Origin of the sequence: Halorubrum tropicale, assembly GCF_001280455.1 — an archaeon.
Classification (GTDB): domain Archaea; phylum Halobacteriota; class Halobacteria; order Halobacteriales; family Haloferacaceae; genus Halorubrum; species Halorubrum tropicale.
Genome location: NZ_LIST01000005.1, coordinates 57,672 through 112,588 on the forward strand (window position 1 = coordinate 57,672; position 54,917 = coordinate 112,588).

The 54,917-nt window shown below is 71.6% G+C and carries 52 protein-coding genes, 1 tRNA gene and 1 pseudogene (2 of these 54 cut by a window edge); 25 read left to right on the plus strand and 29 right to left on the minus strand.

Annotated features, from left to right (window positions below; all coding sequences use genetic code 11):
• The 3 genes from AMR74_RS12595 to AMR74_RS12605 all read right to left on the minus strand — a co-directional run.
• On the minus strand, positions 1 to 1,563 hold the 5' portion of the coding sequence (locus AMR74_RS12595) for an ATPase, T2SS/T4P/T4SS family (protein ID WP_053772417.1). It extends 378 nt beyond the left edge of the window; the window shows 1,563 of its 1,941 coding nt (coding positions 1-1,563); its start codon is at positions 1,561 to 1,563; the stop codon falls past the left edge of the window.
• Between the two features lie 72 nt (positions 1,564 to 1,635).
• Positions 1,636 to 2,097: a DUF7311 family protein gene (locus tag AMR74_RS12600; RefSeq protein ID WP_053772418.1), complete on the minus strand. Its 462-nt coding sequence runs from the start codon at positions 2,095 to 2,097 to the stop codon at positions 1,636 to 1,638.
• Positions 2,098 to 2,104: 7 nt separating this feature from the next.
• Entirely contained in the window at positions 2,105 to 2,707 is a 603-nt protein-coding gene (locus tag AMR74_RS12605) for a DUF7310 family coiled-coil domain-containing protein (protein ID WP_053772419.1), read from the minus strand.
• A gap of 74 nt (positions 2,708 to 2,781) precedes the next feature.
• Between AMR74_RS12605 and AMR74_RS12610 the strand changes: the two genes are divergently transcribed.
• Complete coding sequence (locus AMR74_RS12610) at positions 2,782 to 3,861, plus strand: tubulin/FtsZ family protein (RefSeq protein WP_053772420.1); 1,080 nt, start codon at positions 2,782 to 2,784, stop codon at positions 3,859 to 3,861.
• Positions 3,862 to 3,930: 69 nt separating this feature from the next.
• Positions 3,931 to 4,629 (plus strand): phosphoglycerol geranylgeranyltransferase, encoded by a 699-nt coding sequence (locus tag AMR74_RS12615; protein WP_053772421.1) that lies wholly within the window; start codon positions 3,931 to 3,933, stop codon positions 4,627 to 4,629.
• Between the two features lie 28 nt (positions 4,630 to 4,657).
• Here the strand turns inward: AMR74_RS12615 and AMR74_RS12620 are convergent, their stop codons facing one another.
• The gene (locus AMR74_RS12620) at positions 4,658 to 5,290 is read right to left on the minus strand and encodes a riboflavin synthase (protein ID WP_053772422.1); all 633 of its coding nucleotides are present in this window, start codon (positions 5,288 to 5,290) and stop codon (positions 4,658 to 4,660) included.
• 159 nt (positions 5,291 to 5,449) lie between these two features.
• Here AMR74_RS12620 and AMR74_RS12625 point away from each other — a divergent pair, with 159 nt between their 5' ends.
• Complete coding sequence (locus tag AMR74_RS12625; RefSeq protein WP_053772423.1) at positions 5,450 to 5,770, plus strand: DUF7533 family protein; 321 nt, start codon at positions 5,450 to 5,452, stop codon at positions 5,768 to 5,770.
• A gap of 11 nt (positions 5,771 to 5,781) precedes the next feature.
• On the opposite strand, the gene AMR74_RS12630 is transcribed toward AMR74_RS12625, so the two are convergent.
• The 5 genes from AMR74_RS12630 to AMR74_RS12645 all read right to left on the minus strand — a co-directional run bounded on the left by AMR74_RS12630 (position 5,782) and on the right by AMR74_RS12645 (position 10,255).
• On the minus strand, positions 5,782 to 7,167 hold the full coding sequence (locus AMR74_RS12630) for a M24 family metallopeptidase (protein WP_053772424.1): 1,386 nt from the start codon (positions 7,165 to 7,167) through the stop codon (positions 5,782 to 5,784).
• Positions 7,164 to 9,008, minus strand: a complete 1,845-nt coding sequence (locus AMR74_RS12635) for a UvrD-helicase domain-containing protein (protein WP_053772425.1) — start codon at positions 9,006 to 9,008, stop codon at positions 7,164 to 7,166. The genes AMR74_RS12630 and AMR74_RS12635 overlap by 4 nt, the downstream gene beginning before the upstream one ends.
• Before the next feature lie 106 nt (positions 9,009 to 9,114).
• Entirely contained in the window at positions 9,115 to 9,273 is a 159-nt protein-coding gene (locus AMR74_RS19155; RefSeq protein ID WP_167551915.1) for a DUF7563 family protein, read from the minus strand.
• 86 nt (positions 9,274 to 9,359) lie between these two features.
• Positions 9,360 to 9,542: an HVO_0416 family zinc finger protein gene (locus AMR74_RS12640; RefSeq protein ID WP_053772426.1), complete on the minus strand. Its 183-nt coding sequence runs from the start codon at positions 9,540 to 9,542 to the stop codon at positions 9,360 to 9,362.
• Positions 9,543 to 9,712: 170 nt separating this feature from the next.
• A complete protein-coding gene (locus tag AMR74_RS12645; protein WP_053772427.1) occupies positions 9,713 to 10,255 on the minus strand; it encodes a CDP-2,3-bis-(O-geranylgeranyl)-sn-glycerol synthase in 543 nt (180 codons plus the stop codon).
• A gap of 104 nt (positions 10,256 to 10,359) precedes the next feature.
• Between AMR74_RS12645 and AMR74_RS12650 the strand changes: the two genes are divergently transcribed.
• Positions 10,360 to 11,199, plus strand: a complete 840-nt coding sequence (locus tag AMR74_RS12650; RefSeq protein WP_053772428.1) for a proline dehydrogenase family protein — start codon at positions 10,360 to 10,362, stop codon at positions 11,197 to 11,199.
• A gap of 81 nt (positions 11,200 to 11,280) precedes the next feature.
• Entirely contained in the window at positions 11,281 to 11,994 is a 714-nt protein-coding gene (locus AMR74_RS12655; protein ID WP_053772429.1) for a DUF502 domain-containing protein, read from the plus strand.
• A gap of 51 nt (positions 11,995 to 12,045) precedes the next feature.
• Here the strand turns inward: AMR74_RS12655 and AMR74_RS12660 are convergent, their stop codons facing one another.
• The 3 genes from AMR74_RS12660 to AMR74_RS12670 all read right to left on the minus strand — a co-directional run bounded on the left by AMR74_RS12660 (position 12,046) and on the right by AMR74_RS12670 (position 14,939).
• A complete protein-coding gene (locus AMR74_RS12660) occupies positions 12,046 to 12,975 on the minus strand; it encodes a branched-chain amino acid transaminase (protein ID WP_053772430.1) in 930 nt (309 codons plus the stop codon).
• Between the two features lie 477 nt (positions 12,976 to 13,452).
• A complete protein-coding gene (gene ribB / locus AMR74_RS12665; protein ID WP_053772431.1) occupies positions 13,453 to 14,181 on the minus strand; it encodes a 3,4-dihydroxy-2-butanone-4-phosphate synthase in 729 nt (242 codons plus the stop codon).
• On the minus strand, positions 14,181 to 14,939 hold the full coding sequence (locus AMR74_RS12670; RefSeq protein ID WP_053772432.1) for a DUF120 domain-containing protein: 759 nt from the start codon (positions 14,937 to 14,939) through the stop codon (positions 14,181 to 14,183). The genes ribB and AMR74_RS12670 overlap by 1 nt, the downstream gene beginning before the upstream one ends.
• A 258-nt stretch (positions 14,940 to 15,197) precedes the next feature.
• Between AMR74_RS12670 and AMR74_RS12675 the strand changes: the two genes are divergently transcribed.
• The 5 genes and pseudogenes from AMR74_RS12675 to AMR74_RS19945 all read left to right on the plus strand — a co-directional run bounded on the left by AMR74_RS12675 (position 15,198) and on the right by AMR74_RS19945 (position 17,499).
• Positions 15,198 to 15,269: transfer RNA gene (locus AMR74_RS12675), tRNA-Ala, on the plus strand.
• A 176-nt stretch (positions 15,270 to 15,445) separates the two neighbouring features.
• Positions 15,446 to 15,574 carry a hypothetical protein gene (locus tag AMR74_RS19830; protein ID WP_255510283.1) on the plus strand — a complete coding sequence of 43 codons (129 nt, stop codon included), beginning with the start codon at positions 15,446 to 15,448 and terminating at the stop codon, positions 15,572 to 15,574.
• A 91-nt stretch (positions 15,575 to 15,665) separates the two neighbouring features.
• Positions 15,666 to 15,890, plus strand: a pseudogene (locus AMR74_RS19895) (MaoC/PaaZ C-terminal domain-containing protein); the annotation flags it as partial.
• A 116-nt stretch (positions 15,891 to 16,006) separates the two neighbouring features.
• The gene (locus tag AMR74_RS12685) at positions 16,007 to 17,320 is read left to right on the plus strand and encodes an MFS transporter (RefSeq protein WP_053772433.1); all 1,314 of its coding nucleotides are present in this window, start codon (positions 16,007 to 16,009) and stop codon (positions 17,318 to 17,320) included.
• Positions 17,317 to 17,499 carry a universal stress protein gene (locus tag AMR74_RS19945; protein WP_139043009.1) on the plus strand — a complete coding sequence of 61 codons (183 nt, stop codon included), beginning with the start codon at positions 17,317 to 17,319 and terminating at the stop codon, positions 17,497 to 17,499. Before AMR74_RS12685 ends, AMR74_RS19945 begins: the two co-directional genes overlap by 4 nt.
• Before the next feature lie 145 nt (positions 17,500 to 17,644).
• Here the strand turns inward: AMR74_RS19945 and AMR74_RS12690 are convergent, their stop codons facing one another.
• From AMR74_RS12690 to AMR74_RS12705, 4 genes are all read right to left on the minus strand, one after another.
• Positions 17,645 to 18,151 carry a hypothetical protein gene (locus AMR74_RS12690; RefSeq protein WP_053772434.1) on the minus strand — a complete coding sequence of 169 codons (507 nt, stop codon included), beginning with the start codon at positions 18,149 to 18,151 and terminating at the stop codon, positions 17,645 to 17,647.
• Between the two features lie 40 nt (positions 18,152 to 18,191).
• The gene (locus tag AMR74_RS12695) at positions 18,192 to 19,493 is read right to left on the minus strand and encodes an RNB domain-containing ribonuclease (RefSeq protein WP_053772435.1); all 1,302 of its coding nucleotides are present in this window, start codon (positions 19,491 to 19,493) and stop codon (positions 18,192 to 18,194) included.
• A gap of 80 nt (positions 19,494 to 19,573) precedes the next feature.
• On the minus strand, positions 19,574 to 20,431 hold the full coding sequence (locus AMR74_RS12700) for a hypothetical protein (protein ID WP_053772436.1): 858 nt from the start codon (positions 20,429 to 20,431) through the stop codon (positions 19,574 to 19,576).
• A gap of 36 nt (positions 20,432 to 20,467) precedes the next feature.
• Positions 20,468 to 20,839 (minus strand): DUF7562 family protein, encoded by a 372-nt coding sequence (locus AMR74_RS12705; RefSeq protein ID WP_053772437.1) that lies wholly within the window; start codon positions 20,837 to 20,839, stop codon positions 20,468 to 20,470.
• Positions 20,840 to 21,010: 171 nt separating this feature from the next.
• Here AMR74_RS12705 and AMR74_RS12710 point away from each other — a divergent pair, with 171 nt between their 5' ends.
• Together AMR74_RS12710 and AMR74_RS12715 are read left to right on the plus strand one after the other, a co-directional pair.
• Positions 21,011 to 21,493: a cation:proton antiporter regulatory subunit gene (locus AMR74_RS12710; protein WP_053772438.1), complete on the plus strand. Its 483-nt coding sequence runs from the start codon at positions 21,011 to 21,013 to the stop codon at positions 21,491 to 21,493.
• 88 nt (positions 21,494 to 21,581) lie between these two features.
• Positions 21,582 to 22,817: a cation:proton antiporter gene (locus AMR74_RS12715; RefSeq protein ID WP_053772439.1), complete on the plus strand. Its 1,236-nt coding sequence runs from the start codon at positions 21,582 to 21,584 to the stop codon at positions 22,815 to 22,817.
• A gap of 449 nt (positions 22,818 to 23,266) precedes the next feature.
• Here AMR74_RS12715 and AMR74_RS12720 read toward each other — a convergent pair whose 3' ends face one another.
• On the minus strand, positions 23,267 to 23,566 hold the full coding sequence (locus AMR74_RS12720) for a DUF5789 family protein (RefSeq protein WP_053772440.1): 300 nt from the start codon (positions 23,564 to 23,566) through the stop codon (positions 23,267 to 23,269).
• 301 nt (positions 23,567 to 23,867) lie between these two features.
• Complete coding sequence (locus AMR74_RS12725) at positions 23,868 to 25,028, minus strand: aminopeptidase P family protein (RefSeq protein ID WP_053772441.1); 1,161 nt, start codon at positions 25,026 to 25,028, stop codon at positions 23,868 to 23,870.
• A gap of 93 nt (positions 25,029 to 25,121) precedes the next feature.
• Between AMR74_RS12725 and AMR74_RS19165 the strand changes: the two genes are divergently transcribed.
• Both AMR74_RS19165 and AMR74_RS12730 read left to right on the plus strand, forming a co-directional pair.
• A complete protein-coding gene (locus AMR74_RS19165) occupies positions 25,122 to 25,298 on the plus strand; it encodes a hypothetical protein (RefSeq protein WP_167551916.1) in 177 nt (58 codons plus the stop codon).
• Positions 25,299 to 25,404: 106 nt separating this feature from the next.
• Positions 25,405 to 25,635, plus strand: a complete 231-nt coding sequence (locus tag AMR74_RS12730) for a DUF7543 family protein (RefSeq protein ID WP_053772442.1) — start codon at positions 25,405 to 25,407, stop codon at positions 25,633 to 25,635.
• 29 nt (positions 25,636 to 25,664) lie between these two features.
• On the opposite strand, the gene AMR74_RS12735 is transcribed toward AMR74_RS12730, so the two are convergent.
• Positions 25,665 to 26,018, minus strand: a complete 354-nt coding sequence (locus AMR74_RS12735) for a VOC family protein (RefSeq protein ID WP_053772443.1) — start codon at positions 26,016 to 26,018, stop codon at positions 25,665 to 25,667.
• 68 nt (positions 26,019 to 26,086) lie between these two features.
• Positions 26,087 to 27,514: a tRNA(Ile)(2)-agmatinylcytidine synthase gene (locus tag AMR74_RS12740; RefSeq protein ID WP_053772444.1), complete on the minus strand. Its 1,428-nt coding sequence runs from the start codon at positions 27,512 to 27,514 to the stop codon at positions 26,087 to 26,089.
• Between the two features lie 212 nt (positions 27,515 to 27,726).
• Between AMR74_RS12740 and AMR74_RS12745 the strand changes: the two genes are divergently transcribed.
• A complete protein-coding gene (locus tag AMR74_RS12745) occupies positions 27,727 to 28,698 on the plus strand; it encodes a transcriptional regulator (protein ID WP_053772445.1) in 972 nt (323 codons plus the stop codon).
• Between the two features lie 59 nt (positions 28,699 to 28,757).
• Here the strand turns inward: AMR74_RS12745 and minD are convergent, their stop codons facing one another.
• Positions 28,758 to 30,443 (minus strand): cell division ATPase MinD, encoded by a 1,686-nt coding sequence (gene minD / locus AMR74_RS12750; RefSeq protein ID WP_053772446.1) that lies wholly within the window; start codon positions 30,441 to 30,443, stop codon positions 28,758 to 28,760.
• 177 nt (positions 30,444 to 30,620) lie between these two features.
• On the opposite strand from minD, the gene ahaH reads away from it, so the two are divergent.
• The 10 genes from ahaH to AMR74_RS12800 all read left to right on the plus strand — a co-directional run bounded on the left by ahaH (position 30,621) and on the right by AMR74_RS12800 (position 40,132).
• Positions 30,621 to 30,977: an ATP synthase archaeal subunit H gene (gene ahaH / locus AMR74_RS12755; RefSeq protein ID WP_053772447.1), complete on the plus strand. Its 357-nt coding sequence runs from the start codon at positions 30,621 to 30,623 to the stop codon at positions 30,975 to 30,977.
• A gap of 4 nt (positions 30,978 to 30,981) precedes the next feature.
• Positions 30,982 to 33,186 (plus strand): V-type ATP synthase subunit I, encoded by a 2,205-nt coding sequence (locus tag AMR74_RS12760; protein ID WP_053772448.1) that lies wholly within the window; start codon positions 30,982 to 30,984, stop codon positions 33,184 to 33,186.
• A gap of 200 nt (positions 33,187 to 33,386) precedes the next feature.
• Positions 33,387 to 33,641: a hypothetical protein gene (locus AMR74_RS12765; RefSeq protein ID WP_004598766.1), complete on the plus strand. Its 255-nt coding sequence runs from the start codon at positions 33,387 to 33,389 to the stop codon at positions 33,639 to 33,641.
• 21 nt (positions 33,642 to 33,662) lie between these two features.
• Positions 33,663 to 34,241: a V-type ATP synthase subunit E gene (locus AMR74_RS12770; RefSeq protein WP_053772449.1), complete on the plus strand. Its 579-nt coding sequence runs from the start codon at positions 33,663 to 33,665 to the stop codon at positions 34,239 to 34,241.
• Positions 34,238 to 35,284 carry a V-type ATP synthase subunit C gene (locus tag AMR74_RS12775; RefSeq protein WP_053772450.1) on the plus strand — a complete coding sequence of 349 codons (1,047 nt, stop codon included), beginning with the start codon at positions 34,238 to 34,240 and terminating at the stop codon, positions 35,282 to 35,284. Before AMR74_RS12770 ends, AMR74_RS12775 begins: the two co-directional genes overlap by 4 nt.
• Complete coding sequence (locus AMR74_RS12780; protein WP_053772451.1) at positions 35,281 to 35,610, plus strand: V-type ATP synthase subunit F; 330 nt, start codon at positions 35,281 to 35,283, stop codon at positions 35,608 to 35,610. Before AMR74_RS12775 ends, AMR74_RS12780 begins: the two co-directional genes overlap by 4 nt.
• 1 nt (position 35,611) lies before the next feature.
• Positions 35,612 to 37,375 (plus strand): ATP synthase subunit A, encoded by a 1,764-nt coding sequence (locus tag AMR74_RS12785; RefSeq protein WP_053772452.1) that lies wholly within the window; start codon positions 35,612 to 35,614, stop codon positions 37,373 to 37,375.
• Positions 37,376 to 37,377: 2 nt separating this feature from the next.
• Complete coding sequence (locus tag AMR74_RS12790) at positions 37,378 to 38,799, plus strand: V-type ATP synthase subunit B (RefSeq protein WP_053772453.1); 1,422 nt, start codon at positions 37,378 to 37,380, stop codon at positions 38,797 to 38,799.
• Between the two features lie 137 nt (positions 38,800 to 38,936).
• Positions 38,937 to 39,638 (plus strand): V-type ATP synthase subunit D, encoded by a 702-nt coding sequence (locus AMR74_RS12795; protein ID WP_053772454.1) that lies wholly within the window; start codon positions 38,937 to 38,939, stop codon positions 39,636 to 39,638.
• 104 nt (positions 39,639 to 39,742) lie between these two features.
• Positions 39,743 to 40,132 (plus strand): DUF6276 family protein, encoded by a 390-nt coding sequence (locus AMR74_RS12800; protein WP_053772455.1) that lies wholly within the window; start codon positions 39,743 to 39,745, stop codon positions 40,130 to 40,132.
• 58 nt (positions 40,133 to 40,190) lie between these two features.
• Here AMR74_RS12800 and AMR74_RS12805 read toward each other — a convergent pair whose 3' ends face one another.
• From AMR74_RS12805 to AMR74_RS12840, 8 genes are all read right to left on the minus strand, one after another.
• Complete coding sequence (locus tag AMR74_RS12805) at positions 40,191 to 40,538, minus strand: PLD nuclease N-terminal domain-containing protein (protein WP_053772456.1); 348 nt, start codon at positions 40,536 to 40,538, stop codon at positions 40,191 to 40,193.
• A gap of 93 nt (positions 40,539 to 40,631) precedes the next feature.
• Entirely contained in the window at positions 40,632 to 42,137 is a 1,506-nt protein-coding gene (locus AMR74_RS12810) for a stage II sporulation protein M (protein WP_053772457.1), read from the minus strand.
• A gap of 45 nt (positions 42,138 to 42,182) precedes the next feature.
• A complete protein-coding gene (locus tag AMR74_RS12815) occupies positions 42,183 to 45,098 on the minus strand; it encodes a DEAD/DEAH box helicase (protein WP_205625957.1) in 2,916 nt (971 codons plus the stop codon).
• 100 nt (positions 45,099 to 45,198) lie between these two features.
• Positions 45,199 to 47,466: a PAS domain-containing sensor histidine kinase gene (locus AMR74_RS12820; protein ID WP_053772458.1), complete on the minus strand. Its 2,268-nt coding sequence runs from the start codon at positions 47,464 to 47,466 to the stop codon at positions 45,199 to 45,201.
• Positions 47,467 to 47,524: 58 nt separating this feature from the next.
• Positions 47,525 to 48,958 (minus strand): kynureninase, encoded by a 1,434-nt coding sequence (kynU, locus tag AMR74_RS12825; RefSeq protein WP_053772459.1) that lies wholly within the window; start codon positions 48,956 to 48,958, stop codon positions 47,525 to 47,527.
• Positions 48,959 to 49,036: 78 nt separating this feature from the next.
• The gene (gene leuS / locus AMR74_RS12830) at positions 49,037 to 51,709 is read right to left on the minus strand and encodes a leucine--tRNA ligase (protein ID WP_053772460.1); all 2,673 of its coding nucleotides are present in this window, start codon (positions 51,707 to 51,709) and stop codon (positions 49,037 to 49,039) included.
• A gap of 109 nt (positions 51,710 to 51,818) precedes the next feature.
• Positions 51,819 to 54,191, minus strand: a complete 2,373-nt coding sequence (locus tag AMR74_RS12835) for a hypothetical protein (RefSeq protein WP_053772461.1) — start codon at positions 54,189 to 54,191, stop codon at positions 51,819 to 51,821.
• A gap of 86 nt (positions 54,192 to 54,277) precedes the next feature.
• Positions 54,278 to 54,917: the 3' portion of a glycerophosphodiester phosphodiesterase gene (locus AMR74_RS12840; RefSeq protein WP_053772462.1), read on the minus strand. It continues 293 nt past the right edge of the window; 640 of the gene's 933 nt are visible here — the last part of the coding sequence; the start codon falls outside the window, past its right edge; its stop codon occupies positions 54,278 to 54,280.

The following is a 54,917-nucleotide window of genomic DNA, read 5'->3' on the forward strand; positions in this document are numbered from 1 at the left end:
GGTCTCGCCGGTGGCGCCGACGCGCATCGCCTCGTACAGTGCCCGCGCCTCCTCGCCGCGCACCTCGCCCACGCTCAGCGCGCCGCCGCCCATGCGGAGCGCGGTCCGCACGGCGTCCGCCGGCGCGAGTTCGGCGCCGTCCCCGACACGGAGCCGCTGGGCGTCCCGGCCGACGTCCGCGAGCGCGTCGACGGGCAGTTCCGGCGTGTCCTCGACGACGACCGTCCGCGTTTCGGCGGGCAGCTCCCACAGCAGCGCTCCGAGCGCGGTCGTCTTCCCGGCCGCCCGCCCCCCGGCGATCAGTCCGGCCACGCCGCGCTCGACGGCGACCGACAACAGCCCGGCCGCCGCGGGCGTGAGCGTGTCGACGGACGCCAACCGGGCGAGCGTCCACGCTTCCGGGTCACCGCGCCGGAAAGTGAACGAGAGGCCGTCGCTCGCCGGCGCCGTGGCCGCGGCGACCCTGACGCGCCCGGTCTCGGACTCGATCGTCGCGTCGAGCGTCGGCGTCGCCCGCGAGAACGCCCGCCCGCTCTCGCGTCGGAGCCTGGACGCCAGCGTGGCGGCCCCCTCAGGGGGGAGCCGCACGTTCGTCCGGCACCGCTCGCCGTCGAGGACCACGCGCAGGGGGTTCTCCGCGACCGGCGCCGTCACCGTCGCGTCGCTCACGCGTTCGTCGGCGAAGACGTGCTCGAACGCGCCGTAGCCGTGCGTGTGCCGCCGCAGCACCTCGGTCAGGTCCGCGACCGGATCGCCGTCGTCCGCGGCCGCCCGCACCGCTCTCCCGGGCGCCCTGTCGCCCCCGCGAGGGTCGGCGAGCAGCCGGTCCCGAGCGTCGGCCAGCGTCGCCACGGCCTCGGCGTCCAACTCGGCGCTCGGCGGCGTGAGGTGGTACGTCCTGAGGGAGTCGTCGCCCTCGTAGAGTCGGACGGTCGCGCCGGTCGCGACCGTCCAGCGGTCGACCAGCGTCGCGCCCGGCGGCGGTGCGGCCGCGACGCGCGCCGTCGCGGCCGTCGGGCCGACGTGCGCCCGGAGCCTCTCGCGCAGGTCGCGGTCGCTTCCACTCTCGTCTGCGTCCCCAGCGAGTTCCTCGGCGGCCGACAGCAGTCCCGTCTCGCTCGCGACGCGCTTCGCGGCCCCCGCACGCCCGGCCGCCTCCGCCGCCGCGCCGAGCGGGTCGCGGACGACACGGTCCGCGAGCCGTTCCTCGTGGAACCCGATCCGCTCGCGGAACCGTCCCGCGGCGATGAGGAGCTCGGCGGCGCGGTCCGCGTAGGAGCGCTCTCGCCCGCGGTGTCGCGTCCTGATCACGTCGGCGTCGCGGTCGGCGAGCGCCGAGACGACGGTCGCGAGGCAGTCCGGGCTCGCTGCGAGGTCGCCGCGCCCCGGACAGCCGTCGGCGTCGACGTCGAGCACGACCCGGTCCCCGACGCCCGTCCCCGCGGGCTCGCGGAACGTCGGCTCGCACCGACACGCATTGGGACCGTCGTCGACCCACGGGAGCCGTCCGAGCGGCGTCTCGCCGTCGCCGCCGGCGAGCCGTTCGGTGAGGTCGAGGTTCATGCCGGCCGTGGCCGCGGTTCGGTATATAAACGATCGCCCGCTCACTCGCCTCCCCTCCGCTCCCGACCCGCTTCAGCCGATGCGACCGATCCGGACCGTCGGTCCCCCGTCGTCGACGTACCGGATCCGGACCCGGTTGGGTCCCGGTCGGAGTTCGACCGGGCCGCCGACGAGGTCGACGGCCGTCTCCGCGGGACCAGTTCCGACGCGGAGCGTGCGCCTCGGTCCGCCGTCGATCCGGTACGCGAGCGCGACGCCGCCCGGCCCCTCCGCCGACTCGACGAGCGCGACGCCGTCCGTCTCGGCCGCGGCGAAGCCCGTCGGCACGCGGACGAGGACCGTCGTCCCCGCCGCCATCGCCGGATCGCCCACGGGGGCCGACTCGCTGACGACGCCGCCGATCGCTCGCTCCAGCCGGTCCGTCTCGGCGCCGAGCCGCTCCGCCGTCGTCGCGGTCCGCGCCGTCTCGACCGCGGGCATCGACGCCGCCAGCAGCGCGACCGCCACGAGGACGGTGAGGACCACGCGGATCACGGCGCGCTCACAGCGACTCCCGGAGCCGGTCCAGCGCGTCCGTGGCCCACGCGCCGCCGTCGTCGCTCGCGCCCCCGCCGCCCTCGTCGCTCCTGTCGCCCCCGACGCTCCCGCCGCCGCCGGTACGGGGGCCGGACGCCGGCCCGTCGTCCGGCAGGGCGGCGTCGAGGGCGCTCTCCGACGGGACCGCCCCGTCGTCGGGGCCGGCGTCGGTCGCTCGGCCGAGCCCGTCGTCGCGGTCGCCGTCCCGGTCGGCCCCTCGGCTCGCTTCGGTCGCCCGCGCCAGCGCCAGGTCGGCCCGCCGCTCGACCTCGTCGTTGACCGCCCTGACCGCTCCCGCGTAGCCGCGGACGGCCTGCGTCGCGGCCTCCAACTCCGCGACGCGCTCCTCCAGGTCGTCGAGCCGCGATTCGAGGCGCTCGCGCTCGGCCGTCGCCCGCGCCTCCTTGGCGGCGTCCACTGGCCGCGCGTCGCCTCCGGTCACCGCGCGCTCGACGGCGCGGAGCCGGGACTCGATCCGGTCGCTCGGACCGTCCGCGTCCGTCGGCGTCGCCCTCTCCGCCTCCGTCTCCGCTCTCGGCGGCTCGGTCCCGCGTGCGTGATCGGTCATGCGGCCCGTTGCCCGCGGCTCCACTCTTAAACCTCGGGGAAAGGGTATTGTCGCGGGAAGTGGAACGTTCTCGCATGAAAGCAGTCCTCCTCGGTGTCGGACAGGCCGGCGGGAAGCTGGCGACCGCCATCGCCGAGTTCGACGCCGACGCCGGCTACGGCGCGGTCCTCGACGCGCTCGCCGTCAACACCGCCGCGGCCGACCTCGACCCCCTCCCGCTCGAAACGGTCCTCGTCGGGCAGTCGCGCGTCAACGGTCACGGCGTCGGCGGCGACAACGAACTGGGCGCCGAAGTGATGGACGAGGACGCCGTCGAGGTGCTCGACGCACTCGCCCCGAAGGTCACCGCGGAGGCCGAGGCGGTGTTCGTCGTCGCCGGTCTCGGCGGCGGCACCGGCTCCGGCGGCGCGCCGGTCCTCGTCCGCGAACTGAACCGCGTGTACGACGTGCCCGTCTACGCCATCGGCGTCCTCCCCGGCCGCGACGAGGGGACGATGTACCAGGTGAACGCCGGGCGGTCGCTGAAGACCCTGGTCCGCGAGGCGGACGCGACGGTCCTGCTCGACAACGACGCGTGGCGCTCCGCGGGCGAGTCAGTCGAGGGCGGCTACGAGGCGATCAACGCCTCGATGGCGAAGCGGATCGGCCTCATCCTCGCCGCCGGCGAGGCGGTCGAGGGCGTCGGCGAGTCCGTCGTCGACACGAGCGAGGTGATCAACACGCTCCGCGCGGGCGGGATGGCCGCGGTCGGCTTCGCGTCGGCGCCCGCGGCCGAGGACCCGCAGGAGAACGTCACCACGGTGACCAGCGCGGTCCGCAGCGCGGTGATGACGGGGCTCTCGCTGCCGAACGCGACCGACGCCGACGCCGCCCTCGTCGCGGTCGCCGGCGACCCGGACCGGATCTCGCGGAAGGGCGCGGAGAAGGCCCGGAAGTGGCTCCAGGAGGAGACGGGGTCGATGCAGGTCCGCGGCGGCGACTTCCCGCTCGACTCCGACCGGATCGCCGCCTTGGTCCTCCTCGCGGGCGTCGAGCGCTCCCAGCGCGTCGAGGCGTTCTTGGAGCGCGCCAGGCAGGCGGTCCGCGACGAGCGCGAGGAGCGCCCCGACCCGGCGGCCGCGTTCGAGAACGACGAGATCGACGATCTGCTGTAGGCTCGGCGCTCTCTCCCCCGCGAGACAGGTTCCGCACCTTTTTGGTCACGCCCGGTGGAGTTTCGCCCGATGACTAACCCGTGGGACGACTGGGACCACGTGCTGAAGGTCGACCCCGACAAGGACCTCCGCCCGGGCGAGACCTTCGAGGACGTGTGCCGGACCGGGACGGACGCGATCGAGATCGGCGGGACCCTCGACGTCACCGCGGAGAAGATGACGCGCGTCGTCGACGCCGCCGCCGAGTACGACGTGCCGCTGTACCAGGAGCCGTCGAACCCGGGCGTGGTGATCGACTCCCCGTCGCTCGACGGCTACCTGATCCCCACCGTGTTCAACGCGGGCGGTCCCTTCTGGATCACGGGCGCCCACAAGGAGTGGGTGCGCATCGACGACCTCGACTGGAGCCGGACCCACACCGAGGCCTACATCGTGCTGAACCCCGAGGCGTCGGTCGCCCAGCTGACGGAGGCCGACTGCGACCTCGCCGCGGACGACGTGGAGGCGTACGCGAAGATCGCGGAGCGCATGTTCGGCCAGGAGATCGTCTACGTCGAGTACTCGGGCACCTTCGGCGACACGGAGAAGGTCGCGGCCGCCCACGACGCCTTGGACGACGCCACCCTCTTCTACGGCGGCGGCATCCACGACTACGAGTCGGCCAACGAGATGGCCGCCCACAGCGACGTGATCGTCGTCGGCGACCTGCTCCACGACGAGGGCGTCGACGCCGTCCGCGAGACGGTGAAGGGCGCGAAGGACGCCTGAAACGGTCAACAGCGCAGTCAGTTCCCGCTCAGTCCGCTCCCGCGTACCCGTCCAGCATGTTCTCGACGTACTTCGCGATCACGTCCACCTCCAAGTGGACCGGGTCGCCGACCGACTTCTCAGAGAGCGTGGTGAGGTCGTACGTCGTCGGGATGATCGCGACGTCGAACTCGTCGCCGCGCTTCTCGGCGACCGTCAGCGAGATGCCGTCGAGCGTCACGGAGCCCTTGTCGACGAGGTAGTCGCCGTGCCCCTCGGGGATCGCGAAGGTGAACCGCCAGTCCTCGCCGACGCGCTCGATCCCCCGGACCTCGGCGACCGTGTCCACGTGGCCCTGGACGACGTGCCCGTCGAACCGCCCGTCCGCGGGCATCGCGCGCTCGACGTTGACCGCGTCGCCCTTGCGCACGTCGCCGAGGTACGTCTTCGCGACCGTCTCGCTCGCGAGGAACACCTCGAACCAGTCGGGCTCGTCGCCCCCTGCCTCGGCCGCGCCGCCGGTCGCGTACTCCTCGACGGTCAGGCAGACGCCGCTCACGCTGATCGACTGGCCGTGATGGAGGTCGTCGAACCCGTCGACGCCGATCCGCAGCCGCAGTCCGTCGTCGGTCTCGGTCCGCGACCGGACCGCGCCGGTGCCCTCGACGATGCCGGTGAACATACCGGAACTGGGGACGGCCGACGGATATCGGTTCTGGGTCCGCGCGGTCGCGCCGCGCGACCGGACCGGCTCCGCGACCGCGCGGCGCACCTGGACGCCGAGGGCGCTCGCGAGGCCGCGCCGCGTCCCTTTTGCCCCCCGGGGATCAACGGGGTCGCAATGCGACTGGGACTGCTGGACATGATCGGGCTGGCGGCCTCGCTCGTCTTCGCGCTGCCGCTCGCCAACTACGCCGTCATCCGGCTGGCCGCCGGCGAGACCGCGCTCGGTGCCGGGCTGCTCGTCGTCGCCGCCGCGATGGTCGTCCTCCCGCAGTACTTCCTCGACCCCGCGCGGATCGCCCGCAGGCTCTTGTCCGGGCTGCTGCCGCGCCAACTTCGCGGCGATCCCGACGGGACGGCTTCGGGTCGAGCGGGCGACGACGAGTCCGGGTCGACGGACGCCGGCGCGGTCGACGGCGACGACGCGACGGGGCGGTAACTCGCTGGTTTTCAGACGTCGTCCGCGTCCGACCGCTCCTCCGGCACGATACCGAACGGGTACTCGGCCAGTATCTCGTACCCGTCGTCGGTGACGACGATCAGGTCCTCCAGCCTGACCCCGCCGATGTCGGGGTCGTAGACGCCCGGCTCGACGGTCACCGCGTGTCCCGGCCGTAGCTCACCCGCGCCGGACAGCGACGGCCCCTCGTGGAGGCTCACGCCGACGCCGTGACCGGTGCCGTGGGTGAAGCCCGCCTCGCCCTCGCCCGCGTTCGGGTCGAAGCCGTACGCGGCCAGCTCCGCGGCCGCCTCGCCGTGGACGGTCTTCGCCGGAACTCCGGGCTCGATCTCGTCGAGTGCGGCCGCGCGGGCGGCCTCGACCGCGACGTACGCGCGGCGCTCCCAGCCGCCGTCGCCGTCGACGACGAACGTCCGGGTCACGTCGCCGTAGTACCCGTCCGGGCCCCGCGGCGAGACGTCGAGCAGCACCGTCTCGCCGGGCCGGATCGGGTCGTCGCCGACGCAGTGGAGGTCGGCCGCGGAGGGGCCGGCGCCGATCACCGTGTTGCCGGCGTCGCGGACGCCGCGCGCGGCGAGGACCGCGTTCACCTCCCGACGGAGCCGCTCCGTCGTGAGGGGCTCGCCCTTCCAGCGGAGCGGGGGACGGCGGTCCGTCTCCGCCTCCTCGCCGCCGCCCCTGTCGCTGTCGCTCCCACCGCCGTCGACTTCGCTCTCGGCGAGGACCGCCTCGGCGCGGGCCATCCCGGCGACCGCCGCGCGCTGGACGCGCCGTAGTCGGTCGACTTCGGCCGGCGTCTTTCGCGCCCGCGCGTCCGCGACCGCGTCCGTCGAGGCCAGGTCGACCCCCGCGCGTTCCAGGTACACCGCCGCGTCGTGCGGGATCGAGGCGGGCGCGAGGACGGTCGGGTCGGCGCCCTCGGCCGCCGCGCCCGCGCCGTCGACGAGGTCCTCCACGACCGCGGCCGCGCGCTCGCCGGCGTGGCCGCCGACGGCCTCGGTCCGAACCTCGCGAGCGACCCCGTCGTGGAACCGCTCCTCGGCGTCGGCAGCGGCCACCCCGCCCGGCGCGCGAGCGCCCGCGACGAACTCCCGCTCCGCCTGCTCGCAGAACAGCGCGGGGGCACAGAGGACCGCGCGGTCGCGGGCGTCGCCGTCGCTCGTCGTCCCGCCGCTCGGCGCGACGACCAGCGCGTACGGACGGTCCGGCCCCGAGAAGCGCGTCAGGTAGCGGAGGTCGTCGTCGGAGCGGTCGCCGACGGCGACGAACGCCGCCGCGTCCGCCTCGCGGACCGCCTCGACGACGGGCCGGAGGTCGGTCCGCAGCGGGCGGGGCCCCCCCTCGCCGTCTCCCGGCGCCGCGTCGCCTCCGCTCACGGCTCGGGTTCGGGAACCGCCAGCTCCGCCTGGACCTCGTCGACGAGCTCCTGTGCCGGCTCGTCGCGGAGCTCGTTGAACAGGAGGACGCTGATCGGGAGCGTCGGCGCGCCGCTGATGAGGCTCTCCATGATCACGAGCCGCTCGCGGGCGCGGGACATCCCGACGTAGAAGACGCGGCGCTCGTTGTCGGTGAGGACCGGCACGGGGCTCGTCGACTTCGTGAACTCCTCGACGCCGTCGACGTCGGTCGGGTCGTCGATGGAGGCCGCCATCTGCTCGACCACCTTCTCCGTGAGGTCGGTGGCGACGAACACGTGGTCGGCCTCGCGGCCCTTCGCCGAGTGGATGGTGCCGACGCGGACGCGGGTCGGGTCGGTGCCCCGGTAGTCGCCGTCGAAGTACGCGCCCATCGACTTGCGCTGGAAGCTCGTCACCTTCCGGACCATGTCGTCCGCGCTCGCGGTGTCCGGCATGAAGGGGATGTACTCGTTCAGCGTGTCGGCGGCGACCTCGATCTCGGCGACGTCGTCGGCGTCGGCCGCCTCCTCGCGGTCGTCGAGGAAGTCGTAGAACTCCTCGCGGTCGTGGGTACCGAACGCCGACTCCTGAAGCATGTCCGCGAGCCGCCGCGCCTCCAGACCGGTGACGGGCTCGTCCGCCTCGGCCTTCTCGATGGCGCTCACGTAGTCCCGGACCCGATCGGTCCACATGCGCCCGTCGGTGAGCATCGTGAACGGGATGCCGTGGTCGATGAACTCGTCGATGAAGTCGAACATCTGGTAGCGCGCCCGGAACAGGCACATGATGTCGCCCTCGTCGTCTTCGACGGTGTACCGGACGTTCCGGACGAGCTCGATCATCGAGGGCGACTCGATCGCCTCGACGGTGCCGCCCTCCGTGCGCGGGTGGAGGTCCTTCTCCTGCCGCTTGTCGATGTGGCGGATCTCGGCGTTGACGACGTTGAGAATCTCCGAGGGGAGCCGGTAGGAGTTCGGCAGGACCACGTCCTCGTCGACCTCGGTGTCGAGGAGGAGGTCGGGGTCGGCTCCCTGCCACGCGTAGACGACCTGGTCGTCGTCGCCGGCGATGAGCACCGTCTCCATGTGCGGGCGCCACTCCTCGAAGACGTTGTACTGGAGCGTCGTGATGTCCTGGAACTCGTCGATGATCAGGTAGTCGACGCTGGGGACCAGCGAGCGCTGCGCGACCCGTTCGAGCATGTCGGCGAAGCCGACGAGGTCGTTGTCGCCCTTGTACGCGCGCCACGCCCGGATCGTCTCGGGGATGTCGATCCGGTCGTCGTCGGAGGGCCACGTCGGCGTGTACTTGTTCCCCTGCTGGGCGTTCGGGTCCTCCTCGGGCGGGAGCCGGACCTCCTCGACGTTCCACTGGAAGGGCACGTCGTACCAGTCGGCCACGTCGCGCTCGGTGCGCTGGAGCCACTGCGAGGTGGCGATGATCTTGTTGCCGATGGTCGTCGACCGCGCGGTCCGGCGGCCGGCGCCGCCGTGCTGGTCCTCGAACTCGATGCCGTACTCCTCGCAGAACGCCTCCTTGTCGTCCTCGCCGACCACGTCGCCGCGCGAGAGGTCCAGCAGCTCGTACGCCTTCGCGTGCATCGTGCTGACGTTCCCCTGGAGGCTGCGCGGGGAGACGCCGAGCCGCTCGGCGAGCCGCTCGCGGATCTCCGCCGCCGCCGCGCGCGTGTATGAGACGACGAGCACGTCGCGCACGTCGGCCCCCTCCTCGTCGAGAATCGCCTCGACGCGGTCCAGGAGCGCGGTCGTCTTCCCGCTCCCGGGACCCCCGAACAGCCGCGTCACCGTGGTATCAGTCATTGGTACACCCAGATTCCGACTCTCCTTAAACGCCGTGGCTCGGCTGTCGTCGCCTCGGGCTCCGGCCCGGCCGCGGCGGACGGGCGCCTCGCCGGCCGGTCGGCCGTCAGCTGCTCCGCGTCGCGCGGGCCTCGCGGACGTCGGCGCCGTCGCGGACCAGGTCCTCGCAGGCCGGACAGACGCGGGGCCGATCGACCTCGTTCGGAGTGAACACCCGAACGTAATCTGTCGTGACGAACGAACCGCAGTTCTGACAGGTCGGCATGGTAGTCACTATCGAGTAATTCCTCATAATACTACCGGGGAGTGTGACGGAAAGAAAATCCCCGCACCGCGGCGGTGCCGCGGGAGTCAGTTCGGCCGCCAGTCGCAGACCGAACACCGCGCCGTTCCTTCCTCGTGGAGCGCACCGCACTCGGGACACTGGAGCTTGTTATAGGATCGCTCCCAGCTTACGATCTCTGTCTCGTGGCCGTGATCCGAGAGGAACTCGTCGAACACGTCGTCGTCCGAGCTGGGTGCACTACTGGACATGCGTGGCACATTATGTCACACCAGCATATATATCTTTCTACCGTTCCCGTCGCTGCGAATTACGCGACCGCTCGATCAACTTTTCCGAACAGAAGCGCAATTGCGGAACTTCGGCGCGCGCCGGTCGTCGCGGGATGGGATTTCGCCGCGCGAGGAGATTCCCGTCGCATTCACCACGGCTCGTCCTTGACGCCGAGCGCGTACGCCCCGACGTTCGTGACGACGTGGAGGACGGGGGTCATCACGAGGACGACCGCGAGGACGCGCGGCGTGAACACCGCGAGCGCCCAGTCGGTGTCGACGGCGAAGGCGAGGACCAGCGCGCCGACGACGAAGTCCAACTGGTCGAGCCCGGGGAACGCGGCGCCGCGCTCGCGCCCGGACCGGCGCTTGAGGAAGGAGGCGCCGATGTCGCCGCACATCGCGCCGAACGCGAGCGCGAACGCCGCCGGGAGCGCGAACGTCGGCAGATCGGCGCCGAGCGCGGCGCTCGCCGGGTCGGCGAGGCGGTTGAGCGCGAGCGCGAGCAGCACGCCGACGAGGGTCCCCACCGCGGTCCCGCGCCACGTCTTCCCGTCGCCGAGCAGCCGCGCGCCGCGCCACTCGCGGCCGCCGTCGACGGGGCGGCCCCCGCCGGCCAGCACCGCGGCGTTGTTCGGGACGTACGCCGGGAGCATCGCCCAGAACGCGGTCGCAACGAGCGTACCGATCATGTTCTCACCGCCGGCGCGCGGCGTTTTATAAACCCCGGATCGGGCTTGCGGTCGTCGCCGCCGGGTCGACAAAGGTAAAGTTCGCCCCGACCGGAACTGTTCGTATGATTCCCCCCATCGCCAGTCGGTTCGTCGCCGGCGAGAGCGTCCCGTCCGCCCTCGACCACGCTCGGGCGGCGAACGAGGACGGCGTCGCGGTCATCCTGAACCTGCTCGGCGAGCACTACGACGACCCCGCGGACGCCCGCGCGGACGCCGACGCCTACCTCCAACTCCTCGACGACATCGCCGACAGCGGCCTCGACGCCTGCGTCTCGGTGAAGCCCTCCCAGATCGGCATGGACGTGTCGGCGGACTTGTTCGAGGAACACTACCGCGAGATCGTCGCCCGCGCCGACGAGCTCGGCGCGTTCGTCTGGTGCGACATGGAGGACGCCGACACCACCGACGCCACCCTCGACGCCTTCGAGTCCATCGCGGCCGACTACCCGTGGAGCGTCGGCCAGTGTATCCAGTCGAACCTCAAGCGGACCGCGGACGACCTCGACCGCCTCGTCGACGTCCCCGGCAAGATCCGGCTCGTGAAGGGGGCCTACGACGAGCCGTCGTCGATCGCGTACACCGACAAGGCGCGCGTCGACGAGGCGTACCGCGACGACCTCCGGTTCCTCTTCGAGCGCCGCGACCGCGGGATCGCGGTCGGGAGCCACGACCCCGAGATGATCTCGCTCGCCGACCGGCTCGCGCGCGAGGGCGGCGCCGACTACGAGGTCCAGATGCTGATGGGGGTCCGCGAGGACGCGCAGCGCGACCTCGTCGCACAGGGAATCGACGTGTACCAGTACGCCCCGTACGGCGGCAAGTGGCTCTCGTACTTCTACCGCCGCGTCCGCGAGCGCAAGGAGAACCTGACGTTCGCGGCGCGGGCGGTGCTGGGGAGATAGGCGAGGCGACCGCCGACCGGCCCGAGGCCGCCGCCGCGTGGAAGCCCTCTTAAGGATTGCCGACACATACCGATCCGATAGATGTCCACGTGGAAACGCGACTTCGCCAGCGGGCTCATCGTGCTGGCGCCGCTCCTCGTCCTCCTCTTGGTCCTCCGCTGGATCTACCAGTACATCGCGTCGATCCCGCTGATCGAGGGGCTCCAACCCGCGGTCATCCCGGCGCCGCTCGAGCCCGTCTCCCGCGTGGTGATCGCGTTCGCGGTGTTCGCGACCGTCGTCCTCGCGGTCGGCTACTTCATGCGGACCACGCTCGGGCGGCTGGCGGAGTCGGCGGTGGACGACGCGATAAACCGGATCCCTGCGCTGCGGGTGGTGTACAACGCCTCGAAGCTCGCGATCGAGACGGCGATCTCCGGCACGGACGAGCTCCAGAGCCCGGTGTACATCGAGACGTGGCCGGGGATCCGGATGACGGCCTTCCGGACTGGCAAGAAGACCCGCGACGGCAAGATCGTCTTGTTCATGCCGACCGCGCCGAACATCACCACCGGCTTCGTCATCGAGGTCGAGCCGGAGCGGATCGAGGAGACCGGCGAGACGGTCGAGGAGGGGATGACGCGCGTCCTCTCGGCCGGGTTCGCGGAGTCGGCCCATCAGGTTCCCGTCCACGAGGAGCCCCCCGAGGAGGGGGACGGGGCGGGCGCTCCCGGCGGCTACGGTCACGTCCGGACCGACGGCACCCCGAGCGACGGTGAGGGGTCGGCGGCCGACGGCGGTGGTTCCGGCGAGTAGACGGTCCGCGTTCCGGTGAGTGACCGGTCTACCGAGACGGAGTCGCGCGGCTTACAGGTACGTGAACCACTCGTCGTGGTCGTCCGTCCGGCGCTCGACCAGGTCGAAGAAGGCGCTCTGGAGCTCCTCGGTCACCGGGCCGCGGGTGCCCGCGCCGATCTCCGTGTCGTCGACCGAGCGGATCGGGGTGACCTCCGCGGCGGATCCCGTGAAGAACAGCTCGTCGGCGGTGTACAGCTGCCCCCGCGAGATGACGGCCTCGTCGTGGACCTCGTAGCCGCGCTCCTCGGCGAGGGCGATCACGGTGTCGCGGGTGATCCCTTCGAGGATGGACTGGGCGGGCCCGGTGGTGTATATCTCGCCGTCGTTCACCATGAAGACGTTCTCGCCGGGCCCTTCCGCGACGTTGCCCTCCTTGTTGAGGACGATGGCCTCGACGTAGCCGTTCCGGCGCGCCTCCTCGCCCGCCAGCATGGAGTTGACGTAGAGGCCGGTCGTCTTCACGTTCGTCGGCACCTGCGAGGACGCGTGTTTCCGCCACGAGGAGACCATCACGTCGACGCCGTCCTCGAGCGCCTCCTCGCCGAGGTAGGCGCCCCACGGCCACGCCGCGAGGACGAGGTCGGTCGGGCAGTCCTTCGGCGAGACGCCGAGCGAGTCGTAGCCGTAGTAGGCGATCGGCCGGATGTAACAGGACTCCAGGTCCTGTCGGTCGAGCAGTTCGAGGGTCGCCTCGGTTATCTCCTCGCGGGAGTGCTCGATGTCCATGTCGTACATCTTCGCGGAGTCGAACAGCCGGTCGAGGTGTTCGTCCCACCGGAAGATGGCCGGCCCCCGCTCGGTGTCGTAACAGCGGACGCCCTCGAACACGCCGCTCCCGTAGTGGAGCGCGTGCGTCAGAACGTGGGTCGTCGCGTCCTCCCAGTCGAGGAACTCCCCGTTCTTCCAGATCGTGTCGACGTCCATCTCATCGAATCCCATGGTTCGTGGTTGCGGTCGGCGGGCTTAAAACTGTGACAACCGGTCAGGGCTGTCGCGAGGAATCCCGTTCGGAGTTCTCTGAGAAATCGACGGCGAACATCTCCGAAGCCCCAGCCGTTCACCTATAAGTAACAGACTGCGGATCGACGGCGAACACTTCCAAAGCCCCAGTCGCGAGGACGGCGCACGCTCGCTGTGCGCTTCAGCCGCTCACTTCGTTCGTCCTTCCAGTGCTTGCGTCGTCATCAGAACGCTCCGCGTTCTGATTGGCTCACGAGAGCGAAGCTCTCGTGAACGCCTGTGCCGCCCTCGTGACTGCCCGTTTGAGTCCCGCGCGGCTCCGCACAGCGCCTCACGCCTCCCCAGCCTCGCGGCTCCCTCCGCTTCGCTCCGGTCGCCGCGTCCCTCGCACGCGCTGGCGAGCGGTCGCCGGGGGCGGCCGCTCGCAGGCGCGCGCCGACAGTAAACGACGGTCGATTACTTCAGCGCCTCGACGAGCGCCGCGCCCTCGACGTAGGGGATGTCGCGGCGAGCCGCGTAGGCGGCGGCGTCCGCGGGCGCGAGCGCGTCGCCGGTCTCGTCGTCGAGCATCTCGCAGACCACGGCGGCGGGCGCGGCGCCGACGGCCTCGGCCATCGCGAGGCCGAGTTCGGTGTGACCGGTCCGCCCGTCGAGGCCGTCGCGGTCGCCGCGCAGGACGTGGACGTGGCCGGGCGCGCGGAACTCGGCGGCGAACTCCTCGGGCCCGTACGCGGTCGGGTCGTCGCGGACGCGCGCGGCCGCGTCCGCCACCTCGACGATGGTCTTCGCGCGGTCCGCGTCCGTGATCCCCGTGAACGTCTCCCGGTGGTTCACGGGGAGCGAGAACGAGGAGCGGTCGTCGTAGTCGGGGTCGTCGTCGACCGCGGGGTGGTCGAGCGCGTCCGCGAGGAACGGCAGGTCGAACGCGTCGCCGACCGCGTCGCTCACGGCCACGCAGATCAGGCCGCCGGCGTCGTTACGCATGTGCGCGACCGCGGCCTCGTCGACCGCGCCCGCGGGGTAGACGATGTCCGTCTCCCCCTCGCGGTCCGCGAAGTCGTGGACGCAGACCGGGTCGCCGGCGCGGAAGGCGTCGAGCGCGCGCTCGACGGGGTCCGTCCCATCGGCGGCCTCGCCGGCGTCGGCCCCCGCGGCGTCCGGGTCGGCGTCGACGTCGGCGCGCATCAGGCGACCTCCGTCTCGACCGCGGCCGACCCGGGCTCGTCGGCGCGGCTCGCGGGCTCGACGCGGACCTCCACGCTGTCGCCGTCTTCGAGGTCGAGCGCGTCGCGCAGCCGGTCCGGCGCGATCAGTTCGAGCTGGTCGTCGTCGTGGTGGGTCCGGTCGGGAACGATGGCGTGGACCTCCTCGTAGTGCTCGCCGTCCGCGACGAGGGTGACGCCGTAGCAGGTGGCGGCGCCGTAGGTGCGGTCCTCGCCCTCCCACGCGTCGATCGGCACGGCGTCGATGCTCGCCATCTCGCCGCGGCGGCGGACGCTCTCCTCCGTGAGGTTCACGTTGAGCGTCCCCGGGAACGGGTCGTAGCCGAGCCGCTCGCGGAACTGCTCGGCGTAGCCCGGCAGGGTGATGTAGTGGCGTCCCTCGCCCATCCCGCCGGTGACCGCGCCGCGGAGCGAGAGCTCGACGTCCGACTCGAACAGCCGGCGGTAGTCGGCGTACTCCGCGCGGAGCGCGGCCTCGCCCGCGTCCGTCACGCGGACCCACTGCCCGTCGCTGACCACGTCGCGCTCCACGTAGCCCGCGGATTCGAGCGTCTGGAGGCGCCGGGAGGCGGTCTGCGTGGAGGCGTCGAGTTGGTCGCCCAGCGCCGCGCACGACACCTTCGTCTCGGAGAGGCCGCCGACCAGCCCGACGTGTTTGAGGGCCGCGAGCGCGGCCGGATCCACGTCGGCCGCCGCGTCGGTCGCCGTCGCGTCTGACATACCGAACGTTCGGTCGTCCGCGGGGAAAAGAGTAACGAATATGGGATGCGTCTCAAAAACGTTAATGGGTTGCCGGCGGCGAGAATCCGCGTCGTGTCAGCGAATTCGCGCTCGCGGTACCTAACCCCGTCGGTGCCGGCCGGGTTCGCGGGTGTCGGCCGCACCGGCCGAATCTGTTCGGTCGACGGGTGGGACCCTCTCGCGTGCCGGTCGGCGAAAGGTAAGGTACAAATACGAACGGCGATTGCTTCGTCGTGAGGGCTCGTAGATCAGTGGCAGATCGCTTCCTTCGCAAGGAAGAGGCCCGGGGTTCAAATCCCCGCGAGTCCACTCCTTCACTCCCTTCGGTCGTTCAGTCGTTCCCTCGCTTGGTCCCACTCGCTCGCTGCGCTCGCTCGCGGGACCCCCGCGAGTCCACTCCCGCGCTCACTCCGTTCGCTCGTAGGCCCGTGAGTCCACCTCGTCCGTTGGAAGCGACTAAATACTCTCGGCGAAACCGTCGGCGTATGGGCGTCTCCGAGATACTCGAGGGAACGAACCTCACGCACCGGCAGATGGGGATCATCATGGTCGGGTGGATCCTGCTCGTCACCGTCATCTCCGTCGGCCTGCTGCTGTACACGTCGTCGCTGTAACGCCGGTGCGGCCGGTTCCGGCGGCGCGACCGATCCGGCGGACGGGGCCGCGAGCGCAATCCGTTTTTAGTCGTTCGTTGTCGGGAGCGGTATGGCACGCGACAGCGACGCACACGACGGCGAGGAGACGGATCGCCGGCTGGTCGGCGGCTGGGAGGGACGCTACTACGAGGACTTCGCGGTGGGTGACGTGTACAAACACCCCTACGGGCGGACGGTGACCGAGACCGACGACGTCTGGTTCACCAACCTCTCGATGAACCTCAACCCGATGCACTTCAACGAGGCGTACGCCGCCGAGACGGAGTTCGGCGAGACGGTGACGGCGGAGTCGCGATCGCGACGCCGTCCCCCGGCCGGCGCGCCCGACTCTCGGCAACCGCGGCGGCTACCCCCGACGTTATCAGCCGACCCGCCGAACCGTCGGCCGACATGGACGCCGCCGAGCGCCGGATCGTCGGATTCACCGCGGGGTCGCACGGCCTCGTCCACACCTACGAGCTGTCGATCCCGATCCTGCTGACGGTGTGGGTCGGGCGGTTCTCGACGACCGCCGCCGCGCTCGGCGTCGTCGTCACGCTCGGCTACGGGCTGTTCGGCGTCGGGGCGCTGCCGGGCGGCATCCTGGTCGACCGGTTCGGCTCGAAGCCGCTCATCCTCGCCTGCCTCTTCGGGATGGCCGGGTCGTTCCTGCTCGTGAGCGTCGCGCCGACGCTCCCCGTCCTCACGGCGGCCATCGCGATCTGGGGGCTCACCGCTAGCGTCTACCACCCCGCGGGGCTGTCGTTGCTCTCGAAGGCGGTCGAGCAGCGCGGGACCGCGCTCGGCTACCACGGGATCGGCGGCAACCTCGGCATCGCGCTCGGCCCCCTGGCGACCGCGCTCCTGCTGTTGGCGTTCGACTGGCGGCTGGTCGCGGCGACGCTCGCGCTGCCCGCGCTCGCCGTCGCGGCGTACGGGATCACCGTCGACGTGGACGCGGCGCTTCCGTCCAAAGACGAGAAGGATCCGGACGGGGTTGATCCGGACGTGGGGGACCCGAACGGGGAGGACCCGGACGGCGAGTCGAGCGACTCGTCCGGCGGGACCAAAGGCGAGGTCTCGCTGTCGTCGATCGCGACGGACACGCGGCTCCTGATCGCCGGCGGCTTCCTGATCGTGTTCGCGTTCGTCACGTTCAGCGGGCTCTACTACCGCACGTTCCTCACGTTCCTCCCGGACCTCCTCGGCGACGTGCTGGGCGGCCTCGTCGACCTCCAGATCGTCGACCCCGAGAGCCCCTACGCCGACCAGTTCGACGTGGGCCGGTACCTCTACGTGGCGGTGCTCACGGTCGGGGTGCTCGGCCAGTACCTCGGCGGCCGGATCGCCGACCGCGTCCCGCCGGAGCGGGGCCTCATCGCGCTGATGGCCGTCCTGTCGGCGCTCGCGCTGCTCTTCGTCCCGGCGACCGGCGCGGTCGCCACCTTCGTCGCGGTGTCGCTCGCCCTCGGCGTCGCGCTGTTCACGGTCCAGCCGCTCTCGCAGGCGACGGTGGCGGCCTACTCGCCGAGCGAGGCGCGCGGCCTCTCGTTCGGCTACACGTACGTCGGGATCTTCGGGATCGGCGCGCTCGGCTCCACGCTGGCCGGGACGGTCCTCACCCGCGCCGGCCCCCGGGAGCTGTTCGTCGTCCTGGCGGTCATCGCGGGGCTCGGCGCGCTGGCGGCGACCGCCGTAACCCGGTTCGCGACGCGCCGGGACTGAGCGCGGCCCACCGGGCGCCCGGCCCAGCCACTCGCGGCGCCCCGACCTGCTCCGCTACCTCCACCGACCGATCCGCCGCGGACGCGATCCTCGCGGTCGCGGCCGACCGCGACGTCGACTTGATCGTGCTCGGGATGCGCAAGCGCTCCCGGGTCGGGAAGCCGTCCGCCGATGACTGAGACGCCCCCTCACTCCGCCGTCGCCGCGTCGACGAGGTCCGCGACGAACCGTCCGGGGAGCGACTCGACGACGGCCGCGAGGCGGTCGGCGTCGCCGCCGGCAATCAAGGTTCGCTCCGCGGCAGCCGCGCGCCGCGAACGGCGGTTAGTCGTCGCGGTCGTCGTCTCCCTCGTCGTCGGCGACTCCGCCCTCGTGGTCGCCACCTTCCGCCCCGTCTGCGACCTCTTCTTCGTGGTTGCCGTCGCTCCCGTGGTCGTCGCTCTCCCCGCCGTCGCCCTCGTGAGCGTGCGCGCCGGGGTCGTCGTCGCCGTCGGCCTCGCCCTCGGATTCGACGTCGATCGTCACGGGTCCGTCGTCGGTCGGGTCCGATTCGGACTCCGTCGCCTCGTGGCCGTCCGCGTCGCCGTCGTCACCGAACTCGTCGCGGTCCGCCGACTGTAGTTCGCTCAGGGCGTATCCGACCGCGTAGCCGGTCGAGCCGCCGAGGAAGGCGCCGATGCCGGCGCCGATCGGGCCGCCGCGGGCCCCGAGGACGGCCCCGGTGAACCCGCCGACCGTCGCCGCGCGCTCCGCGTCGCGTTCGGGGTCGCCGGTCGGTTCGAGCGGGTCCTTCGCGTGCCGGTCCGCGTCGCCGTGGTCGTGGGCGTCCATACCACACCTTGCGGCCGCACGGGCCTATATCTCTCGCCGCTCAGGCGGTGTGCTTCGCCTCGTCGGCGTCCTCGACGACCTCGACGCCGCGGTTGTTGACCGCGTAGGGATCGAGCCCCTGCTCCTGGAGGAACTGCTTGTAGAGCCGCTCGGCGGTCTCGCCGTCTTTCTGCTTGTCGCTGGCGTGGTCGCACAGCTCGACGAGGGTCTCGGGCACGTCGTTCTCGTGGACGATCCAGTGGTTGATCGTGTCGGAGAGCCGCCTAATGGGCGAGGTGAAGTGGCCGTAAATGTCGAAGTTGAGCGCGTGGTGACCGCCGAACGGGTCGTTCATGTACTTCGCCCGAGGCATCACCTTCAGCACGGCGCGCTGGATCTTGTTGAGCTGGCGCTCCGGCGACTCCTCCAAGGCGGCGTTGACCGCCTTCCGCGGGTCGTCGCCCCACGCCTTCCCGGGGATCGAGACGCCGTCGAGCTCCTGGATCTCCTTGAGCGCCTCGTTCCACTGGTCCGGGGTCGGCTGCGGGTGGACGCGGTACATCGCCTCGACGCCGCGGTCCCACATCAGCGTGTGCGTCACCGCCTTGTTCGCCTTCAGCATCGACTCCTCGATGATAGTGTGCGCGCGGTCGCGGCGAGGGTTCAAGACGAGCGAGCCGTCCTCCTTGCGCTGCTCGTGCATCCGGTCGGCGAGCTCGAAGGCGAGCTGGTTCTCCTCGCTCAGGGGGAGGTCGGGGTCGTCGAGCCGGTTCTCGCACTCCTTGTAGGTGAGCCGCTCGTCGGAGTTGATGACGGACTTGTAAATGTCGATGTCCTCGAAGGAAAGGGTCTCCTCGTCGATCTCCATCTCCACGGTGTGGGCGAGCCGGTCCTCGTTCGGGACGAGCGAGCAGACGGTCTCGGCCAGCACCGGCGGGAGCATGTGAATCGTGTAGTCGGGCAGGTAGACGGTATTGGCGCGCTCGACCGCCTCCTCCCACATCGCGGTGTCGGGCGTGACGTAGTGGGTCACGTCGGCGATGTGGACCCACAGCCGGTAGGCCCCGTCCTCGCGCTCGATGGAGATGGCGTCGTCGAAGTCCTGCGCGTCGACCGGGTCGGTGGTCCACGTGGTGAGGTCGCGGAGGTCCTCGCGCTCGTCGATCTCGGCCTCGATCTCCTCGTAGACGCCCTCGGTCCGGGCCTCGGCCTCGCGGAGGACCTCGCTCGGGAACTCGTCGCGGATCCCGAACTCCTCGAACAGCTCCTCGCGCTTCTCCGCGAGTCGGTCCGCGAGCGCCGGCGTGATCGTCACGGGGCCTTGGTCCTCGGCGGACCCCGGCTTCGGCTCGTCGTCTGACATACCTCCACCAACGCGGGTGCGTTAGAAAGGCCTGTCGGGCGGCGTGAGGCGGCGCGCGGCGCCCGCCCGAGCGTCGGAGCTCAGACGGCCGCCGCGAGCAGCGGCGCCAGCGTCGCCCCCGCCACCGCGAGCGCGACCGCGCCGAGGACGACCGGGACCGCCGACGCGCCGACCAGTCGGATCGCGGTCCGGCGCGCGGTCGCGTCCGAGACGACGAACGGCGCGCCGTCCGCGACCCGCGACTTCACCTCGCCGACCGGCGCGTCCGGGAACGCCGCGGCGTCGCCGACGACCGTCACCTCGTCGCCCGGGCGGAGCGTCCGCTGGACGTACCGCCGCCGCGGGTCGTCGCCGATCGTGAGCGGGCCGACCTCGTACCCTGTCTCCGTGTCGTCGACCCCGTCGACCGCCTCGATGAAGCCCCGGACGCGCTCGGGGGGCTCCTCGCCGGCGTCGACCTCGACCTTCTCGTCGACGTCGAGCGAGAACGTCGCCGCCGCGGGGTCGACGCGGACGCCGGTCCCGCCGGCGTCGACGCGGAAGGGGACGCCGGCCTCGCCCCCGTCGATCGTCACCCACGACTGCCCCTTCCCCTGGCTGCGGAGCTCGGACACGTCGTACTCGACGCAGAGGCACGGGTCGCCGCCGAACGGCGCCGGGAGCGTCTCGTCGTCGACCGCGGCGGCGCGGCCGGTGACTCGCATCTCCCGCTCCGCGCCGTCGAGTCCGGCCGGGTCGGTCGGCGTCGCTCTGAAGACCCGGGCCGCGTCGCGGGCGCCGCTCGCGCCGCGCGCGAGGAACACGAGTCCGAGAACCAGCGCGACGGCGCCGATGGCGGTCGGGACGGGGTCGACCGCGCCGACGGCGGTCGGGACCGAATCGAGGGAGTCGACGGCCGCCGGAACCGGCGTCGCGGCCGCTGCGTGGAGGGCACACATACCTACCGTCGGGGTACTGATCCGCGCCTGGTAGAACTACCGGTCGCGGTCGGAGGGGTCGCGGTCGGAGCGCGTGCGGTCCGACCGGCCGCGGTCCGACCGGGCGCCCGCGTCGCCCTCGCCGCTCCGGCCGCCGTCGTCCGCCACCGCGTCGACGTAGCGGCCCAGGAACTCCTCGTCGCTGAGCCCGTCCGCCTCGATCGACCGGAGCAGCGATTCGAGCCCGTCGCGCGGCTGGTGGCAGATCTCGTCGTCGCAATCGGCACAGAGGTACTCGAACTCCTTGTCGCGCCGGCTCCAGCGGTCGCCCTCCTTGTCGTACTCGCGCGCGTCCTCCCGCAGCACCGAGTCGCCGCACGCGATACACACGACCGTCCGCCGGTCCCGACTCCCGCGGGAGCCCCACATACCCGTCCCCTCGGACCCGGTCCACTTAGCGTTTGGTGCGACGACCGACGCGCGTCCGACGCGGGCGCCCGCCGGGACTCGGACGGCCCGTAGCGGGCGACGCGTCGACCGGACTCGTCCCCCTCGCCCGGCGACGTACAGACATATTACGGTGGGCTCTCTGTGCTCCGTATGACGATCACCGAGTCCGACCTCCCCGGGGTCGGGAAGAAGTTCGAGATCGAGCTGGGCGGCGGCGAGGAGATGGTCGTCGTCATCCACAACACGGGTAAACGCGAAGTGTTCCGGCGCACCGACCCGGACGCCGACTCGGAGAAGGCGTTCGAGTTCTCCGACGACCTCGCGCGCACGATCGGCTCGATCATCGAGGGGGCGTACTTCCAGCCCGTCGAGCCCGAGACCCAGGAGACGACGCTGCCGGGCGGTATCCTCCTGGAGTGGTACGAGCTGCCACCGGGCTCGCCGCTCGTCGGGGAGACGCTGGAGAGCGCCGACATCGGCAACCGAACCGGGCTCGCGGTCGTCGCCATCCAGCGCGACGACGAGGTGCTCGACAGCCCGGGCGCCGACACCACCCTCCGCGAGGGCGACACCCTGATCGGGGTCGGCACGCCGGAGAACTGCGAGGCGTTCGAAGAGATACTCACCGAATGACCGACGGACTCGGCGCGTCGCCCCTCGGCGCCGCGGCCGCTCCGTGCGGTCCGGAGACCGCGTCCGTCGGCGCTCGGGGTGAGCGGTAGTGGCGCTGCTCGACGTCGGCGTCATGTTCGTCGCGGTCGCGGCCGCCGGCGCGGTCGCGAGCCGCCTCGGCCAGTCCGTGATCCCCGCGTACATCCTCGTCGGGACGCTCCTCGGGCAGTACGTCCTCGGACGGCTCTCGCTCCCGGTCGCCGGGACCGCCTACGTCCCAGAGACGGAGTTCATCTCCCTCGGCGCGGAGCTGGGGATCGTCTTCCTGCTGTTCTTCCTCGGCCTGGAGTTCAACCTCGAACGGCTGCTCGCCCGGCGGGGCCCGATCGGGACGGCCGGGACGATCGACCTCGCGAACTTCGGGGTCGGGCTCGTCCTCGGGTGGCTCGTCTTCGGGGCGTTCCTCCCGGCGTTCCTGATCGCGGGGATCGTCTACATCTCCTCGTCGGCGGTGATCACGAAGTCGCTCATCGACCTCGGTTGGATCGCCAACGACGAGGCGGAGCCGCTGCTCGGCACCCTCGTCTACGAGGACCTGTTCATCGCGGTGTACCTCGCGGTCGCGTCCGCCCTGGTGCTCGGCGGCGGCGACGTCGCCGCGGCCGCCGCGGACGTCGGGATCGCGGTCGGGTTCATCCTCGTGTTACTCGCCGCCGTCCGCTTCGGCACGCCGGCGTTCGACCGGCTGGTGGCGACGGACAACATGGAGTTCGTCGCGCTCCGGGCCGTCGCCGCGGTCGTGTTCGTCGCCGGCGCGGCGCTCGCGCTCGGCGTCAGCGAGGCGGTCGCGGCGTTCTTCGTCGGGATGGCGTTCTCCGCGACCGGACGGGTCCACGACATCGAGACGATCTTGGAGCCGGTCCGCGACGTGTTCGCCGCGGTGTTCTTCTTCTGGATCGGGCTCGTCACCGACCCCGCGCTGTTCGCCGACGTGGCGGCGCTCGTCGCCCTCGCGGTCGTCGTGACCACGCCGACGAAGGCCGTCACCGGCTACTTCGCGGGGCGCGCGTTCGACCTCGACGCCCGGCGCTCGACGCGCGTCGGACTCGGGATGACCACCCGCGGCGAGTTCTCGCTCATCATCGCGACCGTCGCGGTCTCCGGCGCGGAGGCCGGCTCGTTCGATCCGGCGCTCGCGGCGACGATCAACGCGTTCGCGGTCGCCTACGTCCTCGTGATGGCGGTGCTCGGGACGACGCTGATGAGCCACTCGGCGCCGTTCGAGTCGCTCGCGACCTCGTGGCTGGATCGGGACGTATCGGACGGCAGTGGGGCGAGCGGATAGGACTTCGGCGACGCAGCTCCTCGTTTGCCTGGTAGCGACTACGGACCGGTGACGAACACTGCCAAAGCCCCAGCGGTGAGGCGGGCGCACGCTCGCCGCGGTCCTCAGTCGGTCGCTCGCTTCGCTCGCTCCCCTCCCTGCGGTCCTTACGTCGTCACCAGAACGCAACGCGTTCTGATTGGCTCACGAGAGCTTCGCTCTCGTGAACGCCTGCGCCCGCCTCACCGCTGCCCCTTTGATTCCCACCCGACCGCGACCGCACGGCACCTCGCGCCTCCCCAGCCTCGCGGTTCGCTCCGGGTTCCCTTCGGTCGCCCGTCGCTCACCGCGTCCCTCGCGCGTGCGACTCGCGCCCTGTCGGGCGCTCGTCGGCACGCGCCACCGCCAGGGAGCAGACATCTCTTGTCGTCTCGGCGGTCTCGTAGAAACGGGGTCGCCGCGCTCGGCGCTTACTCGGTCGCAACCGGGCCGCGGCCGACGACGTCCTCGACCGCCTGGAGGAAATCGCTCCGGCTCTCGAAGAGGGGCACCTCCGAGTCCGCGAGCACGTCGTCGAGCGTCTGCGGGCCGTCGGGCGTCCGGATCTCGGCGTCGCCCTCCTGTTCGCGGACGTCGCTGCGCGTCGCGGGCCACGTGAGCCGCGACGCGACGCGGGCGACCGGCTCGCCGGCCACGTCCGGCCCGTCGCCGAGTTCGACGGCCGGCGCCGCTTCCGCCTCCTCGTCCTCGTCCGCATCGGTGTCGCTCATGCCCCGCGGTTCCGCTCGGGCGACACTAATGGTTTCGATGCCGTCCGGTCGCTCGCTGGGCGATCCCCGCCCGCTCGGTCCGACTTGGAGAATACACCCGGAATAATTCGGTAATACTGTTATATCATCCGGCTACATTTACCGGTTGGGGGCACGGCACACGACTCCCGTACTCGCGTGTCGAACGCCGGCACGCCGGTCTCCGCCCTTTCCGTTCACTACACCGGCGCCGAGCGGCGCGGCGCCCTCGGCGACGGCCACGGCCACGCGTCGCCGGTCTCGCGGCTCGCCTCGCCGCCGGTCACTCCCACCCGCGGTCGGTCCGGTTCAGGCGCTCGCAGCCGTCCTCGGTGACGACCACGAGGTCCTCGATCCGACAGCCGAACCGCCCGTCGAGGTAGATCCCGGGCTCGACGGAGCAGACCATCCCCGGCTCCAGCGGGCGGTCGTTGCCCGCGACGAGGTACGGCTCCTCGTGGACGTCTAGGCCCACGCCGTGGCCGGTCCGGTGGACGAACGCGTCGCCGTACCCGGCCGCCTCGATGACCTCGCGCGCGGCGCGGTCGACGGCCGACGCGGGGACGCCCGGCCCGACCGCCTCGACGCCGGCCGCCTGCGCCTCGCGCACGACCTCGTGGACCTCGGCGTACGCCTCGGCCGGTTCGCCGTCGAAGACGAGGGTCCGCGTCTGGTCGGAGGGGTAGCCGTCGACGCGCGTCCCGAAGTCGAGGACGACCGGCTCGCCGGCCCGTATCTCTCGGTCGCCGTGCCCGTGGTGGGGCTTCGCGCCGTTCTCGCCCGCCGCGACCACCGTCTCGAAGCTGACGCCGCGGCCCCCGCGCTCGGCCAACCGCTCGGCGATCCGGTCGGCGAGCGCGGCCTCGGTCATCCCGACCGCGTCCGCGCCCAGTTCGCGGAGGTCGCCGACGACCGCGTCCGCGACCGCGGCGGCCTCGCGCAACGCCGCCAACTCGGCGTCGTCCTTCCGGACCCGGAGGTCGGCGAGCGCCTCGCTCGCGAGCCCCCACGCCGCGTCGGGGGCCGCCGCGCGGAGGTCCTGCGAGAACCGCGCCCACATGGTGTCGTCGACGAGGAGCCGCCCCGAGTCGAGCCCGCGGTCGGCGAGCAGCTCGCGCGTCGCCGCGACCGGGTTGTCGCCGTCGCTCCACGTCCGGACCTCCCCGACGGTCGTCGCCTCCCGGACCTGCGTCTCGAACAGCGCCGGGGCGAGCAGCGCCGGCTCCGGGTCGGCCGCGCTCGCCGCCGGCACGACGAGGAAGAAGTGCCGCTCGCCCGGCTCCTCGGCGAAGCCGGTGAGGTACTGGAGGTTGCGGCTCGGGAACGCGACCAGCCCCGCCGCACCGGCCTCGTCCAGCCGCTGCGCCGCCAGTTCGCGCCGCCGCTCGTGCGGGTCGCCCGGTCGCTCCCCTCCCGACCGGTTCCCGTGTGCGTCGTCGGTCACGGGCCGGGGTTCGGCCTCGGTATATAAGTAGGGTGGCCTTGCGGTGACAACAAGCGGCGCATAACTACGCCGGATCGGTCGCTATGTGATAGCATGTCGACCGAGAACGCTGCGACCTTCGACTGCCCGGAGTGCGACGTGAGCGCCCCCTCGACGTCGGTGCCGTACGACTCGCTCGGCTACGTCCTCTGTCCGGTGTGCGGGTACGCCGCGTCGCCGAGCGCCGGTCGGTCGCCGAGCGCCGGTCGGTCGCCGAGCACGGGCGACTGACCCGACCGACGCCGCGCGCCCGGCCCGGACCGTCGGCCGGCGGACGGCCCGCGGTCGGCCGCCGCGGAACCGCACCGCTTTAGCCGCGGGGCGCGTCCGCCCGGGTATGAGCTGGTCGCTGGAGCGCGACGACGGCACGGTCACCGAGTGGGAGCGATCGGACGGGTACGCGACCGTCAGGCTCCGCGAGCGCTCGGCCGGCGGCTTCGTCGTCCGCCTCGACGTGATGGAACAGGCGACCGACGAGTCGGCCTACGAGCGCGAGCGGTTCGACGGCCGGGACGCGGCCGAGGAGCGGGCGGCGGCGTGGCGCGAGGAGCGCGACCTCGACGGGTAGGGCGTGCCTCCGACGCGCAGCGCGGGCACCTACTCGATGTCGACGCCCTCGTCGAGGAAGACCTGACACTCGACGGTCCGCCCTTCGGGGTCCTCGGCGAAACACTGGTAGATGTCGTACGTCTCGTTCTCTCGCGGTTCCGTCACCACCGCGTCGCCGAGCCGCTCGCTCGCGGCGTCGACCCCGTCGCGGTCCGGGTAGACGAAGGTGAGGATGCCGCAGTCGTCGGCCGCGTCGCGCTCGCAGAACCCGAACAGGAACCCGTCGAACGCCAGGATCGTACAGTCGGGCTGTTCGAGCCGCACGGTCGCGTTCAGCCGCTCGCGGTAGAACTCGACGACCGCCTCGCGCCGCTCCGTCGCGTGGAAGACGATTCCGGTCACGTCCGTTCGCTCGGGCGGCGATCACTTCATCGCTCCGGGCGACGCGGTCGACGTCGCCGGACGCGACCTCACCGCTCCGGGTGCGCGGGCGCGTCGAACCCGCCGCGGACGAGCGGCTTCGCGACGTGGCGGCGCGCGCTCGGCGGCACCTCGTACCACCCCGGTTCGAGGTCGCGCTCGATCGGCTCCGCGACCTTCCCCGGCGCGCTCGTCCCGCAGTCGCGACACCGGTACCCCTGTCCGCTCCCCGCCGACGACATCGACCGTCCGCAGTCGGGGCAGGTCGGGACCGCGGGCGCGGTCCGGACGAGGTCGCGGACGGCGAACTTCTCCAGTTTCAGGGTGCTCTCGGGCCCCGCCGCGTCCGGCCGCACCTCGTGCTCGCCGCAGAGGGTGACCCGGTCGCCGGGCCGGAGCGCGCGCACCCGGTCGCGGAACCGACCCGTGGGCGCGAACGCGACGGCGCGGAGCCGGTCGGCGTCGGCCCCGTTCTCCGCGTCGCTCCCGTCCTCGGCGCCGGACGCACCGTCGACGGCGACCGCGGCGCGGTCGCCCGCGACGTCGACGTGGACGTGTCCCCCCCGTTTCGTCTCCGGCTCGCCCGCGACCGTCCCGGCGATCCGGTAGCCGGCGCCGTCGCGGAGGTCGCCGATCCGGCCGGGCGCGAGGTGGGCGTCCGTCCCCTGGTTCGTCAGGAACGTCGCCGCGCGCTCGACCGGCTCGCCCTCGATCCTCTCCGCGACCGCGCGGCACGCGGCCGGGTCGTCGCCGCGGATCCCGTGGAGGATCGGGCCGGGGGCGTTCGGGACGCAGACCGCCGCGCCGGTCTCGCGGTCGACGGTGTCCCAGACCGTCGGGTACCCCGCCGCCGCGGCGTCGAAGACGCTCTCGGCGTCGACCTCGCGGGGCGTCCCGCAGCGGTCGAGCTCGCGGTAAGAGATGCGCTCGAACGTCCAGTCGTCGAACGCGGCCGGCGCGCCCACCGCCGCGAGCGCGCCGATCCGCCCCCGCCCCGCGACCGCCTCGTCCGCTCCGTCCGCCCCGCCGGCCGGGCCGACCGCGGCGTGTCGGAAGCCGTGTTCCTCCGCGATCTCGACCGCCTCCGCGACGGAGAGCCGCTCGCGGAGCGCGCGCCGCGCGAACGCGGCGACCGCCTCGGGGATCGGCGCGCCGGTCGGGTCGAAGGGGTCGCCGTCTGCGTCGCGGTCGGCGACGACGACGCCGGGAGAGGTCCGCGGGTCCGCCGCCGCCGCGAACTCCTCGATCGTCTCGACCGCGACCGTCGCGGCCCGCTCCGCGTCGACCCCGGAGACGTGGAGCGCGACCGCGGCGTTCCCGCGCGTCTTGTGCTTCACCGCCGGGTTCAGGCGGACGAGGAGGCGCCGCCGAACTCGGGCGTCGCCGTCCGCGAGCCGCGCCGCGATCCGCGTCGCCACGTACGTCGTGCACATCCCGCGCTCGCGGGAGTCGGTGTCGTCGACGGCGACGATCGGCATGTGCCCGCGTTCGCGGCGGCGCGTCAAGCCCCTTTCGAGGCCGGCCCCCGCCGACCGCAGAACGGAACTCCGGGGTTCGCCGACCGCGTTTCGCGGCCGGTCGAGTATTTAACCGTTTCCCGCCTCGAACGGCGGAAATCGCAGGCGGGCGGCAGTTTCGTCGCTACACCGACGACACAACGCATATATACGGCGAGACGCTTGTTCCGGCTATGTCCCGGACTGCGCTCATCGGGAACGTCACCGCGATGCTGGAGGACGCAGGGTTCCTCGTCAGCGACCGGTGTGCGGTCCGGCCCAAGAGCTTCGACGTGGCGGCCCGCCGCGACGAGGACCTCCTCCTGTTGAAGATCCTCGGCAACGTCGACGCGCTCGACGCGGAGACCGGCGCGGAGATGCGCCGGCTCGGCGAGTACCTCAGGGGGACGCCGATGGTGATCGGGATCCGCACCCGCGACGAGGAGCTGAAGCCCGGCGTCGTCTACTTCCGACACGGCGTGCCGGTGATCAACCCCGACACCGCCTACGACCTGTTCGTCGAGGGGATGCCGCCGCTCATCTACGCCGCCCCCGGCGGCCTGTACGTCAGCCTCGACGGCGACCTGCTGGCCGACGAGCGCGAGGAGCGCGGGTGGTCGCTCGGCCGGCTCGCGAACGAGCTGGGCGTCTCCCGGCGCACCGTCTCGAAGTACGAGGACGGGATGAACGCCTCCATCGAGGTGGCGATCCAGCTGGAGGAGCTGTTCGACCAGCCGTTCTCCAGCCCGGTGGACGTGCTCGACGGCGCGGACGAGGTCCGCGACTCGGAGCCCACCCCCTCCGCGCCCGAGGCGGACCCCGACGACGAGCACGTCCTCCACGTGCTCACGAGCGCGGGCTTCACCGTCCACCCGACCGCCCGCGCCCCGTTCAAGGCCGTCTCGGAGGACGAGGACAGCCCGACGACGCGCGTGCTCACCGGCCACTCGGCGTTCACCGCCGCGGCCGAGAAGCGCGCCCGGATCATGTCCTCTATCGGCGAGGTTGCCCGGACCCGCTCGGTGTACTTCACGGAGGAGGACGAGAAGCGCGAGTCGGTCGACGGCACCGCCCTCGTCTCCTGCGAGGAGCTCGCCGAGGTCACCGACCCCGAGGAGATCCGCGAGCTGATCCGCGACCGCGCCCGCGCCCCCTCCGAGGCCTGACCGGACCGCCGCGCCCCACCCGGTTCTCCCGTCTCACTCCCGCCGGCGAGCTTCCGCCCTCACCGGCCGAGTAACCGACTGAAGAAGCCGCCGTCCTCCTCCTCGTCGTCGGCGTCCGCGGTCGACTCCGTCTCGGCGCCCGCGTCCGCCGAGCCGTCCCCGGCGTCCGTCTCGCTCTCGTCGTCCTCCTCGGACAGCACGGTGTTCATCGTCCCGGTGTCGTCGTCGCGGAACGGGATGCTGCCCGCGAGTTCGTCGTCGATGTCGTCGTCCGTCTCCGAGTCGGCGCCCGAACCGCCCTCGGGCCCGTCGCCGCCGGCGTCGCGCTCGGCGGTCGCCCCGTGCGCCGTCTCGCCCGCGTCGGGGATCGCGTCCGACTCCTCGTCCGTCGCGGCCTCGGGGCCGGTGGCCTCGAGCTCGGCGGCCGCTCTCCCGCCGCTCACGGACTCGTCGCCGGTGTCGGGTCCGCCGGCCTCGTCGCTCTCGGTCGCCTCTTGGTCGGCCTCGGTGCCCTCGCGAGCCGCCCCGTCGCCCTCGTCGACGGACTCCTCCGGCTCGTCGCCGTCGTCGGGTGTTCCCTCGTCGGTCGTCTCACCTCCGTCATCGTCGGAGCCCTCGCTCCCGCCGTCACCCGTGTCGTCGTCGCCGTCTTCGTCGGTGTCGTCGTCCGCGATGTCCCCCGCCGCTTCGCTCTCGCTCGCGACGATGATGTCGTCGCCGTCGCCCGGCTCCGCCACGCCGGCCGCGTCGGGGTCCGCGACGATGATGTCCTCGTCCTCCCGGTCGCCGTCGTCCGGGTCGCCGTCGTCCGCCGCTTCGCCGCCCTCCGCCTCGTCTTCCTCTCCGCCGCCTCCGTTTCCGTCCTCGTCCGGGTCGTCGTCGACGATCACCGCGTCGTCGTCTGTCGCGTCCGGCCGTTCCTCCCCGGTCTCGTCCTCGGATTCCTGCGGTTTCGCCGGTTCGCCGTCGCCGTCGGACTCGCCCTCGGCTTCGACTCCGCTCGCGCCGGCGGCCGCCTCGGCCGCGGGCTCGTCGAGCCCGGCCCCCTCCACGTCCGCGCCGGTCAGCGCTCGGGCCAGGTCGCGGTACGCGCGCATCGCCCGTGCGTCGGGCGCGACGGCCAGCAGCGGGCGGTTCGCCGCCGCGGCCCGTGCGACGGCATCGTCGTCCGGGACCCGGCCGAGGACGGGGGCGTCGAGGAGGGCGGTGACGACCTCGTCGGCGTCGTCGGTCGCGCGGGTGATCGCGGCGCCGACGACGGTCCCGCCGAGCCGCTCGGTCAGTTGCCGCGTCTTCTCGGTGTCGCCGAGGGCGCTCCGCTCCGGCGTCGAGACGAGCAGCGTCTCGTCGGCGATCGCGAGCGGGAGCGTGGAGTCGTGGGACAGCCCCGCGCCCGCGTCGACGAACACGTAGTCCGCGTCGTCGAACGCCTCGACGACCCGGCGGAGCCCCGACGGGTCCGCGGCGGCGTACGCGTCGAGATCGGTCGCCCCCGGGACGACCCGGAGGCCGGACGGCCCCTCGCGGACCGCGTCCTCCGGGTCCGCCTCGCCGGCCAGGGCGTCGTGGAGGGTGGTCTCGCCGGGCGTCACCCCGACGACGCCCGCGAGGTTCGCCATGCCGAGGTCGGCGTCGATCGCGACGACGTCGGCGCCCGAATCCGCCAAGATCGTCGCCAGCGCGGCCGTCGTGGTGGTCTTCCCGACCCCACCCTTCGCCGACGCGACCGCATACACCGTTGCCATACGGTGAGGGTCCGGCGACTGCTACTTAAATGTAGGCGGCGGCGAGCGGATCTCCCGCCCGTCGCGGCTAGGTCCCGGCCGGAATCCGGGCGAGATCGCCCCGGAATCGGCGCGCAACCCCGCGGGCTTTCGCAAACACCTTATACGTCGCTTGTAGAGATTCAGGCGATTAGTAGCATGGCGAGACCAGAGGTGCTCAACTCGATCAAGGAGGCCGAACGGGAGGCGGACGAGATCATCGCTGACGCGGAAGCGGACGCCGAGGAGCGCCTCGCCGAAGCTCGAGAGCGCGCGGACGAGATCCGCGCCGAGGCCGAGGAGGAGGCGGAGGCCGAGGCCCAAGAGCGGCTCGAAGCGGCCCGAGAAGAGATCGAGGAGCGGCGCGAGGAGATCCTCGAATCGGGGCGCGACGACCGCGACGAGCTCGAACGCGAGGCCCGCAAGCGGGTGGAATCGGCCGTCGAATACGCCGTAGAACGGTTCGAGGCGGCGGTCCACGACCAGGCCGAGGAGGCGGTGGATGCTCAGGCCTGAGCAGATGAGCCGGGTGTCGGTGACGGGCTCGAAGCGCGTCATCGACGACGTCATCGAGGCGGCGTACGCCCACCACTCCCTGCACGTCACGGACTACGACGACCGGTACGAGGGGTTCGAGCCCGGGACGTCGCTCGACGGCGCGGAGACCGTCAACGAGCGCCTCGTCACGGTCCGGTCGCTCGAGAGCATCCTCGACGTCGACGAGGACGACGCCGAGGTCGCCCGGTCGCTCGACGACGACGAGCTCGTCGCCGAGCTCGAACGGGTCCGCGAGCGGGTAAACGAGCTCAACGACGAGCGCGACGAGCTCCAGGCCGCGATCCGCGACCGCCAGGAGGAGATCGACCGGATGGAGCCGTTCGCCGAGCTCGGGATCGACCTCGAGTACCTGCGCGGCTACGACTCGGTCGAGGTCGTCGTCGGCGAGGCCAAGCCCGACGCCGTCGAGGCCGCGCTCGCCGACGCCGACTCGATCGACGTCTTCGACGTGTTCGTCGGCGGCGACGTGCTCGCCATCGTCGCGCGGCCGACGGACCCCGACGCCGAGGGCGTCGTCCAGGACGCGCTCGTCGGCGTCGACATCGCGCTGCTCGACGTGCCGGACGCCGACGCCAGCCCTGAGGAGTACGTCGCGGAGCTGGAGGCCGAGCAGGCCGACCTCCGCGACGAACTCGCCGGCGTCGAGCGCCGGCTCGAATCGGTGAAGGAGGAGGCGGCGGGCTTCCTGCTGCGCGCCGAAGAGCAGCTCACCATCGAGGCCGAGAAGAAGGAGGCGCCGCTCTCGTTCGCGACCACCGAGAACGCCTTCGTCGCGGAGGGGTGGGTGCCGACCGAGACGTACCCCGACTTCGAGGCGGCGATCGTCGACGCGGTCGGCGACCACGTCGAGGTCGAGGAGCTCGAACGCGCCTCGTTCACCCCCGACGGCGACCACCACGCCGAGCCGGTCGACGACGAGTCGGGCGGCGCTGAGGGCGCGAGCGCCGTGGCCGCGGACCGCGAGGCGGAGACGGCGGTCGCCACCGACGGCGGCCACGCGGCGCACGGCTCCGACGACCCGCCGGTCGTCCAGGACAACGGCAGCGCGGCCGGCCCGTTCGAACTCCTCGTTCAGGCGTTCGGGCGGCCGAAGTACTCGGAGTTCGACCCGACGCTCCTCGTCTTCCTCACGTTCCCGGCGATGTTCGGGTTCATGATCGGCGACGTCGGGTACGGCGTCCTCTACGCCGCCATCGGGTTCTTCATGTACTCCAAGTTCGACGGCGCGTTCCGCGAACTGGGTTCCGTCGCGATGTGGGCCGGCGGCTTCACGATACTGTTCGGCATCTACTACGGTATCGACCTGTTCGGCTACCACGCCTACCAGCTGCTCGGGATCCACTGGCCGGTCGAGGGGAAGGGCCTCTCGCCCGCAGACCTCGACTGGGGGCTCTCGTTCCTCGTCGTGAGCGTGGTGTTCGGCATCGTCCACCTCAACGTCGGTCACGTGCTCTCGTTCGTGAGCACCGCCCAGCAGCACGACCTGAAACACGCCGTCTACGAGGCCGGCTCGTGGCTCCTGATCCTCAACGGCGCGTGGATCTGGATCTTCAGCCGGGTGTTCCCCAACTCGAAGCCCGACTTCCTGTTCGAGGCCGTCTCGGTCCTGACGTTCGGCGCCGTCTCGTTCGGCGGGTTCCCGGTCCTGGTCGGCTGGGCCGGCGCGGCCGCCGCGGTGCTCGGACTCGTCCTGCTCGGGATCGGCGAGCCGCCGGAGCTCGCCGAGTTCCTCTCGCCGGTCGTCAACGTCATCTCGTACGCCCGGCTGATGGCCGTCCTGCTCGCGAAGGGCGGGATGGCGCTCGCGGTCAACCTGCTCGCGTTCGGCGCCTACATCGACGACGGCGGCGACGGGAGCTTCCACTTCATCTTCAGCGCGGACTACCTCGCAAAGGTGCAAGAGACCGCGGACTACGAGCTCGTGTTCGCGGGGATCACCACGGCGTTCGACCCGGCCTCGATCGGCCTCGTCGGGATCGTCGCGCTCGTCGGCGGCATCGTCGTCGCGCTCGTCGGCCACGTCGTCGTCCTCCTGCTCGGGGTCACGTCCGCCGGCATTCAGGCGGTCCGCCTCGAGTACGTGGAGTTCTTCGGAAACTTCTACGAGGGCGGCGGCCGCGCGTACCTCCCGTTCGGCCGCGACCGGAAGTACACCCGCGACGACTGACGACGCCCCGCCGTCGGTCGCCGCTCGGTCTCGCCGCTTCGCGTGCGGTCGAACCCGGCAATCCCGTCGGGTTCTGACGCGAATAGCGCCTGCTTTCCCCGCCGTTCTCCCGGATCCCGTTCGGTCGTTTTGGGAAGCTTTATGACTCCTCTAGGGGCAACTAGCAACCGTTCGGAGACGAGCAACAGCAACTACTACCAATGTTTGAAGCTACCAACGAACTCGGGAACCTCGTACTGTCGACCGGTGGAACGCTGACTGACCCCAACGCCGCGGCGGCGCTCGCCGTCGGGCTCGCGGCGCTGGGCGCAGGCTACGCGGAGCGCGGTATCGGGTCGGCCGCCGTCGGCGCGATGGCCGAGGACGACGACCTCTTCGTCAACGGGCTCATCCTGACGGTCCTTCCCGAGACGATCGTCATCCTCGCGCTCGTCGTCGTCTTCATCGTCGGGTAACTCTCCAGCGTTTTTCAACCAATGAGTTTGGAAACCGTCGTTGAGGACGTTGAAGATGAGGCCCGCGCGCGTGCGGAGGAGATCCGCGAACAGGCCGAGGCGGAGGCCGACAAGGTCATCGAGGAGGCGGAGGCCGACGCGGACCGCATCCGCGAGGAGCGACTCGCCGAGGTCGAGAGCCAGATCGACCAGGAGCGCGAACAGACGCTCTCCTCGGCGAAGCTCGAGGCCAAACAGGAGCGGCTGGGCGCCCGCCGCGACGTCTTGGAGGACGTCCACGACGAGGTCGAGGCGGCGATAGCCGACCTCGACGGCGACGACCGCCGCGACCTCACGGAGGCCTTACTCGACGCGACCCTCGCGGAGTTCGACGACGACGAGGACGTCGCCGTCTACACCCGCGCCGAGGACATCGAGCTGCTCGAGGAGCTCGTGGCGGACCGCAACGCCGAGGTCGACGGCGAGGTCGACTGCCTCGGCGGCGTCGTCGCCAAGAGCGACACCTCCCGCGTTCGCGTGAACAACACGTTCGACTCGGTCCTGGAGTCCGTCTGGGACGACGAGTTGAAGAACATCTCGGAGCGGCTGTTCGACCAATGAGCGCCGCCGGTAGCTCGAACCCCGAGTACGTCGTCGCGCGGGTTCGTGCCCGCCGCGGCAGCCTCTACGGGGACGAGGAGTACCGCAAGCTGACCCGGATGGGGCCGGCCGAGATCGCCCGGTTCATGGAGGAGTCGAGCTACGGCGAGGAGATCAACGCGCTCGGCAGCCGCCACGGCGGCGTGGACCTGATCGAGTACGCGTTAAACCGGAACCTCGCCGAGCAGTTCGACGCCATCCTCGACTGGAGCGAGGGGCCGCTGTACGACCTCATCGCCCGCTACCTCCGGAAGTTCGACGCCTGGAACGTGAAGACGGTCATCCGCGGCGTCTACACCGACGCGGACCAGTCGGCCGTCGAGGCCGACCTGATCCGCGCCGGCGAGTTCGACGACCGGCGCATCCGTCGACTGCTGGAGGCGGACTCGATCGACGGCGTGATCGAGGTCCTCGAAGATACGATCTACGGCGAGCCGCTTCGGGAAGCGTTCGCCGAGTACGAGGAGGCGGGCGTGTTGGTGCCCTTGGAGAACGCGGTCGACCGCGCGTTCTACGAGCGGCTCCTCTCCGGGCTCGGCGGCGACGAGCCGACCCGGCAGTACGAGGCGTTCCTCAAGGCGGAGGTCGACTTCCGGAACGCGACGAACGCGCTCCGGCTCGCCCGCTCGGGCGCGGACATCGACCCCGCGGCGTACTTCATCGAGGGCGGCGACCTGTTCACCCGCTCGTCGCTCGCGCGGCTGGCGCAGAACCTCGACGAGCTGGTCGAGTACATCGGCGACAGCCAGTACGGCGACGAGCTCGGGCCCGCGCTGCGCGAGCTCGAGGAGGCGGACAGCCTCATCGCGTTCGAGCACGCCATCGACGGCGCGCTGTTGGCGTACGGCGACCGGCTCGGCACGATCCACCCGGTGTCGGTCACCCCGGTGATCTCCTACATCCTCGCGAAGGAGCGCGAGACGGAGAACATCCGGGCGATCGCCCGCGGGAAGGAGGCCGGCCTCTCGCCCGACGAGATCGAATCGGAGCTGGTGATAACATGAGCCAGGAGATAGCGGTCGTCGGCAGCCCGGAGTTCACGACCGGATTCCGCCTCGCCGGCGTCCGAGCGTTCGAGAACGTGCCGGACGAGGAGAAGGACGAGGCGCTCGACGACGCCGTCGAGCGGACGCTCGACGACGGCGACGTCGGCATCATCGTGATGCACGACGACGACCTCGACCACCTCTCGCGGGGGACCCGCGAGGCCGTCGAGGGGAGCATCGAGCCGGTCCTCGTGACGCTCGGCGGCTCCGGCGCCGGCAGCGGCGGGCTGCGCGACCAGATCAAACGCGCCATCGGCATCGACCTGATGGAGGAAGACGACTAATATGAGCAAAGCAGACACAACCGACGCCGAGACAGACAGCGGCGTCATTCAGAGCGTGAGCGGTCCGGTCGTGACCGCCCGCGATCTCAACGCCCGCATGAACGACGTCGTCTACGTCGGCGACGAAGGGCTCATGGGGGAAGTGATCGAGATCGAGGGCGACCTCACGACCGTTCAGGTGTACGAGGAGACCTCCGGTGTCGGCCCCGGCGAACCCGTCGAGAACACGGGCGAGCCGCTGTCGGTCGACCTCGGCCCGGGGATGCTGGACGCCATCTACGACGGCGTTCAGCGCCCCCTGGACGTGCTGGAGGGCAAGATGGGCAGTCCGTACCTCGACCGCGGGGTCGACGCGCCCGGCATCGACCTCGAGGAGGAGTGGGAGTTCGAGCCCGAGGTCGAGGCAGGCGACGTCGTCGAGCCCGGCGACATCGTCGGGATCGTCGAGGAGACGGTCACCATCGATCACAAGGTCATGGTGCCGCCGGACTACGAGGGCGGCGAGGTCGTCGCCGCCGAGTCCGGGACCTTCGATGTCACCGAAACGGTCGTCGAACTGGACAACGGCGAGGAGATCTCGATGCACCAGGAGTGGCCGGTGCGCGAGGCCCGCCCCGCCAACGACAAGAAGACGCCCCGGACGCCGCTGGTGTCCGGCCAGCGCATCCTCGACGGCCTGTTCCCGATCGCGAAGGGCGGGACGGCCGCGATTCCCGGGCCGTTCGGCTCCGGGAAGACGGTCACGCAACACCAGCTCGCGAAGTACGCCGACGCGGACATCATCGTCTACGTCGGCTGCGGCGAGCGCGGCAACGAGATGACGGAGGTCATCGAGGACTTCCCCGAGCTGGAGGACCCGGCCAACGGCAACCCGCTGATGGCCCGCACCTCGCTCATCGCGAACACCTCGAACATGCCCGTCGCGGCGCGTGAGTCCTGTATCTACACGGGGATCACGATCGCCGAGTACTACCGCGACATGGGGTACGACGTGGCGCTGATGGCCGACTCCACCTCGCGGTGGGCGGAGGCGATGCGCGAGATCTCCTCCCGGCTGGAGGAGATGCCCGGCGAGGAGGGGTATCCCGCGTACCTCGCCGCCCGCCTGGCGCAGTTCTACGAGCGCGCCGGCTACTTCGAGAACATCAACGGGACGGAGGGCTCCGTCTCGGCGATCGGCGCGGTGTCGCCGCCCGGCGGCGACTTCTCCGAGCCGGTCACCCAGAACACGCTGCGTATCGTGAAGACGTTCTGGGCGCTCGACGCGGACCTGGCGGAACGCCGCCACTTCCCGTCGATCAACTGGAACGAGTCCTACTCGCTGTACAAAGACCAGCTCGACCCCTGGTTCGAAGACGAGGTCGCCGACGACTGGGCCGAGCGGCGCCAGTGGGCGGTCGACGTGCTCGACGAGGAGACGGAGCTGCAGGAGATCGTCCAGCTCGTCGGGAAGGACGCCCTGCCCGACGACCAGCAGCTCACCCTGGAGGTCGCGCGCTACCTGCGCGAGGCGTACCTCCAGCAGAACGCGTTCCACCCGGTCGACACGTTCTGTCCGCCGGAGAAGACGTACCTGATGCTGACGACGATCCAGACGTTCAACGACGAGGCGTTCGACGCGCTCGACGCCGGCGTCCCGGTCGAGGAGATCATCGACATCGACTCGGCCCCGCGGATTAACCGTATCGGCGTCCAAGAGGACTACGAGGAGTACGTCGAGGATCTCAAAGCGGAGATCACCGAGGAGCTCCGGAGCCTCTACTGACCATGAAAGAGTATCAAACCATCACCGAGATCAGCGGTCCCCTCGTGTACGCCGAGGTCGACGAGGCGATCGGCTACGACGAGATCGTCGAGATCGAGACGGCACAGGGGGAGACGCTGCGCGGACAGGTGCTCGAATCCTCGGAGGACGTGGTCGCGATCCAGGTCTTCGAGGGCACCTCAGGCATCGACCGAGACGCGTCCGTCCGCTTCCTGGGCGAGACGATGAAGATGCCCGTCACCGAGGACCTCCTCGGGCGGGTGCTCGACGGCTCCGGCCGCCCGATCGACGACGGCCCGGAGATCGTCCCCGAGGAGCGCCAGGACATCGTCGGCGCGGCGATCAACCCGTACTCCCGGGAGTACCCCGAGGAGTTCATCGAGACGGGCGTCTCCGCCATCGACGGCATGAACACCCTGGTCCGGGGGCAGAAGCTCCCGATCTTCTCCAGCTCCGGGCAGCCGCACAGCGAGCTCGCGATGCAGATCGCGCGGCAGGCCAGCGTGCCCGAAGAGGAGGAGGGCGACGACGAGGAGGGCTCCGAGTTCGCCGTCATCTTCGGCGCGATGGGGATCACCCAGGAGGAGGCCAACGAGTTCATGGAGGACTTCGAGCGTACCGGCGCGCTCGAACGCTCCGTGGTCTTCATGAACCTCGCGGACGACCCCGCCGTCGAGCGGACGGTCACGCCGCGGATGGTCCTGACGACGGCCGAGTACCTCGCCTTCGAGAAGGACTACCACGTCCTCGTCATCCTGACGGACATGACCAACTACTGCGAGGCGCTCCGCGAGATCGGGGCGGCCCGCGAGGAGGTGCCCGGCCGCCGCGGGTACCCCGGGTACATGTACACCGACCTGGCGCAGCTGTACGAGCGCGCCGGCCGGATCAAGGGACGCGAGGGCTCGGTCACGCAGATCCCGATCCTCACGATGCCGGGCGACGACGACACTCACCCGATCCCGGACCTGACCGGGTACATCACGGAGGGACAGATCTACGTCGACCCCGACCTCAACAGCCAGGGCCTCCAGCCCCCGATCAACGTCCTCCCCAGCCTGTCGCGGCTGATGGACGACGGCATCGGCGAGGGGCTCACCCGCGCCGACCATGCCGACGTGAAAGACCAGATGTTCGCGGCGTACGCGGAGGGTGAGGACCTCCGCGACCTCGTGAACATCGTCGGTCGCGAGGCGCTGTCGGAGCTGGACAACAAGTACCTCGACTTCGCGGACGCGTTCGAGTCCGAGTTCATCGACCAGGGCTTCGACGAGAACCGCGACATCGACGAGACGCTCTCGATCGGCTGGGACCTCCTCTCGATGCTGCCGAAGGACGCCCTCAACCGGATCGACGAGGAGTTCATCGAAGAGCACTACCGCGAGGACGAGTCCGAGCGCGAAGTCCTCGAAGCGGCCGACTGACGGCCCGACTCACTTTTTGACGCCTGCGACGCCGCGTCCGGACAGCGGCGCTGCTCGCCGTCGCTCGCAGTCGTCGTCGGGGCGATCCGCCGCGTCTGAAAAGAATTAACCGCCTCGGAGCGGAAGCTTCTCCCAAGATGGCCAAGGACGTCAAACCGACGCGGAAGAACCTGATGGCGATCGAGGACCGCATCGAGCTCTCCGAGCGCGGTCACGACACGCTCGAACAGAAGCGCGACGGGCTCATCATGGAGTTCATGGACATCCTCGACCAGGCGCAGGACGTCCGGTCCGAGGTCTCCGAGAACTACGAGACGGCCCAGCGCAAGATCGACATGGCCCGGGCGATGGAGGGCGACGTCGCCGTCCGCGGCGCGGCCGCGGCGCTGAAAGAGCACCCCGAGATCACGACCCAGTCGAAGAACATCATGGGCGTCGTGGTCCCGCAGATCGAGTCCTCGAAGGTCCAGAAGAGCCTCGACGAGCGCGGGTACGGCCTGCTGGGCTCCTCGGCGCGGATCGACGAGGCGGCCGACGCCTACGAGGAGCTGTTAGAGAAGATCATCCTCGCGGCCGAGGTCGAGACGGCGATGAAGAAGATGCTCACCGAGATCGAGACCACGAAGCGCCGCGTGAACGCCTTGGAGTTCACGCTGCTCCCGACGCTCTACGAGAACCAGGAGTACATCGAGCAGAAGCTCGAAGAGCAGGAGCGCGAGGAGATATTCCGCATGAAGAAGATCAAAGCGAAGAAGGAGGAAGAAGAGCGGGCGGAGGCCGAGGAGGCGACCGCGGAGGTCGCGGCCGCGGAGACCGAAGAGCCCGAGCCCGCCGACTGACGTCCTCGCGGCGCCTCTCTCGAGTCGCCATCACCGCTTCCGCGCCGGTCGCCGCTCGTTTTCCCACCGTCGGCTTTTAGCCCGCCCCGCCCGTAGCGACGGGCGTGTCCTGTCCACACTGCGGCGCCGAGGCCGTCGCCTTCGCGGTGCCGCCGGCGCTCCGCGAACACGCCCCCGCCGATCCGGCGGCGATCTGTACGCGGTGTCTACGCGTCGCCGCGGCCGACGAGGCGGGCGTCGCGGGCGCGGCGACCGACGACCCCGACCTCGCCCGCGTCGACCCCGCCTTCCCGTCCGGCGAGGCCGGGATCGCCTTGGCGCTCTGCTGCGGGGAGCTGGAGTCGTTCGCCACGAACCGCGCGTTGATCGAGGCCCTGGTCCGTCACGCCGAGGGGGCGGGCGCGGACGTGTTCGCGTTCCTCGGCCGACTCGACGCCGCCGACGCCGCGTTCGACCTCGACCGCCGCCGGAAGGCCCTGATAGACGCGCTCTGAGCGGACGCGCGTCGAGCGGGTCGGCGGCCGCGGCGAGCGCGACCGCGGCGACGAGCGCCTACAGGTCGACCCCGTCCGGATCGTTCCACTCGTCGTCGTCGCCGTCGTCCGCCTCCGTGCCCGCCGGACCGAGCCGCTCTTCTCCCTGCCGCGACTCGTGGACGGCGAAGCCGCCGGTGCGGCCGTCGCTCCCGCCGGCGTACGGGTCGGTCTCGGAGTCGTAATCGCGCTCGCCGCGCTCGAAAATATACGCGAAGAACCCGAACAGCGGGACGAAGAAGGCGATCAGCGCCCACTTCCGCGGATCCATCCCGTACTTGGGCGCGTCGACGTACGCGTAGGCGGCGAAGCCGACGAGCCACGCGAGCGGGACGCCGACGAGGATGACGGCGACGAGCGGTGTCATACCGTCGCTTCGACCGCGCGGTAATAAGGCTGCGGGCGGGTCTGCGACCCTTCCGGCGTTGCGACGGCCGCGGGCGGGTCGCCGGTCCGCGCGCTACAGGAACGGCCGCCAGTAGAACGGGCTGACGAACCCCTCGATGACGGCGGCGACGCCGAACAGGATTCCGAGCCCGACCGTCACCCAGAACGCGGTCTCTAAGGCGTCCGCGAACCGCTCGCGGCTCGCGCGGCCGCGGAACGCCCGCCACGACACGGCGCCGAGGCGGATCCCGAGCGCCCCCGAGGCGATGAGCGCGGGGATCTCGAAGATCCCGTGGGGGACCACGAACGCGACGAGCGCCGGGAGGTTCTCCTCTAGGGCGGCGGTGGCGCCGAGCGCGAGGCCGTTGAACGCGAGCGACGAGAGCGCGGGGAGGACGAACCCCGCCCCGGAGAAGGCGGTCGCGATCGCGACGCCCCAGTTGTTCCCGAAGTACGTCAGCGTCGCCACGGGCGGGATCTGTCCGACCAGCCGCGACTCGATCGAGGTCGGGACCGTCTCGGCGAACGGCGCGGCGCCCAGCCAGCCGACCGCGCCGAAGCCGACGGCCACCGCGAGCGCGAGGGCGTGACTGCCGGGCGTCGACCGGACGAAGCTCCCGAGCGCCCGCCAGCCGCGGCGGGCCCCGCCGACGAACTGCGCCCTGACGCCGGCCTCGGGCGGCGAGACGGGGTCGACCGTGCCGCGGTAGTCGCCGTAGAGGACGGTCTTCAGCAGGTCGAGCGCGGGCGCGACGACGACCGCGCTGGCGAGCGCGACGACGGGGCCGCCGCCGAGGAACGCGAGCCCGGAGGCGACCGACGCGACGGCGACCAGCGAGCCGATCGCGACCACGAGGTAGGCGGCGGCGTCGACGGGGTTCGAGCGCACGAAGCCGCCCGCGCCCTCGACCGCGCCGACCACGCCGGCGTCGTCGACGACGACGGCGACCGGCGCGAACGCGAACAGGATCCGGACGAGCGCTAAGGCGACGAACCCGACGAGGAGGGCGGCGACCGCGACCGCGGCGCCGAGGAAGGGGTTCGCGAGGAACGCCGCGCCGACCGCGATCGACCCGAGCGCGAGGACGGCGATCCAGAGGAGGAGCTCGGCGACGTACACCCCGAGGAACGTGAGCCAGTGGGACCGCGCGCCGGCGATCCCGCCGACGAGCCCCCGCTCGTCCCGGAGGCTCGCGATGACCGCGGAGAGCTGCCCGGCCGAGACGACGGCGTACGCGACTATCGCGAGGACGACCGAGACGAGCACGCCGGCGACGAACAGGGCCCCGACCGTCGGCGTCAACAGGGGCTCGAACGCGGGCGTCAGGCCCTCGGCCCACGCCTGAAGCGCCTCCGGGTCCTGCGTCTCCGGCGGCGGCTCGACCCCGGCGAGGGCGTCGCCGACGGCCGCGAGCCGCCCGGAGAGTTCGAGGTGGAGGTAGATCCCCGCCAGCGCGGCGAACGTGCCGAGGCGGGCGATCACCGGGACCGCGGTGCCGAGGAGGTAGAAGGGGAGAAGCTGTGCGGGGCGGCGACGGAGGGTCGCTGTCGTTGCCGAGACGGCGGCGGAGAGGTCCATGCCCTCGCTTCGGCCGTGCCACACAAAAAAGAGCGTGTCCGCGAACTAATCCCAGAACGACTGCGTGCGCGCGTACTCCCGCTCTTGGCGGAGCACGTCGCGGTAGAACTCGTCTTCGTCCTCGCGGAGCTTGTTGATGATCCGCGCGGCGTTGTGGGGGCCGACGCCGCGGGCGGCGAGGGCGATCACCGCGCGCTTCCCGTGGGTCTGGACGAGGCTCGCGGCGCGGTGGGCCCGCTCGGTGCGGCGCTCCTGCTCGTCATCCTTCTCGGGCGCGCGCACCGCGGCGACCGTCTCGTCGTCCCACGGGTTCAGCGCCGCGATCCGCGTCGACCCGCACTCGGGGCACTCGGGCTGGTCGCGGACGCGTCGGACCTTCGTCGTCTGCTTCCAGTCCGTACAGTGGAGACAGAAGCAGATGACGCGGTCGTCTCGAATGCGCTCTTTGACCGTCTCGATCACGTCGGCGTCGGCGTTGTCGGGGACGAGGAACTCCGTGCCGGCGGACCGGCCTGCAGTGCCGAGCGGCGTCCGCTCGCGGGCGATCGTGAGGTCGAGCGAGCCGTCCTGAACCGCCGCGAGCAGGTCCGCGGTCTCCGGCACGGCGAGGTCGGCGTGGAACACCTCGCGGAGCGCCTCGTCGTAGACCGGCGTGTCCTCCAGGGCGGCGAGCAGGCGGTCGCCGCCGAACTTCCCTCGCCCCTCCTTGTACCGCTTGACGGCGCCGAACTTCGCGGCGACCTGCGCGAGCGTGAACTTCAGCGCGTCCGACTTCTTCACCGCGAGTTCGAGGTACGCCTCCAGCCGGTCGGGGTCGGTCGTCTCCAGCACCTCGCGGAACGTCCCGGGGCCGACGCCGCCGGGGACCTCGAACTCGATCCGGTACGGGTCGACGTCCATGCCGACCGACGAGCCGGCACGCTGGCCGACCAGCGCCGCGAGCAGGCGCGCGAGCGTCTCGTTGACCTCGTGGCCGAAGGCGGCGTTGACCGCGACGGTGCGCGCGCTCCCCTCGATCACGACCCGCTCGTCCGTGGGGACCGGGTGGCCGGCGTCGACGTGATCGACGACGGACTTCAGCGCGGCCGCGACCGTCTCCGCGTCGGTCGGGTAGCGCTCGGCGAGGTCGGCGGCGACGGCCTCGGGGGTCGAGCCGGCCTCCAGCGCGGCCGCGGCCTCGCCGCGAATTCGACCCACCTCCTCGGCGACGGGCTTCGGGACGGGGATCTCCTGGCCCACCCACGAGGGGACCTCGCCGGTCGGGTCGGGGATCGGCGTCACGTTCACGCGCTCCTCATCCTCGTCGATCTCCGTGATCTTCCACATCTCGCCGCGCTGGACGAACGTCTCGCCCGGCCCGGCGAAGTTGACGACGAACTGCTCGTCGAGGGTCCCGATGCCGCGTCTGGAGGACATGTCGTACACCTCGTAGGTGGCCTCGTCGGGGATCATCGAGAGGTTCGCGTAGAAGTACTGCCAGGTGCCGCCCGACTTCTCCAAGGTGTCCGTCTCCTCGTCGAGCCACAGCAGCCGGTTCCCGTCGAGCTCGCGGACGACCTCCTGGAACCGCGGCTCGGAGAGGTCCCTGAACGGGTAGGCGTCCGTGATCGTCCGGTACGCCTCGCGGGCGTGGAGCTCCCCCTCGTCCATCACGAGGCCGACGACCTGGTTCGCGACCGTGTCGAGGCTGCCGTGGTGGATGTTCGCGGGCTCGACGAGCTCCTCGCCCGCCCGCCGCGCGATGGCCATCGCTTCGAGGGTGTCGTCGCCCCCCTGCGCGACGACGGTCCCCTCGGAGACGAGGTCGCGGCGGTGGCCCGCGCGCCCGACGCGCTGGAGCAGCCGGGCGACCTCGCGCGGGCTCCCGTACTGGACCACGTGGTCGACGCGCCCCACGTCGATCCCGAGCTCCATCGAGGAGGTACAGACGAGCCCGTCGAGGTCGCCCGACTTGAAGCGGTCCTCAACGTCGATCCGGACCTCCTTCGAGAGCGACCCGTGGTGGAGCTCGATCTCGGTGGGGGCGTCGACTCCGCGCTCCCGCTCCTTCTCCGCGAGCGTCTTGAACCGCGATCCGAGCGCCTCCGCGGTCTGTCGCGTGTTGACGAAGATCAGCGTCGACTCGTTGTCCGCGACGATCTCGCGGATCGTCCGCACGTGGCTCGCGGTCGTCTCGTCGACCGCGAGCTCGCCCGCGAGCGTCGTGTCGCGGTCCGTAATCTCGGGGTCCAGCACGCGCACGTCGGTCCGCGTCCCGGCCGCGACCTCGACCGTCTCGAAGTCGCGGTCCCCTTCGCGGTCCGGGTCGCGGGTCCCCGTCCCGACGAGGAACCGGCCGACCTCCTCCGGATCGCCCACCGTCGCGGAGAGCCCGATCCGCTGGAACGGCCCCGCCACGCGGCGGAGCCGCTCCATGCCGACCGTGAGCTGCGCGCCCCGCTTCGCCGAGGCCAGCTCGTGGACCTCGTCGACCACGACGTGCGCCACGTCTTCGAGCGCGGCCCGCATCTTCGAGCCCGTCAAGATCGCTTGGAGGCTCTCCGGCGTCGTGATGAGCACGTCCGGCGGGTCGTCGGCCTGCTTGGACCGCTCGTACTGCGTGGTGTCGCCGTGGCGCACCGCGACCTCGACGCCGAGGGTCTCGCCCCACCACTCCAGCCGGTCCATCATGTCGCGGTTGAGCGCGCGGAGGGGGGTGATGTAGAGGGCGGAGATCCCCTCGCGGGGCGGGTCGCCGGGAGAGCTTCGGGCCTCGGCGAGCGCGTCGAAGACGGGGAGCATCGCGGTCTCCGTCTTCCCGGTGCCGGTGGGGGCTAAGACGAGCGCGTTCCGCCCGGCCGCGAGCGGCGGGATCGCCTCGCGCTGGGGCTCCGTGGGCGTTGAAAACCCCCGGTCCGAGAGCGCCTCGCGGACCTCGCTCCCGAGGTGCGCGAACGCGTCCATCCCCGACGGCTCCGACATGCTCTGATCGTGTTCGATTGGGCGCTCGGGCGATTAAGCCCGTCGCCGTGCGCGATCGATCCGCTTCCCCCGTCCGGGCCGTCGCCCCGCCCCGACGCGCTCAGTCGGCGCGGCGGAGCTCGACGGTGAACACGCTCCCGGTCGGCTCGTTGTCCTCGACCCACACGTCGCCGCCGTACCTGTCGACGAGCGTCTTGACGAGGTACAGCCCGATCCCCGTTCCACCGCTTTCGAGTCCCTTCTCGCCCTCTTGGAAGATCTGCGCCTTGTGGTCGTCCGCGATCCCGGGACCGTTGTCCGCGATCGACACGCGCACCGTCTCGTCCGACACGCTGGTCGACACCGTGATCTCCGCCACGTCCTTGTCGTTGTGGACGACGGCGTTCGTCAGCAGGTTTCGGAACACCGCCTCCAGCAGGCCGTCGGCGAACACCGTCACGTCCGGGATCGTCTCGTCCACGGTGACCGTCGCGCGGTCTTTGTCCGACCGGATCTGTTCGATCTGCTCGGTGAGTTCGGTGCGGAGGTCGACCGGCTCTTGATCGGCACCGACCTGTAGCAGTACGTCGGTGACGTCTCTGGCCGTCTCCGTGATGTCTGCGGCCTGCCGCGCCGCGCCGATGACCGTCCGCGCGTACGTCCGACTCTGCTCGTCCGGCAGCGACTCCTCGAGGAACTCGGTGTACGACTCGACGACCATCAGCTGGTTCCGGATGTCGTGGCGGACGACCTGGTTCAGGAGCTTGAGGTTGTCCCGCTGTTCCTCCAGCGTCCGCTCGTACTCCTTGAGTTCCGTCACGTCGCGGGCGTACCCCAACACCGCGTCCTCGCCGGTGTCCGGGGCCTCGTACGGTATCTTCGTCGTCTGGAAGATGCGCGTCTCCCCGTCAGCCGTGGTCAGCGTCTCCTCGCCGACCGCCTTCGGCTCGCCCGACTCGATCACCTCCAAGTCGTCCTGTCGGAACGCCTCCGAGTCTTCGACGTCCGGAATGATCTCCGCCTCGGTCTTCCCCTCGACCTCCTCGGGCGTCTTTCCGTACGCCGCCGCGGTCGCCTCGTTCGCCAGGAGGTACTCGCCCTCGCGGTTCTTCACGAACACGAGGTCCGGCACCAGGTCGATGATCTGCCGGAGCTCCTCGCGCGTCGATTCGAGGGCGGCCTCGTACTCTCTCCGCTCCGTGATGTCTTGGAACAGTCCGAGCGCTCCGGTGACCGCTCCGTCCTCGCCGAACCGAGGGTCGCCGATGGCCCTGACCCACCGGGTCTCACCGGTCGTCGTGACGATCCGCAGCTCGAGGTCGTACGACTCGCCCTCCGTTCGTAGCCGCTCGAAGGCGCTCTCGATGGCGTCGCGGTTGTCCGGATGATAGAACTGTATTCCGTCCTCCAGCTCGACCGACTCCGTCGTCGGTAGCTCGTGGATGCGGTACACCTCGTCGCTCCACGTCAGCGACTCGTCGACCAGGTCGACCTCCCACCACCCGATCGACGCGCTCTCCTGCGTTCGCTCGATCAGTCGCCGGGTCCGTCGCAGCTCCTCCTCCCGTCGCTTCTGCTCGTCGACGTCGAGGTGGATCCCCACCGCGCGCACCGGTCCGCCGTCCTCGTCGCGCTCCACCACCTTCCCGATGTCACGGATCCACTTCCACTCGCCCGACGCGGTCCGCATCCGGTGTTCCGCGTCGTAGTACTCGGTCTCGCCGTCGACGTGGGCCGACAGGGCGTCCTCGACCGCCGGGAGGTCGTCGGGATGGACGCGGCGCTCCCACGCGTCGAGGTGCGGCTCGATCTCGTCGAGCGAGTGGCCCAGCATCTCCGCCCACTGGTCGTTGAACTCGACCTCGTCAGTGGTCACGTCCCAGTCCCAGACGCCGAGGTTCGCGCCTTCGACCGCGAGTTCGAGTCGGTCTTTGATCCGTTGGACCGTCCGCTCCCGCTCTCGCTGCTCCGTGACGTCGCGAGCGACGCCGACGATCCGCGTCACCGACCCCTCGTCGACGACCGGGCTCAGCCGCGTCTGCCACTCTCTCCGCCCCTCCGGCAGCGCGAGCGCCTCCTCGTACTCGATCGTCTCGCGGGCCTCGACGCAGCGGCGGTAGTTCTCCGCGACCGCCGCGCCCTGCTCCTCACCCAGCAGCTCCCGCGGCGTCTTGCCGCGGATCTCTTCGAGGGAGATCCCGGTGAGCCGTTGGTGAGACGCGTTGGTCCGTCGGAACCGGAAGTCGTACCCCGCGTCTCCGGCCTCGACGTCGATCAGGAAGACCGCGTCCTCCATCTCGCAGAAGATCGTCTCGTAGACGCCCCGCTCCTCGTCCCCGACCGCGAGATCGGACTCCGACTCGGGGGCCGGTCGCTGCCGATCCGTCATACGTCGGCGTTGGCCGGCCGCAATATAAGTTATTCCGACCTGGAGGGTCCCGCGCCCGCTATGTCACGCCGCCCTGGCTCGTCGCGTACCTCTCGTGTGCGCCGGCGTCGAGGATCGCCTCGACCTCGTCGACCACTTCGAGTACGTCGGCGAAGGACGTGTACGGGGCCGCGGGACAGACCCGCACCACGTTCGGCGGCCGGAAGTCGACGACGACGCCGCGGTCCTTGAGCGCCGCGCTCAGCCGCTCCGCCTCGGGGTGTTCGAGGGCGACGTGCCCGCCGCGGGCGTCGCGCTCGCGCGGCGTCCCGACCGAGACCGCGGGGAGCCGGTCGTCGACCAGGGCGATCAGGAAGTCGGTCAGGGCGAGCGACTTCTCGCGGAGGCGCTCGATCCCGGCCTCCCGCAGGAGCTCCACGGAGCCCTCCAGCGGCGCGGCCGCGAGCAGCGGCGGGGTACCGATCTGCCACGCGCCCGCGGAGTCGGCCGGCGTGTAGGTCATGTTCATCTCGAACTGCGTCGCCTTCTCGTGGCCCCACCAGCCCGCCAAGGCGGGCGTGAGCCCGTGGTGCCGCTCCGCGACGAACAGCGCGCCGATCGAGCCGGGGCCGGCGTTGAGGTACTTGTACGTGCACCAGACCGCGAAGTCGACGCCCGCCGCGCCGAACTCGTGCGGGACGGCGCCCGCGGAGTGGGCCGCGTCGAAGCCGGCGTACGCGCCCGCCTCGTGGGCCGCCTCGGCGATCCGCTCCACGTCGAACAGCTGGCCCGACCGGTACAGCGCGGTCGGCATGAAGACGATCCCCACGTCGTCGTGCGCGTCCAGCGCGGCCTCGACGTCTCCGGGGTCGATCGTCCGCCCGTCGCGGCTCGGCACGACCCGGAGCTTCTCGTCGGGGTCGATCCCCCGCTGCCGGAGCTGGGCGCGGATCGCGTAGTGGTCGGACGGGAAGTCGAGCTCGTTGACGAGGACCGCCGGGTCGTCCTCGGGGTCGCCCTCCGGCGCCCACTCCCCGTCCGCGCGCTCTAACTCCTCGCGGTCCGGGCCGTTCCCGGCCAGCAGCTCGTCGAGGAAGGTGCCGACGAGCGTGTGGATGTTCACCGTGATCGAGTTGCCGACGACCACCTCTTCGGGGTCGGCGCCCACCAGCGGCGCGAGCGCGCCGCCCAGCCGCTCGCCAACCTCGAACCACGGCGGGTCGGCGTCGGTCCACCCCGCGATGAGCCGGTCGCGCCACTCGTCGACGACGCGGTCGAGGCTCGCGAGGGCGGCGTCGCTCGCGGGGCCGAGCGAGTTGCCGTCCATGTAGAGCAGGTCGTCCGGGATCCGGTACCGGTCCGCGAACCCGGCGAGCGGGTCCGCGTCGTCGAGCCGGGCGGCGAGGACGGCGGGGTCGGCGCCGCCCGCGTCGCCGCCGGTGCCGTCATCGCCGCCGCTACCGAGCCCCTCGCCCGCGAGCGCCGCGCGCGCGGGAGCGTACGGGTCGTCCATACGGGAAGGGACCGCGCCGGCGACTAAGCGTTTCCGGGGGCGGCCGCGCCCGCCGGATCCCTCGCCGGGCGTCGGCCGCTACTCGACGATGTCGATGGCGGGGCGGCCGGGCTCCGCCTTGCTGACCACGCCCTCGTCGGCGTCGGCGGCGCGCTCGACGCGCACCGGCGCGTCGAACTCGCGCTCGATCAGCCACGCGGCGGCGCGCAGGGCGTCGTACTCGGCGTCGCCGTCGAGGGTCTCCCGCAGCGCCTCGCGGTTCGCCTGGAGGTCCTGGCCGTACGAGGCGGCGTCGTCGCCCCGCTCGCGGATGTGACTCTCGGCCATCAACTCCGAGATCAGGTTGTCGGCGTCGCTGTCGATCGCGATCGACAGGGCGTCGTACTTCCAGTCGGGGGCGACGACCACATCGATCCGCTCGGGGTCCTCGATCCCCGCGACCTCGACGATGTCGCGCACGTCCTCGCGGGTGTTCGCCACCAGCCGGCGGCGCTTCTCGACGGTGTCGCGGTCGACGCTCGCGGTCGGCCACTCCGCCTCGGCGACGAACCCGTCGCGACCGAGCGTCTCCCACAGCTCCTCGGCCAGGTGCGGCGCGACCGGCGCCAGCAGGCGCACGGCCACGTCCAGCCCGCGCTCGAAGACGGCCGGGTGCGGGTCGGCGCCCTCGCGGTAGCTCCGGAGGGTGCGGACCAGTTCCTGGGCCTCCCGCAGCGCGACGTTGAACGTCAGGTCGTCGTACTCCGCGCCCGCGATGGCGACCGCGGCGTCAGTCTCGTCGGCGACGTAGTCGTCGATCTCGTCGCGGTCGGCGTCGTCGCCGGCGAGCGCCACGTCGCCCGCGGCGTACTCGGCGACGAGGTCGTTGAGACGGGTCAGGAAGCGGTGGGTGGAGCGGACGCCCTCCTCGGACCAGTCGAAGTCGCGCTCGGGCTGGGCGGCCTCCATCATGAACAGCCGTGCGGTGTCGGCGCCGTACTCGTCGACGATCCGCTGGGGCGAGACGACGTTCCCCTTCGACTTGGACATCTTCTCGCCCTCCAGCTGGACCATCCCCTGCGCCAGCAGGTTCGTGAACGGCTCGCGGTGGTCGAGGCCCTCCTCGTCGGCCAGCACCTTCGTGAAGAACCGCGAGTACAGCAGGTGCATCACGGCGTGCTCGATGCCGCCGACGTACTGGTCGACCGGCATCCAGTCGTTCGCGCGGTCGAGGTCGAACGGGGCGTCCGTCAGGTCCGGCGAGACGTACCGCAGGAAGTACCACGAGGAGTCGACGAACGTGTCCATCGTGTCCGTCTCGCGGGTCGCGGGCCCGCCGCACTCGGGACAGGTCGTCGCCTGCCACTCGTCGGCGGCGTCCAGCGGGTTGCCCGTCGTGTTGATGAACTCCGGCAGCTCGACGGGCAGGTCCTCGTCGGGCACCGGGACCGCCCCGCAGTCGTCGCAGTCGACCATCGGGATCGGCGTCCCCCAGTAGCGCTGCCGGGAGATGCCCCAGTCGCGCAGGCGGTACTGGGTCGCCTCGCTCGCGCCCTCGGTGTCTTCCGTGATCCGCTCCCGCGCGGTCTCGCTGTCGAGGCCGGTGTACTCGCCCGAGTCGATCACCACGCCGTCCTCCGTGAACGCTTCCTCCGTCACGTCGGGCGCGTCGGGGGCCGTCTCGCCGTCCCAGTCGTCCGGTTCCGGCGCGATCACGGGCCGGATCTCGACGCCCTTCTTCGTCGCGAACGCGTGGTCGCGCTCGTCGTGGCCGGGGACCGCCATCAGCGCGCCCGTCCCCACGTCCGAGAGGACGAAGTCGGCGACGAAGACGGGTATCTCCTCGGCCGTGACGGGGTTGGTGGCCGTGAGGCCGGTCTCGACGCCGTTCGGCTCGTCGCCGTCGGGGTCGGCCTCCTCCTCGATGAACCGCCGCACGTCGTCGTCCTCCGCGGCCAGCTCCTCGGCGATCGGGTGGTCGGGCGCGACGGCGAAGAACGTCGCGCCGTGGATCGTGTCGATCCGGGTCGTGAACGCGGTGACGGGCCCGTGGCCCTCGACCTCGAAGTCGACCTCGCTCCCGTACTGGCGCCCGATCCAGTTGCGCTGCATCTGCCGGACGGAGTCGGGCCACCCCTCCAGCTCGTCGATGGCCTCCAGCAGCTCGTCGGCGTACTCCGTTATCTTCAGGAACCACTGGTCGAGCTCGCGGGTCTCGACGGGGGTGTCACAGCGCCAGCACAGCTCCGCGTCGCCCTCGACCTGCTCGTCGGCGAGGACGGTCTCGCAGGAGGGACACCAGTTCACCTCGGCGTCGCGGCGCTCCACCAGGCCGGCCTCGTGGAAGCGGCGGAACAGCCACTGGTTCCACCGGTAGTACTCGGGGGTACAGGTGGTGACCTCGCGGTCCCAGTCGTAGCCGAACCCCATCGACTTCATCTGCCCGCGCATCGTGTCGATGCAGTCGAACGTCCAGTCGCGGGGGTTCGTGTCGCGCTCCTTGGCGGCGTTCTCGGCCGGCAGCCCGAACGCGTCCCACCCCATCGGGTGGAGCACGTCGTCGCCGCGCATCCGTCGGTAGCGGGCGTACGCGTCCGTGATGGTGTAGTTGCGGACGTGCCCCATGTGGAGCTTCCCGGACGGATACGGGTACATCCCGAGGACGTACGTCGGATCGTCGGCGTCGTCCGGGACGTGGTACACGTCTGCGTCCTCCCACGCCTCCTGCCAGCGTTCTTCGACCGTCGCGTGGTCGTATCCCTCCTGAGACATCTGCTTATATACTCGTGGTCGGTTCGGCGTCGTATAGCTTTCCATCCACTGGTGGCCCGTGACACACCGCCCCGCGGGCGGCGAGCGGCCGCCTCGACGACGCCGCCGGCTACAGCTTGTCGGCGTTCCGCGCCTGCTCGACCCGCTTCGCCGCCTGCTTGACGCGCTTCCCGGTGGCGTTCGCGAGCCCGGGCGGGAGCCCCTCGCGTGCGGCGGCGAGGCGCTCTTGGATCCGGGCGATCCGGTCGAGCACGTTCGCCAGCTGCCGCTCGGTGCCCGGGGCGTCGCCCTCGCGGGCGCGCTCCTCGGCCCGCTCGGCGGCGTCGACCGCGGCGGCCAGCGCCCGTTCGAGCCCGTTGACCGCGTTCGACGGGCCGCCGCCGGAGCCCCCGCCGCCGCCCGAGCCGTTCCCGCCGCCGGAGTCGTCGTCGCCGCCGTCCCCGCTCTCCGTAGCCGCGGCCGCGACCGCGGCGCGCGTCTCCTCGGCCACGTCGGCGACGTAGCCGGCGAGGGGGGCCGCGCCCGTCTCGGGACGCTCGATCCGGATCGGCTCGGGGCCGCCCTCCCCGCCGTCGCCGTCGCTCCCCGACGCCGACGGGTCCGGGTTGACCCGGTACGCGCCGACCTCGTCGTCGGCGTCGCGGACCTCGGTCGTGTAGGCGCCGCCGGCGTGGACGTAGGCCGCGTCGCTCCCGTCGATCGCGGAGTCGTAGATCCGCCCGGCGAAGTCGTCCTCGATCGCGGTCCGGGTCAGGTCGACGTCGCTGTCGGCGTCCGACAGCTCCACCTTCCGCGCGTCCTCGCGGGCGACGAGCGGGATCTCGCCGTCGACGCCCGCGGTCGTCACGGCCTCGTCCGGCGAGACGGTCAGCGTCTCGCTGTGCGGCGCGCGCCCGGCGCCGTTGACCGTGACGCGGTGGTCGCCCTCGGGGACGCCGTTCGCGACCGCGACGCCGCCGGCGAACGTCGGGACCGCCTCGGGGTCGCTCTCGATCAGGACGAACGACTCGACGCTCGACCCGGTCGTCGTCAGCCCCTCGCCGTCGGGCGCCTCGTCGCTCTCGGTCGCCCGCGTCACGCGGGCGACGACCGAGTCGAGGGCCTCTGCGGCGCCGGCGCCGAGCGACGGATCGTCGGCGATCGCGTCGTACCGGGCCGCCATCTCCGACCGGTGGTTGCCGGCCGTGATGTCGAGCGCGGGGTTCTCGTAGCGGGGCTGGTCCCACGGGACGCCGGTCGTCGTGATGTGGCTCGCGACGGCGTCCTCGACGGCCTGCGGGACCGCGAACTCGAAGCTGAGCTGCGGGCCGGTGAACGCCGAGATGTCCTCCAGCTCGGCGCTCTCGACGAGGTCGTACTCGACGACCGACTCGGCGGCCTCCTCGGCGAGCGCGGCGTCCTCGCCGTCGGCCGGGCGCCCGCCGTGGCGGAAGGCGATCCCCGTCTCGCGGAGCGGGAGGTCGGTCGGCGGCGACCGCAGCGCGTCGAGCGAGCGGACCGTCAGGGCGCCGTCGACGAGCGACCCCTCGCTGACGGCGGGGAGGTCGGGGTGGTCGTAGATCGGTTCGCCCTCGTACTCCGGGACGACGAAGGGGAGCCGCGCCCCCTCGTCCCGGGGGAGGCCGTACGCGATCGGGACCCCGAAGAGGTCCTCGACGGTGTCTATCGTCGTGTTCGTGATGTCCGCGAGGAGCCCCTCCTCGCCGACGCGGCGGAACCGGTCGGGGATCTCGTTGACGGAGAGCGTGCTGGAGTGCGAGCCGAGCTCGGGGAGGATCCGCGGGACCACGTTCGGGTCCGGGTCGAGGAACTCGTTGTTCGGGACGCTCCGGGAGTGCGAGCTGGCGACGTACAGCTGGGGGTCGCCCGTGTCGAGGTCGACGAACACGTGGAGCACCTCCCAGTCGTGCCAGTGGAAGTTCGCCGTGAACTGGTCGAACGCGGAGTAGAACCAGAACTGGACGACCGCGAGCGGGGAGTCCTCGTACCGCATCCCGTTGTAGAACACCGTGGGGGCCGGCGGCTCGCCCGCCTCGTCGTACCGCTCGTGGTAGCCGTTGAACGCCTCGAACCCGTCGACGACCGTCTCGCCGTCCTCCTCGACCGCGTACGGTCGCGGGTCGGTCGGGAACCACGGCTCCGCGGCGTCGAAGTACAGCGTCGGAGCGAACCGCACCGCGAGCTCGTCGAGCCGTTCGCGGTCGAGTCCGGCCGTCGACCGGTCGCCCGAGCCGCCGTCCTCCCCCGCTCCGCCGCCGCTCGGTTCGTCGCCGCCGTCGGCCTCGCCGCCGCCGTCGGCCTCGTCGCCGCCGCACCCGGCGAGCGCGACGCTCCCCGTGAGCGCGAGGCCGCCGAGTACCGTCCGGCGGTCGACGCGCGCCCCGTTCGCCTCCGCGACGCCACCGCCGGCCGTCCCGGACCCGTCCGAGCCGTCGCCGCCGACGGTCCCGTTCGGGTCCTCGTTCCCGTCGGACCCAGCCATTCGTCCGAACGATGTGACAGCGGGGAATAACCCTTCCGCTGCCCTGCCCGCCCTCGACCGCGCCGAGCGCGGTCGACCGCCGCAAATCACCGTTCGACGAAGACGTCGGAGACGACCGCGTCGACGCCGCCGACCGCCGCCACCGCGTCGTACTCGCGCGCCGAGGCGACGGTCCACGGCAGCACTCGCAGCCCGCCCTCCCGCGCCCGCCGAACGAGGTCGGTCCGCAGGCACAGCTCGTACCGCGGCGAGACGGCCGCACACCCCAGCTCGGTCGCCGTCTCGATCGTCCCCGCCACGTCCTGCGGCGGGTACGCCCACCGGGGCGGCGACGCGCCGCCGAGCGGCCCCGGGATCAGCGGTCGGAGGGCCCGCGCCGGAACCGACTCGCGGACGCCGTAGACGGTCGGCACCGCCGGGTCGGCCGCCGTCGCCGCCTCGATAACCGCCGGGTCGTCGGCGGCGACGGCGAGGTCGTAGTCGCGGTCCGCGCCGGCCGCGACCGCGTCCGCCGCGACGCCCCGCTCCTTCAGGTCGAGCATGACCCACGCGTCCGCCGGCACGGCGTCGAGCGCGTCCGCGAGCGTCGGCACCGGCTCGCCGGAGCCCTCGACCGAGAGGGCCGCGAGCCGCTCGTACGGCGTCTCGCTCACGCGCCCGGTCGCGTCGGTCGCCCGCCCGAGCGTCGCGTCGTGGAAGGCCACGAGCTCGCCCGTCCCGCAGCGG

Excerpts from the sequence above, each read along its gene's own strand:
- AMR74_RS12605 (WP_053772419.1), bottom strand. The coding sequence starts at position 2,707 with ATGACCGATCACGCACGCGGGACCGAGCCGCCGAGAGCGGAGACGGAG.
- AMR74_RS12610 (WP_053772420.1), top strand. The coding sequence starts at position 2,782 with ATGAAAGCAGTCCTCCTCGGTGTCGGACAGGCCGGCGGGAAGCTGGCG.
- AMR74_RS12615 (WP_053772421.1), top strand. The coding sequence starts at position 3,931 with ATGACTAACCCGTGGGACGACTGGGACCACGTGCTGAAGGTCGACCCC.
- AMR74_RS12620 (WP_053772422.1), bottom strand. The coding sequence starts at position 5,290 with ATGTTCACCGGCATCGTCGAGGGCACCGGCGCGGTCCGGTCGCGGACC.
- AMR74_RS12625 (WP_053772423.1), top strand. The coding sequence starts at position 5,450 with ATGCGACTGGGACTGCTGGACATGATCGGGCTGGCGGCCTCGCTCGTC.
- AMR74_RS12635 (WP_053772425.1), bottom strand. The coding sequence starts at position 9,008 with ATGACTGATACCACGGTGACGCGGCTGTTCGGGGGTCCCGGGAGCGGG.
- AMR74_RS19155 (WP_167551915.1), bottom strand. The coding sequence starts at position 9,273 with ATGCCGACCTGTCAGAACTGCGGTTCGTTCGTCACGACAGATTACGTT.
- AMR74_RS12640 (WP_053772426.1), bottom strand. The coding sequence starts at position 9,542 with ATGTCCAGTAGTGCACCCAGCTCGGACGACGACGTGTTCGACGAGTTC.
- AMR74_RS12645 (WP_053772427.1), bottom strand. The coding sequence starts at position 10,255 with ATGATCGGTACGCTCGTTGCGACCGCGTTCTGGGCGATGCTCCCGGCG.
- AMR74_RS12650 (WP_053772428.1), top strand. The coding sequence starts at position 10,360 with ATGATTCCCCCCATCGCCAGTCGGTTCGTCGCCGGCGAGAGCGTCCCG.
- AMR74_RS12655 (WP_053772429.1), top strand. The coding sequence starts at position 11,281 with ATGTCCACGTGGAAACGCGACTTCGCCAGCGGGCTCATCGTGCTGGCG.
- AMR74_RS12660 (WP_053772430.1), bottom strand. The coding sequence starts at position 12,975 with ATGGGATTCGATGAGATGGACGTCGACACGATCTGGAAGAACGGGGAG.
- ribB (WP_053772431.1), bottom strand. The coding sequence starts at position 14,181 with ATGCGCGCCGACGTCGACGCCGACCCGGACGCCGCGGGGGCCGACGCC.
- AMR74_RS12670 (WP_053772432.1), bottom strand. The coding sequence starts at position 14,939 with ATGTCAGACGCGACGGCGACCGACGCGGCGGCCGACGTGGATCCGGCC.
- AMR74_RS19830 (WP_255510283.1), top strand. The coding sequence starts at position 15,446 with ATGGGCGTCTCCGAGATACTCGAGGGAACGAACCTCACGCACCGGCAG.
- AMR74_RS12685 (WP_053772433.1), top strand. The coding sequence starts at position 16,007 with ATGGACGCCGCCGAGCGCCGGATCGTCGGATTCACCGCGGGGTCGCAC.
- AMR74_RS12690 (WP_053772434.1), bottom strand. The coding sequence starts at position 18,151 with ATGGACGCCCACGACCACGGCGACGCGGACCGGCACGCGAAGGACCCG.
- AMR74_RS12695 (WP_053772435.1), bottom strand. The coding sequence starts at position 19,493 with ATGTCAGACGACGAGCCGAAGCCGGGGTCCGCCGAGGACCAAGGCCCC.
- AMR74_RS12700 (WP_053772436.1), bottom strand. The coding sequence starts at position 20,431 with ATGTGTGCCCTCCACGCAGCGGCCGCGACGCCGGTTCCGGCGGCCGTC.
- AMR74_RS12705 (WP_053772437.1), bottom strand. The coding sequence starts at position 20,839 with ATGTGGGGCTCCCGCGGGAGTCGGGACCGGCGGACGGTCGTGTGTATC.
- AMR74_RS12710 (WP_053772438.1), top strand. The coding sequence starts at position 21,011 with ATGACGATCACCGAGTCCGACCTCCCCGGGGTCGGGAAGAAGTTCGAG.
- AMR74_RS12720 (WP_053772440.1), bottom strand. The coding sequence starts at position 23,566 with ATGAGCGACACCGATGCGGACGAGGACGAGGAGGCGGAAGCGGCGCCG.
- AMR74_RS19165 (WP_167551916.1), top strand. The coding sequence starts at position 25,122 with ATGTCGACCGAGAACGCTGCGACCTTCGACTGCCCGGAGTGCGACGTG.
- AMR74_RS12730 (WP_053772442.1), top strand. The coding sequence starts at position 25,405 with ATGAGCTGGTCGCTGGAGCGCGACGACGGCACGGTCACCGAGTGGGAG.
- AMR74_RS12740 (WP_053772444.1), bottom strand. The coding sequence starts at position 27,514 with ATGCCGATCGTCGCCGTCGACGACACCGACTCCCGCGAGCGCGGGATG.
- AMR74_RS12745 (WP_053772445.1), top strand. The coding sequence starts at position 27,727 with ATGTCCCGGACTGCGCTCATCGGGAACGTCACCGCGATGCTGGAGGAC.
- minD (WP_053772446.1), bottom strand. The coding sequence starts at position 30,443 with ATGGCAACGGTGTATGCGGTCGCGTCGGCGAAGGGTGGGGTCGGGAAG.
- ahaH (WP_053772447.1), top strand. The coding sequence starts at position 30,621 with ATGGCGAGACCAGAGGTGCTCAACTCGATCAAGGAGGCCGAACGGGAG.
- AMR74_RS12760 (WP_053772448.1), top strand. The coding sequence starts at position 30,982 with ATGAGCCGGGTGTCGGTGACGGGCTCGAAGCGCGTCATCGACGACGTC.
- AMR74_RS12765 (WP_004598766.1), top strand. The coding sequence starts at position 33,387 with ATGTTTGAAGCTACCAACGAACTCGGGAACCTCGTACTGTCGACCGGT.
- AMR74_RS12770 (WP_053772449.1), top strand. The coding sequence starts at position 33,663 with ATGAGTTTGGAAACCGTCGTTGAGGACGTTGAAGATGAGGCCCGCGCG.
- AMR74_RS12775 (WP_053772450.1), top strand. The coding sequence starts at position 34,238 with ATGAGCGCCGCCGGTAGCTCGAACCCCGAGTACGTCGTCGCGCGGGTT.
- AMR74_RS12780 (WP_053772451.1), top strand. The coding sequence starts at position 35,281 with ATGAGCCAGGAGATAGCGGTCGTCGGCAGCCCGGAGTTCACGACCGGA.
- AMR74_RS12785 (WP_053772452.1), top strand. The coding sequence starts at position 35,612 with ATGAGCAAAGCAGACACAACCGACGCCGAGACAGACAGCGGCGTCATT.
- AMR74_RS12790 (WP_053772453.1), top strand. The coding sequence starts at position 37,378 with ATGAAAGAGTATCAAACCATCACCGAGATCAGCGGTCCCCTCGTGTAC.
- AMR74_RS12795 (WP_053772454.1), top strand. The coding sequence starts at position 38,937 with ATGGCCAAGGACGTCAAACCGACGCGGAAGAACCTGATGGCGATCGAG.
- AMR74_RS12805 (WP_053772456.1), bottom strand. The coding sequence starts at position 40,538 with ATGACACCGCTCGTCGCCGTCATCCTCGTCGGCGTCCCGCTCGCGTGG.
- AMR74_RS12810 (WP_053772457.1), bottom strand. The coding sequence starts at position 42,137 with ATGGACCTCTCCGCCGCCGTCTCGGCAACGACAGCGACCCTCCGTCGC.
- AMR74_RS12815 (WP_205625957.1), bottom strand. The coding sequence starts at position 45,098 with ATGTCGGAGCCGTCGGGGATGGACGCGTTCGCGCACCTCGGGAGCGAG.
- AMR74_RS12820 (WP_053772458.1), bottom strand. The coding sequence starts at position 47,466 with ATGACGGATCGGCAGCGACCGGCCCCCGAGTCGGAGTCCGATCTCGCG.
- kynU (WP_053772459.1), bottom strand. The coding sequence starts at position 48,958 with ATGGACGACCCGTACGCTCCCGCGCGCGCGGCGCTCGCGGGCGAGGGG.
- leuS (WP_053772460.1), bottom strand. The coding sequence starts at position 51,709 with ATGTCTCAGGAGGGATACGACCACGCGACGGTCGAAGAACGCTGGCAG.
- AMR74_RS12835 (WP_053772461.1), bottom strand. The coding sequence starts at position 54,191 with ATGGCTGGGTCCGACGGGAACGAGGACCCGAACGGGACCGTCGGCGGC.